Source organism: Flavobacterium sp. EDS, from assembly GCF_020991525.1.
Classification (GTDB): Bacteria; Bacteroidota; Bacteroidia; order Flavobacteriales; family Flavobacteriaceae; genus Flavobacterium.
In genome coordinates this window covers 115,343-173,013 of sequence record NZ_JAJMOZ010000002.1, presented here as the reverse complement: position 1 = coordinate 173,013, position 57,671 = coordinate 115,343, and the positions used below count along the sequence as shown (strand labels likewise).

Here is a 57,671-nt window from a genome sequence, read left to right as displayed (position 1 = left end):
TACTATTTGTACCTGCTTTGACTGTCAAACTTCTATCGGCAACAGTTTTTGAAGTTTTTATAACTTGACTTTTTCCATCTTTACTATACTGTACATCTATTCCTTTTACACCATTGTTCAATGAAAATTGAGCCATCGCATACAAAGAATAAGCTGTAGTTTGTGTACTCATCCATTGATCACTTGCCATACTTTTAGCCAGTTTTACAGCCATAGCAAATGCTTTTTGTTTCTGTCCTAATAACAACATTGTTTCTAGAGCCATCGCACGGTTTCTATCGCTTGAACCATAATAGTAATAATTATACGCTGAAGACTCCTCATCGATTTTACTACTTAATAACAAACTCGAAGCGGCGCTTTTTTGTCCTGCCAGAACATAAGCTGCTGCAAGTCTAAGTTTGCTTTCGTTAGAAATACCTTTTGTTTCACGCAATCTATTCATTGAAGACAAATCAGACGAACCAGCCAAAGCCAATGTATACAAGCGATATGATTGTGCCATATCATTCCCATAACGCGGTTCAAATCGCCATTGTTTGGCCTCTTTTTGTTGATACGAAAGCCATTTTGATTTAAAATTGATTGGCAATACATATCCTTTCTTCTCTGCTTCAATCATAAAATGTCCTGCATAAGAGGTTCCCCAATCATCGGCAATTGAATTCCCTTGCCAATACGGAAGTCCTCCATTTGACAATTGAAAACTTCCCAATCTTGTAATTCCTGCTGTAACATTCTTTTGAATAAGCTGTTGGCGTGTTGCATCAATATCTGCCACATCATTTAAGAATAACTGTGGAAATACAGACGAAGTTGTTTGCTCCACACATCCATGCGGATACTGGATAAGAAATTGCAATCTTCCATTTAAATTAATAGTTGGCATTGACGACACTTCTAACCTGGCTTTATTACTTCCTGACACTCCAAATGTTTTCCAAACAATCGTTTTTGAACTATTTGGTTCCAAAACCACATCTGTAAATGTATTAGTAACAGGATTTGGATTCGTCATATCAATTTCGACATCATAAACTGATTTTTCTTTCCCTGAAGTCGCAATAACTTGTACTTTAGCAATTCCCGTTAAGCTTCCCACCTCTAGATTAAAATAGGCCATTTTTTCGTCTGGCTGTGTAAATGTCAATCTTTGAGCTGGACTTCCCACAACTCTTAATCCATTGCTTGTTTTAATTTGTACAGTAACGTTTTTGATGTTTTTTTCCATTGCAAAAATCGTAACTGGGATAGTTACTTTTTCTGATGGCGAAATTTTTCTTGGCAATGAAGCCAATACCATTAACGGACTACGAACAGGAGTTGCTTTCTCTACACTTCCGTATGCACTTGTATTTGCATCTCCAGCAACTACCATTGTTCTTACTGAACCAATATATTTAGGCAATTTTATCTGATGTGTTTTAGTTTCTCCTTTTCCTAATTTAAATGGTCCGAGGTAAACAACTACTGGTTTAAAACGATTGGCTTTCTTCGCTTTTCCTCCACCTAAGTCCTGATCTCCACCAATACTAAAAATCTGATTTACTTTACCGCCATATGCACCAATTACATCATCATATACATCCCAAGTTTTTACACCTAAAGCTTCTCTAACATAAAAACTGTCCCATGCATTTGGCGTTTTAAATCGGGTTAAATCGAGTAATCCTTCATCAACAACTGCAATTGTATAGGTCATTTCTTTTCCTGATTTCTCACTTACTTTTACAGGAAAGGTTTGTTCTGGTTTCAGTACATCTGGCATTACTATACTTGGAGCTAGAATCGTCGTTTTATCAATTACTTCGATTGGAACAATTCCGTACATACGAATTGGTGAATCATTTTTGGTTGATGCATGGGGCTGCAAAAGTGTAATATTAAAATACACATTTGGTGCCATCGCTCCTGTAATCGGAACTTCAATTTTAGTTTCTCCTTTTTGAGTTTTCACCCAAAGTGTCTGTACTACTTTCGAGCCATTTTCTATGGAAACTAAAGCACGCCCGCCTTCACTCGAAGGGAAAGATATTTGTGCTTTTTCGCCTACTGCATAATTCTTTTTATCTGTAGAAAAAACAAGCATATTGGCTGTAGAAGCATCTGTATTTCTTGTTTTCCCAGACCATATTGGCCAATCTATATTTACGGTTATTGCTGATGCATGTCCTCCAACTTCATCCGAAACACGAATCAAATAACGTCCCCATTCTTCATCTGTCAATGCAAATTGAAAACTTCCTTTTCCGCTTGCATCTGTATTTACTCTAAATGTTTTGTAAGATGTGGTAGCATTTGATGAATTGTAATTGGACAAATTATCACTCGAAGCATCCCACCACCAGCGCCATTCTGTTTTATACACTTTTACCTCTAGATCTCTTACAGATTTTGGTCTTCCATTTTCATCAACAGTTACAACATCAAATCGATTCATTTTACGGGTTTCAAGCATTCCGTATTTTGTAGGTTCTGGCGATTTTACTCCCACATAAGTGTTATATGGCGAATAGGTTGTTGAGATAACATCTGTACTAAAATCACCACCTTCTTCGAAAACCTTGGTAATAAAAGCTGCTCTTAACATTCCTGGTGCCTGCCCTTGTAATTTAGGCTCAATGTTTACGGTTGCTCTTCCGTTTGCATCTAGTTTCCCTGAGAAGATATTAATTTCCTCTGTACTAAATTGACGTACCAAATCATCAAAAACATATTTTTCGTATCCTTTAAAAGTAGTGCTTTGCTGAGAAAATTTTGCTTGCATTTCTACATTCAAGTTTTTAGCAATCGCTCCATGAAGCCATGTAACTTCAAGATTACTTGTATTTGGATATGATGAAGATAATATTGCTCTTCTAAAAGTATTTTTTATTTTTAAACGATTCGGTTTAATCGTCTCAATTTTTATGCTCTTGTAATATTTGGCTCCTCCTACACTTACCATAGCTTCCCAATTTCCTGTAGGCGCTTCTGCATCTGTAGGAACTGTAAACGCATAATGATTTAGATCATTCGATTTCTGAACCGTTTGATACGTAACTTTTCCGTTAGGATCAGTTAATCTAAATTTTATCGGATGTGCTTTTGGTAATTTATTTGCCGCATCATTAAATATAAATGATAAATACAAATTGTCTCCTGGGCGCCAAACTCCACGCTCACCATAAATATATCCTTTTAAACCTTTCTGCAAGGTTTCCCCCGCTACATCAAAGTTACTTACCGACAATGAATTTCCATCATCAAGTTTTACATAAGTTGATTGCGTTCCTAAAGTAACAATAGCAAAATAGGCAAATTTATCTAATTGAAAAGAAGCAATTCCTTCACTGCTTGTTGTTCCTGTTGTTAGTTTTTGTTGCTGAAAACTGTATAAATCTACTCTTGCATTCGAAACTGGTTCTGTGGTGATTATGTTATTTACTACAAATAAATACGATTTATTCTCCCCTCGTTTAGCAATTACTCCCAGATCTGAAGCTAAAATATTAGTTCCTATTTTTGCATTATAATAATAGGAACCTGTACAAGGATCTTGACTTTCTCTCCATTCGTAATCATCATAATAATAGTCGTCGTATGAGTTACCACTGTAGTTTACATCATTTTCATCTACTTCTTCTTCTTCGGTTTGATCTGTATCTGCTTCACTAGTTTCACATTTATATAATGAATATGCTTTTTTATACGAGAACTCCACTCTGTAAATTGCTCCTGGTTCTGGTGTAATTATCTTAGACAAATCCAAAGCATATGTATTCCACTTAGTAAGATTAACAAGTGTATTTTCTTTAAGATTAATTGTGCTTTTTGCAACGGGCTGTGCTACTCTTTTTAAGTTTTGTGCTCCGTTTAATTCATTGTTCTGAAGAAATTGCAATATATTATTTTTATAAATCTTATATACTTTTACATCTACTGCACTAAGATTTACTGCTCCAAAATTCAATTTCAAATTATTTGAACTTGGCAATATTGTTCCATTTTTTATAAACTTAATATTTGGTTTTATCTGATCGAAAGAAATCTTCTCCGAATAATTTTCGCTCATCTTTCGACCATACTGGCTTTCTATTCCCTGAAAGACTTCTAATAATAGTTCCCCAGTAACCGTTTGATCAGATACTGACTCAGCCTCTGGTTCTTCTACTACTTCTTGTACAGCTACCGCAGCACTATCTACAGATATACTTGTAGAATCTACTGCTACACTTGCTGTATCAACAACTGCAACAGCAACCTCATGTACAACTTCCTCAACTGGTTTTTCATTACTGAAATAAACTTTTAAAATATTTCCTTGAGTTGAAAACTTTAAGTTGTTTGTATTTTGTATCGCCACCAATCCCTTAAAATCTTGTCCTTTTTCTAGTGGTTCCGAAAAGTTAATTAATACGGATTGATTGTTTTCATCTGGAATCTCAACTTTTATAATTTTAAACTCATTTATTGATGTTATTGGAAAATCCATTTTCCCTTTTTGATCAATGTCAAAATCGCTTCCATCATAAGAAATCTCAAGATTACTTGCTTCAGATAAACGCTGAATACTATCTATGATAAACTTAAATTCTTTTCCAGAACTTGCCGCTTTATCAAATTTAATAGTAAGATTTTTTCCGTTATGGCTAGCTAAAACCAGTTTTTTTGCTGTTTCTACATCTATAATATCAGCCGTTTTTAATACACAATTTAAGTATTGATATTCTTTACTATACGATTGAACGTCCAGCGTATTTACAATAAAATCTTGTTTAACTGTTTTAACAGTAAAATTGAATTTAGATAAATCTTTATCATCATCTCCTTTTTTCGGGAGCGTAATTAGTTTATCTAAATTTAGGGTTACTTGATATTCTGTTCCCGCTTTCAGCTTTTTTTTGGGGATAAAAGCAATCGTATTACTAGAAAGCGCTACAACTTTACCATCTACACTAGGTGAAATATCAAATAAATCACTATCCAATTCCTGATTTATTTTCCAATCTTTTTTCTCAAAAGCCAAAACAACGCGTATATCCGATTGAGACGAAACAATCCCTCCGGTAAAACTTGTTATATAATCTTTGAATAATGAAAAATCAGAATTAAAATCAGCAGCAGATTTCCTTCCACAAGCCTGAAAAATAAAAAACACAAACAACACGTAAACTAATCCTCTTGTTCTCAATTTAGTATCAAATTAATGGTTACAAAATAATATACTATATAAAGATTAAAACATTTTACAATCAAGATTACGATTGATTAAGTGCTCTTTATATGTAATAAAAGTACTGTAAATTTTAATTACTTTTAAGAAGAAAATCCAGTATCCCTATTTTTTTTTAACTTTTTTTGAAGGCTATGAAAAACCAATTATTAAATGTACTATATTTCGTTCTTTTTAATATTGTGAAAAAATATCAAATAGTTTGCGTAAAGATTCTACTGAAAACGAATTCATTATAAAAAACAAATCAGTTATCGTATACCTCCTGATGGTAGTAACTTTTATTATTTTGTTGTGTTTTGCGGATTATTATGTTCTACCAGCCTCAAAAACAACAGATGTAATAACACACTATGCGGTGATAACTACAGGAAGAGGATCTAACCCAGAAAAAGTTTCTGTTCATTATTATACGCAGAAGGAATTTACTTTTTCGACGATCAGAGATGATATTGAAGAAAATGATGTAGAACTTGAGTATTCTTTGTTATTTAAATCTATAACAAAAGTAAAATCAGAGAAGAATGATTACACTAATCTTCTTTGTAATGGTTTGAATAGTAACGGAATTCAGTTTTATTTTTGTGGAGTATTACTTATTTCTATAGCGATAAGTTTAAAAATACTTCTTTCGAAAAAGAGTTTTTCTGAAAACACATTTTACAATATAATTTGCTTTAATTTATTTATGATATTCCTATGTGTTTACATGACATATCTGTATTAAACGAAAACATCTTTATTTAGATAATCTTTCTTTTTAACTTTTAAAATTCCACTCCAAGCTTAGACAATACATTATCTAATTCCGTAAAATGTTCCTTTGTATTTGCAGCATAAAACAGTTGATTATTAGCCATTATCACAATTACATCATCCTCATAATTACCATAAAAATTTATTCCTTCTAGCCATTTCCTGAATGAAACTCCTTTATTTCGGAAATTTTCGACAACAAAATCCAATTCATGTTGCTCTAATTCATAAAATGTGTAGCATGGAAATTCTAATGCATAACCAGCCTGAAGAAAAGCCATTGCGGTAAAAAACTCCGTTAAGGTTTCTGTTTCCAAGTTCCATTCTTTTTCATCGGTACTCATAAAAACTGGCGGATTGGGTTTTAATAAATCATCTTTATGAATTCCCCAAACACATGCTTTTTGATTTTCAGAATAAAATATCAAATAATCATTCTGTTTATAATATTGAAATCGCTCTGGTATAATTAATAAATCTTGTGTTTGATTTAAACTTTGTATTCTACCTAATTCACTATAGTAATCAACAAATACTTCAGGTAGTTGCCCGAAGATATTTTTAACACTTTTAATTTCATCATTAGTAAACCCATTAGGTTCTGTAATATGAAATAGCTTTTTTATTATTGAAAAATCAGTCATAATAACTTTTTAGTAAGAATGAAACAGCGATAAAATTATCTTCGCCTTTTAGCAAAGAAACGTTTCATTAAATCTGAAGCTTCATTTGCCATAACACCACGAACAACAACTGTTTTAGGATGTAATTGTGTCCCCATTTTTTCGTAACCTCGATGTTCATCGCTTGCTCCGAAAACAATTTTTGAAATCTGACTCCAATATAAAGCACCTGCACACATCTGGCAAGGTTCTAATGTTACATAAAGCGTACAGTCTTTTAGATATTTCCCGCCTAAAAAATTAGCCGCGGCTGTTATTGCTTGCATTTCGGCATGAGCAGTAACATCATTTAATAATTCGGTTAAATTATGGCTTCTTGCAATGACCTTATTATCAATTACAATAATGGCTCCTACAGGAATTTCATCTTTATCAAATGCCATTTCGGCTTCTTGTAAAGCCTTTTTCATAAAATACTCGTCGGTAAAAATATCTATCATAAAACAAAAATACATTTTTAAGAAGTAATTTTTATTACATTTATTTTTTTGATTTTTAAAATATGCCAACAAAACACAAAATAAGCATTCCTGAGTCTTGCCACGAAAAATGGGATAAAATGACTCCTGTTGAAAACGGACGTTTTTGTCTTAGTTGTTATAAAACTGTTATTGATTTCACAACCATGTTACCAGAGGAAGTACAGCATTTTTTCATAGCAAATCAGAACAAAAGTGTTTGTGGCAGATTTAAAAATTCTCAATTAGAAAACATAATAATTCAAATTCCTGCCAAAGTTTTATACAAGCAGACTCAATATCATAGAATGTTTTTATTAGCTTTATTCATTGCTATGGGTACCACATTATTTAGTTGCCAAGATAAAAATGGTGACAAGCAAAAAATAAATAAAATAGAAATAGTTGGTAGTTCATCAACTGAAGAAAGAACCATGGTTGGAGACATTAAAGTTAGTGGTAATGAATCATCTCAAGTTCCACCACCTCCACCTCCAAAAATCAAACAGGTTAAATTTGTAAAACCAACTACTAAAAGTTCCGGTGAAACTACTAAAGACAAAACACAATCTTCAAATCAAGTTAAAAAAGATAATTCTGTATTTACTACAGGAGCGGTAACGCAAACAAATGCAGAATTCCCTGGAGGTATTGACCCATTTTATACCTTTTTTACTAATGAATTTAAAATGCCCGAAAATACAGATACCAAAAATCTCAAGATTAGAATCTCCTTTGCAGTAGAAAAAAACGGAACGTTATCATATCTTGAATCTGTACCTGCTATTGATAAAACAATAGAAAATGAAATCATTAGAGTTTTAAGTTTATCCCCAAAATGGGAGCCGGGAGAATCTAATGGAAAAAAAATAAGAATGCAATATTCCTTACCAATTGTATTGGAATAAGATCTCAGATAAAGTTTAAATTTAAAACCGTAAATTTGCTTTTTACCTTACAATGAAAAGCAATTTACTTTCCAACATATACAATCCTGCCGATTTACGCTTACTCTCCGAAGCGCAACTTCCTCAAGTTGCTCAAGAATTACGTAATTTTATTATTGATATTGTTTCTGTAAAAGAAGGCCATTTGGGCGCAAGCCTTGGCGTTACCGAACTTACTATTGCCTTACATTATGTATTTAATACACCCGACGATTTATTGGTTTGGGATGTTGGTCATCAAGCTTACGGGCATAAAATATTGACTGAAAGAAGAGAGATTTTCCATACCAATCGGCAGCTTCATGGTATTTCTGGCTTCCCTAAAATAGCTGAAAGCAAGTATGATACTTTTGGTGTAGGCCACTCCTCTACTTCTATTTCTGCAGCATTAGGAATGGCAATTGCTTCTAACTTAAAAGGCGATTTCGATAAACATCATATTGCTGTAATTGGCGATGCTTCGATTGCATCGGGAATGGCTTTTGAAGGCTTAAATCATGCTGGAGTAACCGATGCAAATTTATTGGTTATATTAAATGACAATGCTATCGGGATTGATCCAAGTGTAGGTGCGCTTAAAAAATATCTCACTGCTGTAAAAGAAGGAAAAAATCCGAAGAAGAATAACATGATCAAATCCTTGAATTTCGATTATTCAGGTCCTATCGATGGTCATGATATTTATGCTTTGATCAAAGAATTAAAACGTTTAAAAAATATAAAAGGGCCTAAATTCCTTCATATTGTTACTACCAAAGGAAAGGGATTACAACAAGCCGAAGAAAATCAGGTTCAATATCATGCTCCAGGGAAATTTAATGCTTCGACTGGAGAGATTATCCCTAAAATTGAAGACAATCTTCCTCCTAAATATCAAGACGTATTTGGTTTAACTATTTTGAATCTGGCTCAAAAAAATGAAAAAATTGTTGGTATCACTCCTGCAATGCCTTCTGGAAGTTCGCTGAAATTTATGATGGATGCTTTTCCTAAACGTGCTTTTGATGTGGGGATTGCCGAGCAACATGCTGTAACACTAGCCGCTGGCATGGCCACTCAGGGAATGATTGTCTATTGTAATATTTACTCTACATTCCTGCAACGTGCTTACGATCAAGTCATACACGATGTAGCTTTACAAAATTTACCTGTTATATTTTGTCTTGACAGAGCTGGTTTGGTTGGAGAAGATGGTGCCACTCATCATGGTGTTTTTGATATCTCGTATTTGCGTTGCATTCCCAACATGACCGTATATGCTCCTTTAAATGAAATAGCATTACAAAACATTTTATATACTGCACAATTAGGATTAAATCATCCTATTGCTATTCGATATCCTCGAGGTCGTGGCGTAATTACCGATTGGCAAAAAAATAATTTTAAGAATTATGCTACAATCGAAATCGGAAAAGCAACTTGTCTTAAAGAGGGTAATCGAACCGCCGTTTTATCTACTGGAACAATTGGAAACAACGTAATAAATGCACTAAAAAACAATGGTAATCCAAACACTATTGCTCATTACGATTTTCCTTTTATCAAACCATTAGACAACAAATTATTACACTCTATTTTTGGAAAGTTCACAAATGTAATTACTATCGAAGATGGGGCTATAACTGGTGGTTTTGGAACGGCTATTTTAGAGTTTTCAGCCCTTCATAAGTATACTCCTAAAATAACAACATTAGGTATTCCTGATGCTTTTATTGAACATGGAACTGTTACCGAATTACAACAATTATGCAATATTGACGTTAAAAGTTTAGAAATTCTTTTTTCTCTTGGTTAAAAATAATTATTTTGCAGACCCAAAACAAAAAATGCCATAATGAAATTATTCCATTTCCCTATTTTAATACTTTTTTTATTTTGTTCATCTAAAAATTTCGCTCAGAAATCTTTAATTCAAACTCAATTAAATCCAGTAATCCAAACTCAATTACCAGATGTACATTCTAATTGGACTAAGAAAAATAAATTAGGTTTTGATATTACCCAAATTGCTTTTGTTAACTGGAGCGCTGGGGGAACTAGCTCAATTTCGGGGCTATTTAAAGGTGAGTTTTCAAGAGTATACACAAAAGACAATCATAAATGGGCAAATGAACTTCTACTAAAATATGGACTAAACAAACAAGATGGTATTGAGTTACGTAAAACTGATGATGCTTTTCAGTTTAACTCAACTTATGGTTTTAGAAGAGACACACTTTCAAACTGGTATTATTCTGCAAAATTTAATTTAAACTCACAGTTTACTAATGGATATTCTTATCCAAATACAGACATTCCTATTTCCAAACTTTTTGCTCCAGCTTATGTATTCTTAGGAGCAGGGGCTGAAAACGCTAATAAACAAAAAAATCGTGCTTTCTATTTCTCACCAATTACATTAAAAACCACTTTGGTTTTAGATCAAACCTTGGCAAATCAGGGAGCATTTGGTGTTAGAAAAGCCATTTATATTGATGACCCTCTAGATCCTAACAATAAGATTCTTGTTGAAAATGGCCAAAAAATAAAGGCTGAATTTGGTATTTTATTTACAGCTTATACAAAAAATGAGATTTTCAAAAATATATTTTTTGAAAACCGTCTTAGTCTTTATACCGATTACCTTAATCGATTCGGAAATGTTGACATCGATTATGATACCCGTCTAGATCTTGTTGTAAACCAATATGTAAAAGCCAATGTCGGCATACATTTTGTTTATGATGATGACATCAAATCTAAAAAAGAAATAGACGGAGTACAAGTTACTCAAGGTCCGAAAGCACAATTAAAACAAGTTCTAGGAGTTGGAGTTGTTTATGCTTTTTAACAACTAACTTGTTTTTCTTCCATTTATAGTTTCATACAATTCTAAGGCATTTCCATCGGTTAATAATGAAACATAATGACATATATGAAGTAATCTTTCATACAATCCTTCTTTTTCTAAATGATGTTTTTCTGGCAACATCTTTAAAATTAAGGTATCGTAGTTTGATGTTTCTCCGTTGTATTTATTATTAAAAGCCGTTATAAATTTATCTAGAAGTGTCTGGATAATCTGATAACCAACTATTTCTTTTTCGATCACTTCACGACTCTGATATATATTTTGAACACTCAAATTTATAATATCGTTCATCTGTGCTTTATATTGACTTTTATCCATTAATGCATAAGGAAATTTACCCGCAAGGATGGCATCTTCATTATCAATAAAAACTTTAACAGCATCATTTATCAAGCTTCCAATTGCTAGAGCTCGTAAATAACTAATCCTGTCTTCTTTAGTTGTTAGCGTTTTATATTTGGCTACGCCAATATTATCTTTTACAAGTTTAATCAGGTATTCTAATGCATAATCCTCTGAAACTAGCCCTAGGTTTATTCCATCTTCAAAATCAATAATAGTATAACAAATATCATCGGCAGCTTCTACTAAATAAGCTAGAGGGTGTCTTTCGAAACCAATATCATTTCCAGATTTATTAGGTAACATGCCCATATCGACAGCTACTTTATTAAAAAAGTCTTTATCAGTCTGAAAGAAACCATATTTTTTATCGGCTATATTTTTGGTCGGTTTTTTAGGCAGGCTTTCTTTTGGATATTTCATAAATGCTCCTAACGTAGCATATGAAATTCTAAGTCCTCCTTCTATTCCTGGTCTACTTGCTGTTAAAACAGAAAACCCATTAGCATTACCTTCAAAATCTATTAAATCCTGCCATTCTTTATCCGTCAAATGTTCTTTGTACTGTTGTCCTTTTCCTATAGAAAAATATTCTCCAATAGCTTTTTCTCCCGAATGTCCAAAAGGTGGATTCCCAATATCATGTGCCAAAGATGCGGCTGCAACTATAGCACCAAAATCGTTCATGTGGTATCCGTGAACTTCTTTTAGATATGGATATTTTTCGATTATTTTTTTTCCTACCAAACGACCTATAGAACGGCCTACAACCGAAACTTCTAAACTGTGCGTTAATCTGGTGTGTACAAAATCTGTTTTAGAAAGAGGAATTACTTGCGTTTTATCTTGTAGACTTCTAAATGCCGATGAAAATATTATTCGGTCGTAATCTACTTCAAATCCCAATCGCGTATCATCTTGTTCTACACGTAATCTTTTGCTAGTATCGCCTTGGCGTTTGAGTGATAAAAGTTGTTCCCAGTTCATTGTGTGTTTTAGATTGAAGATTAACGATTTTAGGTTTTGAAAGGCAAAAATACATTTTTATTTCAGGACTTTGTAATGATTAAAACTCTAATGCGGTGCTGTGTTTAATTTCCCCCATCACAAAAATACTGTTCGTATTCCCTATGTTTTCGATAGTAGACAATTTATTCATTACAAAATCCTGATAACTAGTCATATCCTGAACAAGGATTTTTAGCATAAAATCATAATCTCCTGCAATATTATAACACTCTATAATTTCGGGAAGCGCAACAATATCTTTCACAAAATTGCTCCCTACATTTCTTGCATGTTCTTTTAATCGAACATTACAAAAAACAGTCATACCACAATTCATTTTTTTCTTGTCTAACAGCGCAACATATTTGGTAATATACCCGTCTCGTTCTAATCTTTTTATACGTTCGTAAACAGGCGTAACAGTCAGGAATAATTTGCTTGCCAGGTCTTTTGTATTGATATTTGAGTTCTCCTGAAGGTGTCTCAAGATCTCTAAATCGGTTTTATCTAAATTTTCCATAGTAATTTTTACGGCTAAAGTTCGTTTTAAAAGGATTCATCAGTATTATAATCTTCAAATAACAACTTAATAAAGTTTATTTACTTAAATAAAATCCAAATATAAGTTTTAAAAACCAATACAATAAATTTGTTCAGTAAAAAATACTGAAACAAAAATGAAAACAAATAATTTAGGTTATCCTCGAATTGGTAGCAACAGAGAATTAAAAAAAGCTAGTGAATTATACTGGGCAGGACAACTTTCGGCTGAAGAACTTTTGGCTGTTGGAAAGAACATCCGCAAAGAAAACTGGCAATTGCAAGCTGAATCTGGCATTGATTTAATCCCGTCAAATGATTTCTCATTTTACGATCAGGTTCTGGACTTAACATTGACTTTGGGAGCAATTCCTGAGCGCTATAATGATTTTGCAAAAACAAATACTTCTATCGATCTATATTTTGCAATGGCAAGAGGCTCGCAAAAAAACGGACAAGATGTTGTTGCTATGGAAATGACAAAATGGTTTGACACCAATTATCATTATATTGTTCCTGAATTCACAAAAAACCAAAAATTCACTTTATTTTCAGAAAAGATAATCAACGAATTTAAAGAAGCAAATGATTTAGGTATTGCTACAAAACCTGTCCTTATCGGACCAATCTCTTACTTACTTTTAGGAAAAGAAAAGGAAGAAGGTTTTCACCGAATTGACCTTATTGAAGCCTTACTTCCTGTATATTTTGAGATTTTCGAAAAATTAGAAACTGAAAACGTAACTTATATTCAATTAGACGAGCCTTTCCTGGCTTTAAACTTAACTGATAAAGAAAGAAATGTTTTCACGAAAGTATATACAGAAATCAACAACCGTTTCCCTAACATAAAAATTATCCTTGCAAACTATTTTGACTGCTTTGGAGAAAACCTAACTACAGCATTGGCTTTGCCTGTTGACATCTTGCACTTAGATCTAGTACGCTGTCCGTTACAATTAGATGATATTTTAGAATCAAATTTATTATCTCCAAACGTAAATCTTTCACTTGGTCTAGTAGATGGAAGAAATATCTGGAAAAATGACTTTAAAAATTCATTGGCAATTATCGAAAAAGCGACTAAAGCTCTTGGCGAAAACAGAATATTAATCGCTCCATCTTGCTCATTAATTCATAGTCCTTGCGATTTAGAATTAGAAACTAACAATAAAACCCTTACTCCGGAAATTAAACAATGGCTGGCTTTTGCTAAACAAAAAATACAAGAAGTTGTTTTAGTGAAACAGTTTGCTACGAAAGAAATAGATATCGCAAACTCTATCCAATTTGCAGAAAATACTTTGGCAAACGAAAACAGAAAAACATCAAAATTAATCCATAACGAATCGGTTAAAAATCGTGTAGCAGACATTGCTCCAGGTGATGATCAGCGAAAAAATACTTTTGCCATTCGTCGCGAAAAACAAATAGATGCTTTAGATCTTCCTTTGTTCCCAACTACTACGATTGGATCTTTCCCGCAAACTCCTGAAGTGAGAAGTTGGAGAGCTAAATTCAAAAAAGGCGAATTATCACAACAGCAATACGATGATTTAATAAAGAAAGAAACGGAAGAAACAATTCGTTTTCAAGAAGAAACCGGAATAGATGTTCTTGTTCATGGTGAATTTGAGCGTAATGATATGGTGGAATATTTTGGAGAACAATTAGCTGGGTTTACTTTTACCAAAAATGGCTGGGTACAGAGTTATGGCAGCCGCTGTGTAAAACCTCCTGTAATTTATGGTGATGTTTCCAGACCAAAACCTATGACTGTAAAATGGTCAAAATATGCACAATCACTAACTCCTAAATGGCTAAAAGGGATGTTAACTGGTCCTGTAACAATTCTGCAATGGTCATTTGTTCGTAATGATCAACCACGTTCTCAAACTTGTACACAAATTGCATTGGCAATACGAGATGAAGTTGTAGATCTTGAAAATGCGGGAATTAAAATCATCCAAATTGACGAACCTGCTATTCGTGAAGGATTGCCATTACGTAAAGAAGAATGGGCTACTTATTTGGATTGGGCTGTTAAAGCATTCCGAATTTCAGCTAGTGGTGTTAAAGATGATACTCAAATACACACACATATGTGTTACAGCGAATTCAATGATATTATCCAAAATATTGCCGATATGGATGCCGATGTAATCACTATCGAATGTTCGCGTTCGCAAATGGAATTACTTGATGCCTTTGCCGATTTTAAATATCCTAACGAAATAGGCCCTGGAGTTTATGACATCCACTCTCCCCGCGTTCCTTCTAGCCATGAAATGGTGAAATTGTTAGAAAAAGCATCCGCAGTTATTCCTGTAAATCAGCTTTGGGTTAATCCTGATTGTGGTTTAAAAACTCGTCATTGGGATGAAACAAAAAAAGCACTGATTGAAATGGTAGCTGCAGCTCAAGAAATGAGAGCAACTGTTGAAAATGCAGTAAGCCTATAATTTTTATTTAAATCTATTTTTTGTTATTTGTGTCAACTACGTGGAGTCGAAATTCTTGTAGTTATGATTATTTTCGATTTCACTTTAGTTGACTTTATTTTTTGAAACACTTTAACCAAAAGCAAAAAAAGCATTCGCTATTGACGAATGCTTTTTAATTTTTTAATCTATTTAATACTAGAAGTTTTTAGAAATTCCAATGTTAACTGTTTTACCAAAATTAAAGTAGAATTTACGAACATCGGTATCACTAGTATCAAAATTTAATGTTTCATACCCTAAACCACCTATACTAAAGTTTAAACCAAAGCCTTTTTTCATATTAATAAAAAGAGCTGGAGTTATTCCTGCGTACATACCGTCTGCTTTAGTTTTTGAAATAAGTGATTCATTAATATAATTTTTGTTTTTTTGATTTTGGAAGCCAACTCCTAAATCAGCAAATACAGAAAACGTTTCACTCAAGGGAACCGAATAACGTACAAATGCTCCTATTTTTAAAGCATTATATTTCGATTCTGAATCCTCTATAGCATTATTTGGTAAAGAAACTGTCCCTTTTGATGAAGACAATGCAAATTCGCCCCCAACTGTCCAGTTATCGTTAAATTGGTAACCTACTTTTGGAGAAAAAGTAAACGAATTTGATTTTCTGTTCTCGGCTTGTTGATCAGTTTTTTCAGAGGAATATCCGATATTTCCACCAACTAAGATTGTTCCTTTTTGAGCATTTGCATAGCTTAACGTAGCTAATGCAAGAATAAGTAGCATTTTTTTCATATTAATGTTTATTAAGTTATTACAAACACACAACAACAAAAATACCATCATTTAACTCTAACAGATTTATTAACAATTTGTTTAAAAAGAACATTAAGCAAAGCTCTTGAAATCATAATTTAATAATATAAGAAACTAAAACCTTACTTCTAAGCACAAAAAAAGCACCCTTATTTGGGTGCTTTTAAAATTGAAAACTAATCTAAGATTAGAAGTTTTTAGAAATTCCAATACCAACTTCTTTACCGAAATTAAAGAAGAATCTACTGTAATCAGCACCGTTGTTATCAAAACTTAATGTTTCATAACCTAAACCACCAATATTAAAGTTTAAACCAAAACCATTTTTCATGTTGATGAAAAGAGCTGGAGTTACACCTACGTACATACCATCTGCTTTAGATTTTGAATAAGCATTTCCAGGACCGTATTCTTTGTTTTTAAAATTTTGGAAACCTGCACCCATATCAGCAAAAACAGAAAAAGTCTGGTTTAATGGCACAGAATAACGTACAAATGCTCCGATTTTGAAAGCATTGTTTTTTACTTCTTCAATTCCATTATCTTGATTAGATGATGCTACTGTAAATTCACCCCCAACAGTCCAGTTGTCGTTAAATTGATAACCTACTTTAGGAGAAAAGCTAAAAGTATTTTCTTTTTCTTCACCAAATTTGAATTCTGATTTTTCAGAAGTGTAAGAGATGTTTCCACCAACTAAGATTGATCCTTTTTGAGCATTTGCAAAGCTACAGATAGCTAATGTAGCAATAAGTAAAAATTTTTTCATTTTATTTGTTTGTTTTTTAAAATTCAGATTCCATTTAACAATAACAATGCCGTCTTAGCTTAGAATTTATATTAATTTTAAGAGTTCTTTAAAAGATAATTTTTAGCAATCAATGGGATTTCTGTTTACTTTTGCAACAAACAAAAAAGCCATGTCAATAGAAGTAAACAGCATATCAAAAAGTTACGGTACTCAAAAAGCTTTAGACGAAATTTCTTTTTCGATTAAAAAAGGAGAAATCGTTGGATTTCTTGGTCCTAATGGAGCAGGAAAATCTACTCTAATGAAAATTTTGACTACTTATTTACTTGCCGATAGCGGCTCAGCCCTTGTAAATAGTCATGATGTCATGACAGACACCAAAGCAGTGCAACTATCTATTGGTTATTTACCAGAGCATAATCCATTGTATTTAGATTTGTATGTTCGTGAGTATTTGGCTTTTAATGCCGATGTTTATAAAGTGGCAAAATTCCGTATTGAAGAAGTTATTCAACTGACAGGACTGTCTGCCGAAAGTCATAAAAAAATAGGACAGCTATCTAAAGGATATCGCCAGCGTGTAGGATTGGCAAATGCATTATTACATAATCCTGATGTTTTAATTCTTGACGAACCGACAACTGGACTGGACCCGAATCAGTTAATAGAAATTAGAAATGTAATTAAGAATGTAGGCAAAAACAAAACTGTTTTTTTATCAACTCACATTATGCAAGAGGTTGAAGCCATTTGTGACAGAGTTATCATTATTAACAATGGGAAAATTGTTACTGACAAGAAACTAGACAAATTAATTTCTGAAGATAAAGAACAAATTATTGAAGTAGAGTTTGATTATCAGGTAGAAGAACAATTACTTGCCAAACTAGAAAACATCAGTTCATATAAAAACACGCATGACATGATTTGGGAACTAACATTTGTTACTGAAAAAGACATGCGCCCGGCTATCTTTGACTTTGCGACTGCCAATGGATTAAAAACATTACAGCTTAATCAAAAAAATAAAAACTTAGAAGCTGTATTTAGAGAAATCACTAAATAAATCTACAGTCTCAGTATTTAACTTACACTTTACATTTCGGCAGTAATAAATCTGTTCACTTATAAAAAATCCAATTCCTTCTATTATTTATAGAGCGAATTGGATTTTTTTATTAGACAATACTAAAAAAAGCAAACCCTATTCGAGTATTCTCACCTTAATACCTTTCCCAAAAAGCTTAGAAACTGGAGTTTTACTGTGATTTAAATTCAATTTAAAACTGGATAACAACTAATTACCAATAATTTATCCTTCATCATGAAATTTGTATTTATTTTTATTTAGACTTGTTATAAATAATACTATATTTGAAGTTTAAAAATTTAAATAATATACAATCATGTTTTTATTTTATTCCTCAAAAGTCTTCTCCTCTGCGCATACGCATTCAAGTAACTTATTTTTTCTTGAAAAAAAATACACTGATGAAATTTGTTAAAATGGATTTCATTTCTATTAAAAACTCAATTTGTTTATTTCAGATTTCATTTCAAAACAAAGATTATTATAGACCAATTATACTTTAGGCTCAATTTAGAGGCCATTTTATTATTCTCATAAATTAAAACAAATAATATGAAAAATATTATAACATCCCTTATGCTTGCATTTTCTGTTTATGCCTTTTCGCAAACAGAAAAAGAAAAAGATAGTATTATCGAAACATCAGTAAATGCATTAGATGAAATTATAATTGTAAAAAAGAAAGTTCTTTATACTCAAAAATCAGATCGTATGGTTTTTAATGTTGAGAACAGTATTGTTGCTGAAGGCGGAACTGCACTAGATGTATTAATGCGTGCTCCTGGTGTTGTAGTGTCTCAGGATGGAGAATTATCTATTAGAGGACAACAAGGTGTTGGCGTAATGATTAATGGCAAATTAACGCAACTTTCTCAAAAAGAACTTGCTAATTATTTAAAATCAACTACCTCATCTAATATTAAACAAATAGAAGTCATTACTAATCCTTCAGCTAAATATGATGCAACTGGTAAAGCAGGAATGATTAATATTATATTAAAAAAACCAAGTGCATCAGGAATAAAAGGAACTGTATTCTCTAGTTATGGAAGGGGTAGAAAAAACAGAACTAACTCTGGTATGAATTTAAGCTACAACAAAGACAAATTTGGTGTTTTTGGAAATTACAGTTATACTTTTAGAGGTGAAGAAGAACGCAAAAAATTTGAACAAATTCAGTACAAAGACGATAGCAGACAAGAAATCTCGACAACAAACTATCAACATTCGACAACAAGCGAACCTCTTACTTCAAACAATTTTAAAATTGGAACTTCCTATGAAGTTTCTTCAAAAACGAATTTGGAAGTTTCGCTTGACGCAAAAATTGGCCGCTACGAAAATATTGCCAATGGAGGTAATGCTTTATTTAACAATTTAAATCAATTAGAATTTGATGCTTTAACTTATAATGACAGTAAAGAAAAGTGGTTTGATTATACCTATGCTTTTTCTGGTGTTCATAAATTTAATACTGAAGGCAAAAATATGACTTTTGATTTTGAATATGAGACGTCTAAATTTAGATCTAATCAATTTCAAAGTGCACAAAATTTAATCGCTGGTGCCCCAATTAATGACCGAAGAGGTTATATTCCTTCGCATTTAAAAGTTTTTACTGGTAAAGTAGATTTCACAAACCCTATAAAAGAAAAACAAACTTTGGAATGGGGATTTAAAGCAAGTGTAAAGAATAATGATAATCCCTCGGTTTATGAATATTATAACAATCAATGGATAATTGATCTTAATTCGACAAATCATTTTGTATACGATGAACAGATTTATGCCGCTTACGCTAACTATAAATACAAACTAGAGAATCTTAGTATTCAAGGAGGAATAAGAACTGAATATACTGCAATTGATATTAACCAAAAAACGCTGAATGAAAAACATAAAGATGATTACTTAAAATGGTTTCCAAGCCTTGCATTAAAATACGAGATGAGCAGTAATCATTCGGTACACGCTTCTTATAGCAAGCGAATCAACAGACCAAGCCAGTTTGATTTAAATCCTTTCCGTTTTTATGACGACTCATTTAATTATTCACAAGGAAACCCAGATCTAGTTCCTGAAATTACTCATTCAACAGAGATAGGTTACTCTTGGAAAAGCGCATTTATGGCTTCTGTATATTTTAACCAAACCAAAGATGTTTTTACAGAAATTTATGTTTACAACCCTGCAGATAATACAACTGTAACCTCTCAAATCAATGCCAAAAAATCTTTTAATTATGGCGTAAATATCACGAATACAACCGATATCTATAAATGGTGGTCTGTAAATACCTTAATGAATGTTTTTGAGAATAAATTTGAAGGAAACATGATTAATACAAATAAAATTGACCCGATAGTGACATTAAACTTAAATGTTCAAAACTCATTTACAATTACTGACACTTGGAAAGCTGAGGCCAATGCTCAATATCAATCAAAATCGAATGTTGGAATTTACGAAAGAGATAGTTTCTTTGATTTTAGCATCGGATTATCAAAACAAGTTCTTGCTAACAAAGGCAGTATAAAGTTTAATGTTACCGATATTTTTAATACCAATAAATACAATATCAATTCAGTTATCGGACAAACTAGTATTGATAAAAGATATAATCTTGATAGCCGTGTAGCAACAATCTCCTTTACTTACAGAATTTAAAAAAACTACACTCTTTAATAAGAAAGCCCATGAAATTTCATGGGCTTTCTTTGTTTTATATGGGTTTCGGGCGTGTATTAAATGGAACGTAGAAAATAATTTAGCCTATCTTACTTACACAATCTTACCACTCTGAGAAACGAAGACAAGTTTGTGGAAATTCGTGTAATTTGTGGCGAAAAATTAACCGCAAAGCGCGCAATGATTTACGCAAAGTTCACAAAGCTGTTCCTCTATATTTTCATTCTGATGCAGAAAGACAATATTATGGTAGTTTTGTGGTAAAATAATTCAATCTTTCACTTCGCTATATAAACAAAAAAGTCTTTTGAAGAATATGAACTCTATCAAAAGACTTTAACTAACTAAAAATACACAAAAACAATCTTAATTTTTAACTCCAGGTTTTGCTTTTTTCTTTCTTCCCCACCAAATATAAAAACCTGTAACTGGTAAACTAGCACATATCAAACTGGCAATAAAATATAGAATCTTAGTTGGTATTCCTCCAATAGCTCCAATGTGGAGACTATAATTAGATCGCATAAGCCATCTTGAAAAACGTTCGTTGGCAATATACTTTTGTGACTTTGGCAATAACTCTAATGTTGTTGAATCAAAATATAAATCCCTCCAAATCCCCTTGTTCATATCTGTACAAGCATAAAAATCTTCTTTTGGCTCATCTGGTAGATGGATAATAACAGCTTCTTTGTTTTCTATAGCAATTTCTTTCCTTACTTTGTTCCAAATAATATCAGCCGCAGTAAGCATATCTATTTGTTTTTTTGATAAAGTATCTTTTGTAGCCGTAGTAACTAGTTCTTTTTTCTCTTTTTCATCTGCCCAACCACCAGCTATCCAATACGTACTTGACCTGACCCAATGAAAACTCATTATTAGTCCTGTAAAAGAGATAAGCAAAGCCAATATAATAGTATAAAATCCCATCACATTATGCAGATCATAATTTATACGTTTAAACTTAGCATTCCATTTTATCTTAAAACTAGCATTTCTAGTTGTTTTATTCCATTTTTTAGGAAACCAAAGTATGAGTCCGCTTATAAGTAAAAAAAAGAAAATTAGCGTTCCCCATGCTGTTACTTGCGAACCAACATCCCGACCCAACCATAAATAACGATGTCCTTCATCCATAATATGAAAAAGATCTTCGTGATCAACCATTCCTGTAATAACTCCATTGTATGGATTTACATATACCAAAGAATCCGATTCGATATCAACTTTAATTGTTTTATCTAAACCATTATACCAAAACCCATGAATCTCTTTATCAGGTAATGCTTTACTAACTGCTTTGTATATTTTAGAAGGTGGCAATACTTTATCTGGTTCTTGGGCTTCTACACTTAACCAAGGCGATGTCATATTTTTTATTTCTTGTTCAAAGACTAAAATACAACCTGTAATTCCCATTATAAATACCACGATTCCTGAAGCAAGTCCTAGCCATAAATGCAACCAAGCATTAATTTTACTAAAACGTGATTTTCCTTTATTTGGTGGCTTATTTGAATGGCTTTTAATAGTAGTCATTGGGAATATATTTTAATAAGTAATAGTATTTTAGGAGGCAGAAGCCCATATATAAAATGGCTTGAGAATTATAATGATTAATCTCTCAAGCCATTTAAATCATATTAATTTAGCGAGTAAGTTTTCCAATTGCAGGCAAGTAAAGACCTTCTTTGATAACAGCACCAGCTTTAGCAGCACCAGTTGCAATATCTATTTGATATACACGAGCTACCTCGCCAATTACAAAACTCTTATATGCTTTTCCATTTTCTACAAACATGCTCCCTAATCCAAAAAACTCATCTCCACCATGATCAGGTAATCCTGTAACTGGTAAAATTGTTTTAGAAGCTAAATCAAGAATTGCAGATTTGAATATAGTTTTTGTACCCAAAAAATTATAATATGTATCCTCTGAATCTATACTATTAGGTATATAAGATATAAAAACCTTTTCTCCTCCTAATGGATATGCAGCTAGAACTTTTCCATTAAGAGAGCTTTCCTGAATATTGAAGAAATAATTTGCATCAAATTTATCTTCTCCTTTTTTAATACGCAATATTCCCGAAGAAACAGCAGTAGGAGGATAACCTCCAGCATGAGCGTTAGAAGAAAATGTATAGATATCTCCAGATGCTGTCTGCACAATTCCAGTATTCTCATAATAAATACCAATAGCAGCTGTTCTAGTATCTTTAATTGTATTTATATATTCCAACGAAGGATACTTATAAACTTTAATAACTGCATCAGATGAAAGCACTACATTTTTTTTGTCTTTAACATTTTTCATGTAAACTGGTACAAAAAGTTTATCTCCAGAAACTGCAGCTCCTGTTGGCCAATACAATATATCTTTATTTCCAGGAGTAACACTAAAATCGTTAGTCTTGCGGTTTTCAATGGCAACTTTTGCTGGATTGTAAATCATTAATTCACACTCAGAAGAACTACCATCCCAAGTAGCTGCAATATTAATTAGTTTTTTATCGTCTGTGTAACCAACAGCATAAGATGATTCTAAAGCAAGCTTAGATCCTGCTGTTAACTTTCCTGCATCATTAAGAAAAAATGAAACAGATCCTTCATCACTAGTACTTAAAGCAAAAAAAGTATTCTCTACAGGAAAGCAACTCCCCCCCTGTTCTTTACCAACACCTCTTGCACTTATTTCTCCTGTCATTAATTGATCGATAGAATTAAAATCTAATATATACTGCGTATAATCTGCTAGCCAATAAGAAGCAACATACTTAGAACCTGTAAAAACTGTTTCGTCTTTTGGAGCTGTATCATCACTGCTACAAGAAAAAATAGATAACGATAGGAATGCCAAAGCAAAACCTTTTTGAAATTTGTTTATAAACATGATTTATTATTAAAGGGTTATTATTGAAATTAATTACTACTGAAGGAAGTACCTGAACTTAACTGAGAAAGCACGTCCTGGCTTTTGAACTTTAAAATAGTCGTACACCTTGACATCAGTAATATTTCTACATTCAAATGCGAAGTTGTATTTGCCGTTTAAAAAAGAATAGGAAACCATTGCATTTTGAGTGAATTGCTCCGGAATGGCTTTTTTAGTTTCTAGTTCACCTAATATTGGCCAAGTCAAGTAAAAAGCATCAATATAATTAGAACTAACATTTACAGAAAGTCGGTCGTGTTTATATTTAATGTTTTTAAAGTTAAAAGTTAAATCAGCATTACCATAAAAAATAGGTACGTTAGGTAGTTGTGCATCGTATAATTCATCAGGAATACTAGTCCCTGTTTTAAATTTATTCTTGTTAAGACTTTTTTGATAGGTACTATTTATTTCGAATGTAAGTAAGTCATCGTATCCATATCGCAATACACCATCAATACCCGTTACTTGTACGCTTTGAATATTTTCATAAACACTTACATTACCAGATATTCTTTCTTGTATAAAATCTTTAGCTTGTCTGTAAATTAAACTAGTTTCGGCACTAAACTGATGTTTGTTTTTTTGAGTGTGAAAAGCTAATCCAAAATTGGCATTATCGCTGCTTTCTGGTCGCAATCCTATATTGTTCTTTATTGCTATTCCATCTCCTAACATTTCTACGCCTAAAGGCAATCTATATGCATGCTCATAAGATGCTTTTATCTGTAATTCATCAAATAAATGATATGCGGCTGTAGCACCATAACCATAATCCGTTGATGAGGTAGACAATGTCTTATCACTAGTAATCACTTTTGTATCTAAAGTGAAGATTTTACCAAATGCAGAAATCGCAAGTCTATTGTCTAATCCACTAAAAGTATAACCTAACCCGATAATGTTTTTATTAATTGAAGGTTTTCCTAACGAAAGATTTTCTTTATACTCATCAGTTTCTTTTCGACTATATCCTAAATATGAATAATTTAAACTTACAGAATGTTGTTCTTGAATTTGATATCTCAAATTTGAGACAACCTGTAAATTTTCTTCATCGAAAACAAAAATTGTTTTATTTCCCAACTCTCCTCTATCGTTATTTCCTGCAAATTGTCTGTAGGTATAATTCCCTGACCAGTCATAAACTCTTGAAGAAGTATCTACAGCACGATTATTTACCAAAGCGTAAGTAGTATTAAAGTTAAATGATAATCCTTTCGTAAAAAGGTTGTCTTTTTTATATTTTAAAGAAGAAATAAAACTTTGACTATCAGTAAAAGCTTGTCCAACAACTTTATCCATAGTTTTACCTTGTTGAATATCTTTTTTGTTCCCAGACATACCGAAACCAACAAGTAAATAATCGGCATATTTTTTATTTTTAAATCCAGCTTCTGCCATTATCGTTCCCGACTTATAGGCGTCGTGAAAATGTTTAAACTTTTCTTCTGGTAAATACTTTGAAGTGTTTTTATCAACAATACTCACATCAACTTTATAATCATTATCCGAGTAGTTTGTAAAGGCGTTTATATTAGCAATAAATCCATCTTTACCCGAAAACCTTGTATTTATTGCTGCTCTGTGTGTATTAAAAGAACCATAACTATAAGAGGCATCAATATATCTATTCACATTTTTATTAGTGATAATATTAATTGCACCCCCCAAAGCATCCGCTCCTAATTCGATAGGTACAACACCTTTATAGACATCAATTCTTTCAGCCATGTTTACTGGAATATTATTCAGAGTAAGCGAAGAACCATAACTATCCATAGGAATTCCATCTAAAAAAAACTTAACCTGATTACCAGAAAACCCATTCAATGTGAAGTTAAAATCAGAACCCATTCCGCCAGATTCACGAATACGTATCCCTGTTGTTTTATTAAGAACCTGATTTAAATCGGCAGAGGTATTATGAATTTTTTTAAGATCGACAGCCGTAATATTGTAAGCCTGCTCTCTTACACGCTGCACTTTAGATTTTCCTTTTACAGCTACTTCATTTAAAGTCGCCATATCCTCTTCCATCGTAATATTTGGAACTACTTTTCCGCCTTTCAGTAAGGTAATTGAAGTATAGATGGTTTTGTATCCTACATAAGTAACTGCCAGAATATAATCCCCAGGCTCAGCACTAATCTTATACTCTCCCTTGCTATTTGTAAGTGTAGCATAAGCTGTTCCTTTTAACGCTACCGAAACCGCTTCGCCTGGTTTTTGATTGTTTATTATAACAATTCCCGATATAGTTGATTTGTTTTTCTGTGAAAAGACCTGAATTGTGGTCATTAAAATCAGTAATAGAATTCCTGTTTTATGTAGTCGCATTAACTTTTAATTAAAAATGAACAATTGATATGAAGATTAATTTATGACAAAATTAACTCTTACATCTAAAAAAATCAAGTCTATTTTTAATTATTCTAAATAAATATAATATTTAACTTTAATAATGGCTTTAATTCAATAAAAGAAATATTTAGCAGTGTTATTATAAATTTAAAACCTAAAAAATTCAAAATAAAATGGCAGATTTCATTAAAATAGTAAAAGAATCACATTACAACAAACTTTTTAAAGCATAAAAAAAGTAGCCCGTTTAAAAAATTGAACGGGCTACTTTTAAAATAATCTATATCATTAAGCTTATATTTTGAGCTCCTGAATTGTATTTTTCATTTCTTCAATAATGATTTCAATATCTTTTTTGCTTGTTCTCAAATTTACAAATGAAGCACGGATTCCTTTACGGTTTTGATATACAGTAGGTGTCATAAATACTTTCCCTGTATCATTAAGGTATGTCAGAAATGAATTTACTTTTTCCTGATTATGTTCTCCCGATAAGGTAAAGCAAACATTATTTAGTCTTGTTGGCGCTAATAACTCAAAGTTTTCATTCCCTGTGATAAAGGCATCAAATTGCAAAGCAAGATCAACACTGTTCTCGACTATATCCTGATATCCTTCTTTTCCGTATGCTAATAAAGAAAACCAAACTGGTAAAGCTTTTAGTCTTCTAGAGTTTTCAGGTAAAAAATTTAAGAAGCTAAAATTCTCTAATGGATTACCCAAATACGGTGCATTAGAATTTTGGAATGTTTCTATCTGCAATATTTTATGTTCTTCTTTTATCAAATAAAAAGCACTTTCGTAAGGTACATTAAGCCATTTATGACAATCGATCGTAATACTATCGGCATTTTCCCAGCCGTTAACCCAATGTTTGTATTTAGAAGAACAAGCTGCAAATCCGCCAAACGCGGCATCAATATGCCACCAGAATGTATATTTCTTTTTCAGTTCATTTATTGCCACAAAATCATCAAAATCGGCAGTATTTACTGTTGCTGCGCTAGTTATTACAATAAATGGTTTCCCTTTTAAGGCTTCAATATTTTTTTCTAAATCAGCTACATCTATAGCTTCACGATTTCCTTCGATTGTTTTTATTTTAGTGAAATTCTGACTTCCAATCCCTAACATCGACAAACATTTTATAGAAGAAGAATGTGGTGTAGCTGAAAAAATCGTAATAGGTTCAGAAACTCCATTTTTAGCAAAATCCTTTCCTAGTTGTTTTCCAAACCATTGTCTTGCCACTGCCAATGAAGTAAAATTGGACATTGTTGCTCCTGTTACAAATCCGCCAAGAAATGATTTTGGCAAATCAAGCAATTGCAATAATAAATTAATAGTCTCAATTTCTATTAAAGCCGAAACACCTCCTTGTGCTTTTACTGCTTGTGTATTTTGATCGTAAATAGTCGTCAACCAATCGCCAACTATCGAAGCTGGTGTACTCCCACCTGTAACAAAACCTAAATATCTTGGCCCTGGCGATGCAATCATTAATGGTGCTAATCGCTGATTAAATTCTTCCAAAACAGATAATGCACCTAATCCTGTTTGATTCAGATTTCGGTCGGTTGTCATGCTATTTGAGTTGGATGTTGGAATAGAATCCAGAGAATTTAAAAACTCTATTCCTTGTTGTTTTACTTTTTCAAGTATATTTTCAATATTGTTTAAATCTTGTTGAAGTGTTGTATTCATTTTAGATAGTATAATTTAAAATAAAATTAGAAGTTTGCTATTTTAATTTGTGATTGTAATAAGAAAACGAACCATATCAGTGATGTAAGTTCACTTAAGAAAAGTTTTAAAACTTATATTTTCTTAAATGTCTTGTATGGTTTAAAATAAAGCGAGAATTACATTCCTACCATTTTGTCTTTTCAGAAAATCGAGAGACCATCATCGACGAAATCACATCGCCATTAGCATTTAACAAAGTGGCAATTGGATCTACTAGTGTACCCAAAATCATAGCGACAGGCAAAGCTTCAGCCATTGGAAAGCCGTAAACGGTTATCGCCAAGACTTCTCCGATATAACCTCCATTTGGAATTCCCCCTTCTACAATAGAAACAATTACCGTTATTCCCAATGCCAAAAGTATGGTGCTGGGCTCTGTAAAATCTTTACCAAACATGGTAAACAATACTGTAATTTTCAAAATAGATGACATACTCGACCCATCTTTATGCAATGGTGCTCCTAACGGAATAACAACATTCCGGACATGAGCTGGAATTTTCATTTTTTCGGCAGCCAATAAATTTGCTGGAATTGTTGCAATACTGCTACAAGTACCGATTGCAGTAAGGGCTGGCGTAACATTATTACTCCAAAATACAACAAAAGCTCTTTTACCACCTGCTACTAAAGCATATAGACTAAAAAACACAAAGAAATAAAACACACATGCTCCATAATAAATTCCTAATGGTTTAGCATACACACCAAATAATTGTGGGCCATAAAAACTAACCTGATAGGCAAAATAAGCCCCCAACCCTATTGGAGCCATTTTCATAATAATAGTTAACAGCTGTTTCATTACTTCATTTCCAGAATCTAGAAAACTCCTAAAACTATTACCTTTTTCTCCTGATTGCAAAGTTGCAAAACCAATTAAAAATGAAAAGATAATTAGTGCCAACATACTTTTTCTTGACAATAATTCGTAAAAATCGTTTGTGGTAAGTAACTGCGTAATCTGGTTTCCAACATTTCCAGTCGCAATATTCTCTAGCGGAACTTTAGAGACTATGATATTCTGATGAATAGGAAAAAGATTAACCGCTATAATCATTACTATAGCCGAAATAAGAAGTGTTCCTAGAAAAACGGCAACCATTACAACAAATAGTCTTCCTAGTTTTTCTGTTTTTTCTAAATTGGCAATAGAAGAAGTGATTGTAAAAAAGATTAATGGTATAATTGCAGTAAATAGTAAATTCAAGAAAATATCTCCTAATGGCTTTATAATCTCAACATCTTTACCAAAAACTAATCCTAAAATACTTCCTGCAATAATACCTCCAAGGAGTAAAAGAATGCTACTATAATTTTTTATAAAATTGATTTTTTTAGTCTCCATAATTAAAAAGCATTAGTGTTTTAAAAATCAATTAAATTACGTTAAAAAGAATTCAAAATTAATATTGCTACATTTTTTATTTCTCTAGAACAACTGTAGTAAACTCTCTATCAACGAACTCCCCTGTCTTACTTTTTACTTTTTCAGTCTGAGTTTCTGAGCTACTAATTTTAAATGGCGTCTGACTGATCAAATTTTCTACTTTTTTGGTATCATAAAGCTCAAATTCAAATTCAGTAAACGGAAGTTTTTTCATAAAACTTTCCTGTGCAAATGTGAGACTAAAGATTCCTTTATTATCCAACACTCGGTATATTTCCATAAGTAATTTTACAGGTTCTTGCCAAAAATATAAGGTATTCACCGTAAATATTTTATTGAACTGTGCGTCTGGAAACGGAATTTTATTCCCGTCATACAACAGAAAGAAAGCTTGTTTTTGAGAAACATAATTTCTATTGATCTGACGTGCTTCTTGAAACATAAGTTCTGACATTTCAAGCCCATAGTACTTTAAATGGGTACTTTGTTGCATTAAATATTCCAAATGAGCTGCATTCCCATGACCTAATTCCAGTATACTGTCCCCTTCTGATATATGTAGATTTCGAATTGAACTTAACGTCATATTGATGTTTGTTTCATGCATCATATTTGCCATTTCAATTCCTTTTTCTCCTTCAGGTTTTTTTAATTGAGATGCGATCGATTGTAATTCTTCTTTTTTCATAACTAACAGAAATTATTTCAATTTAAAAAACCTACTATTTTAGTTTTGAAAAGAGTGGCATCCTTTTATTGCTTTCACAAAATTGTCATTCTATGAAACGAAGAATCTCCACAAGTTAATCCCCAAGCTATGTAGAGTTACTCTCTGAGATTCTTCCTCTGTCGGAATGACAAGATTGAAAGAAAATGCACTTTTCAAAAAGTAAAGTTAGAAAACTTTACTTGCTATTTGACGAATATTTTCAGATTTCCCCATAGAATAATAATGCAAAACTGGAACACCAGCAGCTTTTAATTCTAATGATTGCTGAATCGCCCATTCGATTCCGACTTGGCGTATCTCTGCATTGTTTTTACACTTATCTACTTCGTGAATTAAATCTTCGGGTAAATCGATACGGAAAATTTGAGGCAAAACCTGTAAATGTCTTTGAACAGCTATTGGCTTAATTCCCGGAATGATAGGAATTGTAATTCCTATTTCTCTAGCTTTCTCAACAAAATTAAAATACTTAGAATTATCAAAGAACATCTGAGTTACAACATAATCTGCTCCAGCATCTACTTTTTCTTTCAGTCTTTTTAAGTCTGATTGCAGCGATGGAGATTCTAAATGTTTCTCTGGATAACCAGCAACACCAATACAAAAATCAGCTTTGTTATCGACATCCATTACCTCATGAAGGTATTTTCCTTGATTCAATAAACTGATTTGCTTCACTAAATCTACAGCATAATCGTTTCCTCCCGCTTTTGGAATAAAATATTGTTCATCTTTCATGGCATCTCCACGCAAAGCCATAACATTATCGATTCCTAAATAGTTACAATCTACCAAAAGATACTCAGTTTCTTCTTTGGTAAATCCTCCACAAAGCACATGAGGAACTGTATCTACGTTGTATTTATGTTTTATAGAAGCACAGATCCCTAACGTACCTGGACGCATTCTCGTTAATTTCTTATCTAAAAGTCCATTTCCTTTATCAATATAAATATACTCTTCTCGAGAAGTTGTTACATCAATAAATGGTGGATTAAACTCCATCAATGGATCAATATTAGCGTATAATTCCTGAATACTTTTTCCTTTTTGAGGCGGGATAATTTCGAATGAGAATAATGTATTCCCTTTTGCCTTTTCTATATGTTTGGTTACTTTCATTTTGATTTCTTGTTTCAAGTTTTTTTAGTTTCAGGTATAAGTTTAATGCAACTTGAAACCTGAAACTTGGAACCTTTTCTTTTTAGTCTGCTATATTTGGATTTAGCCATTTCATGGCTTTATCAGTTGAAATACTTCGGCGTTTGGCATAATCTACAACTTGGTCTTCTTTTATTTTCCCTAGTCCAAAATATTTACTTTTTGGATTTCCGAAATAATATCCTGATACCGATGATGCAGGCCACATTGCCATACTTTCGGTCAAGGTTACTCCTATTTCTTCTTCTACATTTAAGAGTTTCCAGATTGTAGGTTTCTCTAAGTGATCTGGACAAGCAGGATATCCTGGCGCAGGACGAATCCCTTTATAATTTTCTTCGATTAAATCTTCAGTTGACAAGGATTCTTCGGCATCGTAGCCCCAGAAATCTTTACGAACTTCTTCGTGCAAATATTCAGCGAAAGCCTCAGCAAAACGATCGGCTAATGCTTTTACCATAATCGAGTTGTAATCGTCTAAATCTTTTTCGAATTCAGCTGCCCATTCGTCAACACCAAAACCTGTTGTTACACAAAACGCTCCAATATAATCTGTAATTCCGCTATCTTTTGGCAAAATAAAATCAGACAATGCTATATTTGGTGCTCCTTTTGTTTTTTGTGATTGCTGACGAAGTGTTAAAAATTTCTCCAACACTTTTCCGTTTTCATCACGCAATTCGATATCATCATCATCTACCTGATTCGCAGGGAAAATACCGTAAATTCCTTTTGCCGATAGTTTTTTCTCTTCCAGGATTACTTTCAGCATAGCTTGAGCATCTGCAAAAACAGAAGTGGCTTCTTTACCCACAACCTCATCGGTTAAGATTGCTGGATATTTCCCGAACAATTCCCATGTTCTAAAAAACGGTGTCCAGTCGATATACGGAACCAAAACATCTAACTCTACTTCGATTACTTTTGCTCCAACAAATTTTGGCTTGGTTGGTGTATATTCAGCCCAATCCAATTGTAATTTGTTTTTGCGTGCTTGCTCTATCGTCAGGAAGTTTTTATCTCTTGAACGATTTAAAAACGTTTCTCTAAATGCATCATAATCAGCACGAATATCACTAGCATATATTTTACGGTTATGATCTAACAAATTTCCTGCAACTGTTACGGCTCTCGAAGCATCGTTTACGTGAATTACAGTTTCTCTATATTGCGGTGCAATTTTCACGGCTGTATGTGCACGCGAAGTTGTTGCTCCACCTATCATAATCGGAATTTTGATTCCTTGTTTGTCTAATTCTTTTGCCAAATAAACCATTTCGTCAAGCGAAGGTGTTATCAGTCCGCTTAGACCGATAATATCAACATTATGTTCTATCGCCGCGGCAATAATTTTTTCTGGAGGCACCATAACACCAAGATCTACAATCTCGTAATTATTACATGCCAAAACAACCGAAACAATATTTTTACCAATATCGTGAACGTCACCTTTTACAGTTGCCATCAATATTTTTCCGTTCCCTTGCTTGTCTCCAGCCTGTTTGCTAGCTTCAATATAAGGCAATAAATATGCTACAGCTTTTTTCATTACACGTGCCGATTTTACTACCTGGGGCAAGAACATTTTTCCGCTTCCGAATAAATCTCCAACGACATTCATTCCTGTCATTAAGTTAATTTCAATAACTTCAATAGGTTTTGTTGCTGCCAGACGAGCTTCTTCAACATCTTCTTCAATAAAAGCATCAATACCTTTTACTAACGAGTGCGTAATACGTTCTTGGACCGTTCCTAAACGCCACTCCTGAATCGCTTTTTCATCTGATTTTACTTCACCTTTTACGTTCTCAGCAAAATCCAAAAGTCGTTCAGTAGCATCATCACGTCTGTTCAAGATTACATCTTCAACGTGTTCTAATAAATCTTTAGGGATATCATCGTAAATCGAAAGCATTTCCGGATTTACAATTCCCATTGTCATTCCGTTCTTGATTGCGTGGTATAAAAACACCGAGTGCATCGCTTCACGAACGGTATCGTTTCCTCTAAAAGAGAACGAAACATTACTTACTCCACCACTAATATGTGCATGTGGCAAGTTATCACGAACCCATTTTGTACCTCTAAAAAAGTCCAAAGCATTTAAGCGATGTTCTTCCATTCCGGTTGCAACTGGGAAAATATTTAAATCGAAAATAATATCCTGTGGAGGAAAGCCTACTTTGTTAACCAGAATATCATACGAACGCTGACAAATTTCGACTCTTCGATCAAAATTATCTGCCTGACCTACTTCGTCAAAAGCCATAATAATAGCCGCCGCACCGTATCGTTTAATTAATTTGGCATGGTGAATAAAGGCTTCTTCGCCTTCTTTCAAAGAGATTGAGTTTACTACGCTTTTTCCTTGTACTACTTTTAGACCTGCTTCGATGATTTCCCATTTCGAACTGTCAATCATAATTGGCACTCTCGAAATATCGGGTTCAGATGCTATTAAATTCAGGAATTTTGTCATTGCCTGAACTCCATCAAGCATTCCTTCATCCATATTGATATCGATGATTTGTGCTCCTCCTTCTACTTGTTGTCTTGCAATATCAAGTGCTTCGTCATACTTCTCTTCCTTGATTAAGCGAAGGAATTTTCTTGAACCCGTAACATTGGTACGTTCACCTATGTTTACAAAAACACTTGTTGGCGTAATAATTAATGGTTCTAATCCTGCTAATACAAGGTCTCTTCTATTTTCTGCCATTTTCTTTTTTTAATTTTCAACGGAATAAATTCCGTAGCTACAAATATGTCGTTCCTCTGGAACTCTTTAAAGAGCCTTTAGCTCGATTATTTTTATTCTATTTTTTCTTCAATGCTTTGAACTCCTTATAAGTTTAATTCTCTTTAATTATACTTTATAAAAAACATAATTTATTTTATCAACTTTAATAGATTCAGATTGAAAACCTTATTATTATCATTTTACTTCAAATGGAACTTCAACCAATGTTCCTTTATTTGAATGATATATTTTTATTTTCCAATCTTTTTGTGGTTTCTGATCAAAATAAAAAGCATACAATCCTCTCTCAGTAATTATTGCATCATTTTGGTCTTCACTAAGTTTAATCTCATTATCATCCTTATCAAAAAACTTAATATCAATTAAATTAACCATATTGGCTTCAATCCAAAATACAATTTGATTTGTAGTGAAATCGATAACTTGTGATCCAAAAGTGTCAGTCATGAATTTATCATCTTTTTCAACGACATCTACTAATCTGCCAGATTCTATTGCTTCATTTTCTTGTCCCTTTTTACGATATTTTTCAACAACTGATTTATTAACTCTGAATATTTTAAAAGGTAATTGATCAGAAACTAAATTTTTATCAACATCTTCTTTTAAACTAAAACTAACTTCTGTTTCATTAATTTTTTTCAAATATGATAAAACTCCTTTTATCAACTTTATGTTTTTGTTTTCCCCCCCTTTAATCCAAAAATTCAACTTTGCATCTTCTTTATTAACTTGCACAAATTCGCCAGAAGGAAATGAAAGTCTGGTTCTATTAATAGAATCTCGTTCGTAAACTAGATTCTGATTCTTCTCATTAATTACTTTTTCTATACTTTTTATCTTAACATAATTATATTTTTCATTTGCCGGAATATTCAGTACAATTTCATTTAATGGATAGTCCTCAAAATTTTCAATATCCTCTCCATCATTTTTAAAAATTGTTATTTTCTGGCTTTGTACTTTATTACATGAGATTGTGACAAACACAATTATAAATCCTAGATATTTTATCATTGTTGTAAACTTTTTCTAATCAGAAAAAAATAAAAATTAATTACAGTTTTTTGAATTCTTAGTAGGGAACATTTATGCAAAAACAGGTGCTACTCTCGGCTTATAATCCTTCGCCACTTCAGCAATTAACCTGATATGATCTGGAGTTGTTCCGCAACAACCTCCGATGATATTTATTAAATTATCCTCTAGATATTCTTTAATGAATGCTTGTGTTTGTTCCGGTGTTTCGTCATATTGCCCGAATGCGTTTGGTAATCCTGCATTGGGGTGTGCCGAAACATTAAAACTAGTATGTTGTGCTAATGTTTTAAGGTACGGTTTCAACAAATCGGCTCCTAGAGCACAATTAAATCCTACGCTTAATAACGGAATATGTGATACTGAAATCAAGAAAGCTTCTACCGTTTGCCCAGAAAGTGTTCTTCCTGAAGCATCGGTAATTGTTCCTGAAACCATGATTGGAATTTCAATATTACGTTCTTCTTTTACTTCTTCGATTGCAAAAAGTGCTGCTTTAGCATTTAAGGTATCAAAGATGGTTTCTACCAATAATAAATCACAACCTCCATCCATTAAAGCTTCTACTTGTTGTTTGTAGGCAATACGTAAATCATCAAACGTTACAGCTCTGTATCCCGGATCGTTTACATCTGGTGACATACTCGCTGTACGGTTTGTTGGCCCGATTGAACCTGCAACAAAACGTGGTTTGTCTGGATTTTTGGCTGTAAACTCATCAGCTACTGCTCTTGCAAGTTTAGCAGACTCGTAGTTTAATTCGTAAACGTACTCCTCTAGGAAATAATCGGCCATACCGATTGTTGTTCCCGAGAATGTGTTTGTCTCTACGATGTCGGCACCCGCTTCATAGTAAGCGGCGTGGACATCGCGAATTGCTTGTGGTTGTGTTATGGATAGTAAATCGTTGTTTCCTTTTAGGGGATGTGGAAAATCTTTGAAACGCTCTCCTCGAAAATCTTCCTCTGAGAAATTATAGCGTTGCAACATGGTTCCCATTGCTCCATCTAGGATTAGAATATTTTTTTTTATTGCTTCTTGAATTGTTGACATGTTTTTTCTTTTCTTGCAATGACGCTTAGACGTAAAAGCTTTTATTAAATAGTACCAAAAATTCACTATCATAGCTCTTTAGCCCCGATTACTTCACTTAATTTCTATTTTCATAGGAGTTCAGTGAACTACGTTTGTAGCGGTATGCTTTTTTTCTGGGGTTCAGAAAAAAAATATAGCGGAAAGCGGGAATGTTATAGGCAAAAATGCGCCGATAATTCGCTGCTGATACTGAAATTACATTCAGTTAATATCGATAAGTTTTTCAAGAAAAGTTTTGAGAAATACATTGCTGTATTATGTGTTATCTATCTTTAATACAATGAATGTATAAAGTAGAATGTAGCACCTTCTTTATGATAAAGGGTTGCTAAGGTTTCAATGGGTCTATCCCTCCGCCTTTCGTGATAACTTTCAATAAATATATGAACAGTGCAAAGTAAAGACATAACCTTAACAATTGCAAGTTTTTTTTAAGAATCTGAGATTCTAAGTTGCTATCCCGAAATCTTGGGACTAAGTTTAAAACTTTATTAGTGTTTCCCCTTTTGTTTAGTTCCTCTAAAATTGATAATCTCAATACAATTGGATTCCTTATTTACTCTATAAACTAAGTAATTATTTTTGTCTATAATTGCTTTATACAAAGATTCGCTTTTTATTGATTTTGGAAATTGTTCTGGATTAAGGCTAATTTGATTAATAACCTGTTTAATTTTATTTTCTAAATTCAAAATTTCTTTTGCTGTCCAATTCGCTTCCAAATAATCAATAACCTTATCAAATCCTTTTATAGCTTGTGAAGTCCAGATTAATTTTAATGCCATTTTGAAAATCTTTTCATCACATCTTCATGGCTTGTAAATTCACCTTTTTTAGCCTGATCTAATCCAACTTGAATTTCAGCTTTTTCTAACTCTGATAAATCATCAAACCAATCATTTTGATTTTCTCTCAAAACCAATTCTAGTTTCTCCAAAATACTCTCGTCTTCCACTTTAACCAACTTTTGAATAAATTGATATTTTCTAGCTTCTAAATCCATGATAATCAAAATTAATAATCACAAAGGTACGTTTTTTTTTTAGGTTCTGATATGCTAAGTTGCTAAGCGCCTTAGCATAAAAAAAGCCCAAACTATTACTAGTTTGGACTTTACTATATAAAATCTTAGAGAACTTAGTCCCTCAGAACCATAGCGTCTTAGACAATCGCCTTAACAACAGCTTTTGGAGCTTCTTTACGAGTTCCGTCAAATCCGTCTACTCCTGAAACAGTTGTATATTTAAGCACATATTTTTTACCTGGATTGATAATTTGGTATGCAGCCTGACACATTAAAGTTGCTTCGTGGAATCCACAAAGGATCAATTTTAATTTTCCTGGGTAGGTATTTACGTCTCCAATTGCAAAGATTCCTGGAATATTAGTTTGATAATCTAATGCATTATTTACTTTAATTGCATTTTTCTCGATTTCTAATCCCCAGTCTCCGATTGGTCCTAACTTTGGTGTTAATCCGAAAAGTGGAATAAAATAATCTGTTTGAATTATACGAGTTGCCCCGTTTTCTTCGATAACAAGCGACTCAATATGCTCAGCACCATTGATTCCGATAACTTCTGCTGGTGTAATTAATTTAATTTTTCCAGCTGTTTTTAATTCTTGTACTTTTTCTACAGAATCTAAAGCTCCTCTAAATTCATTTCTACGGTGAATTAAAGTTACTTCTGAAGCTACATTTGCAAGGAATATACTCCAGTCTAAAGCTGAATCTCCTCCTCCTGCAATAACAACTCTTTTGTCTCTGAATTTTTCAGGATTTTTGATAAAGTATTTTACTCCTTTATTTTCATAAAACTCAATATCTTCAATAAGTGGCTTACGTGGCTCAAAACTTCCTAAACCTCCTGCAATAGCAATAACTGGTGCATGAAATCTAGTTCCTTTATTTGAGGTCACAATAAAACTTCCATCTTCTTGTTTCTCGATTGTTTCAGCACGCTCTCCTAATGTATAACCTGGTTCAAATTGTTTAATTTGCTCTTGTAGGTTATCAATTAAATCTCCTGCTAACACTTCTGGAAATCCAGGGATATCATAGATAGGTTTCTTTGGATATAATTCTGAAAGTTGCCCACCTGCTTGTGGTAAAGCATCTAGTATATGGCATTTTAATTTTAATAATCCTGCCTCAAAAACGGCAAATAAACCAGTTGGTCCGGCTCCTATTATAAGTATGTCTGTTTTAATCATTATGATGTTGTTTATAATCATTCTTAATAATACAAAGAAACGAATAATTTATTCTAATGTCAATGATTTTTATCATTGATTTCTTTGTGGAATTTTTTACTCTTTATTTTTCAATGAAGCGGTAATTTCGTTCATCCTTTTAACCTTATCTTCAAAGTTACCTTTTAGTGTTTTCCTGTATTCATTGAGGTTTTCGACCATTTTATTAATATCTTCAGGAATAACTTCTTCAAAAAATTCTCGAAGCCTTTTGGCTGTTGTTGGTGACTTACCATTTGTCGAAATAGCAATTTTTACATTTCCTTTAGTTACGATTCCGCCTAAATAATAATCACATAATTCAGGTGTATCGGCAATATTGCAAATGAGGTATCTCTCTTGCGATAGATCATAAATCCTTTTATTTACCAATAAATCATCAGTACAAGCAATAACCATATGCCGCTTCTTTAACATCTTTTTCTTGAACTTAGCTTTTGTTAGCGTCAGATTATACTTCTCTGCCAAGATTTCAATTTCAGGCAAAAAGGTAGTTGCAACAACCTCAACATTAGCATTGGGACTAGATTTTAACAGAAAAGAAAGTTTTTCTAATCCTACATTTCCGCCACCAACAATAAGCACATTAAGCTTATGCAGTTTTAAAAATATTGGATACAATTCGTTTCTTTCCATTACAATTTATTTTTACTTCCTAGTCCTTAAAAAAAAGGAATTAATCTTTTTTAATATATTATGCGATCTTACTTAAAATAAATTCCTCGTAAAACCCTTTTAACTTAGTACTTTCTCTAACTACTTCTCCAATGATAATAATCGCTGGCGAACCTAATTTATTTTCTGCAGCAATTTCCTGAATTGTATTTATAGTTCCAATTCCGACTTTCTCATCCGGAGTTGTTCCGTTTTGAATAATCGCAATTGGAGTTTCTCCTTTCGATTCTTTTTGGAACAAAGCAACTATCTGTGCCAGCTTACTCATTCCCATCAAAATAACTACTGTGGCAGAAGATTGAGCAGCAAGTGCAACATCCGAAGATAGTTTTCTATCTGAAGTTGTTCCTGTAATAGCCCAAAAACTCTCAGAAACTCCTCTTTTGGTTATTGAAATTCCCAAATTAGCAGGAACTGCAATGACCGATGATATTCCAGGCACCACAAATGTAGGTATTCCGAAACTCTCCACATATTCTATTTCTTCGCTTCCACGACCAAATACAAACGGATCTCCTCCTTTTAAACGTACCACATTTCCATAAGTCAATGCATTATCAACTATTAATTGGTTAATCTGGTCTTGTGTATAGGCATGATTTGCTATTCGCTTGCCAACAAAAATTCGAATCGCATTTTTAGGCGCATATTCTAAGATTTCTTCATTTGCCAAAGCATCATACAAAACCACATTTGCTTCAGCAAGTGCTTTTACGCCTTTTAAAGTCATCAAATCCGGATCTCCCGGGCCTGCTCCGACTAAAGTTACCTTGGGTTTTACTGTATTAAGCATTTGCTAAATCTTTGGCTCTATATTTTTCGATCGTATCAAAAAATGAAATTCCTTCTTGGATATATTGTTTTGCAAATACTTCTGAAGGCTCCACTTTATTGATTTGATATACTAATTCTTTAAATGTTGTTGGCAATTCTATTTTAGAAGTCGCTACAAAAACAGTATCAAACAAATCAACAATTCCTGCATGATTGTTTGTCTTTTCATCTTCTGAAAGCAATAATGCTTTAGCTCCATTTACAAATCCTGCGTAAGCATGGTAAATAGCATCTGACCATTTGTTTTCGTCGAATGACTCTTGTGCGAAGGTTAATTTATCTTTTGCTTCTAATAATAAAGTAGCTACTAAATCAATAACAACTCCAGCACATTCTCCAACTCCAACAGCTTTTACATAGTTGTCGGCATTACCCCAATCTACAAAATCAGCTTCAGTTAAATTGGTAACATCTGCGAATGGTTTTAAAATTTCATAGAAATATTTTTCTCCTTTTGCATCGTAATAATTCAGGAATTTTTGTCCGTTTGCATTTGCATCAAAATCATTTAAGATCGTACGTAATGCATCTGGTCCTCTACGACTTGGAATTTTAATTACTTTATCGGCAAAACGACCTGATCCGTTTCCTAATCTTCCTCCCCCTAATAAAACTTGTAACGCTGGCGCAACCAGTTTTCCTGAGTTAATAGACATTCCCTGAAATCCGATTGCTGACATATTGTGTTGACCACAAGCGTTCATACAACCACTAATTTTTATTTCGATTTCTTGATTATTGCTGTATTGTGGATATTCGGCATTTAGCACTTTTTCTAATTCTTCGGCAATTCCTGTACTGCTTGCAATTCCTAAGTTACAAGTATCTGTACCTGGACAAGCTGTAATATCGGCTGTAGAATTATATCCTAAATTCACAAATCCTAACTTAGCTAATTCTTGATAAAAGAAAGGTAAATTCTCTTCTTTTACATGACGTATTACAATGTTCTGACGCAATGAAAAACGCAATTCGTTTGCTGCATAATTCTTAATCAAATCGGCTAAAATTCTAGCTTTATCAGTATAAAAATCTCCTAGTAATACTTTGATTCCAATGGCGTAATATCCATCTTGTTTCTGAGCAATTACGTTTGATTTTTTCCAAGCTTCATAAGCTGCTTCATCTTCGATAGTAACCGATGGAACGGTTAATAATGGCTCTGGAATTGGCGCATCAAAAGCTGTTGTATCTATTTCGTATGTTTCAAAAGCAATTGCTTTTTTCTCTTGTTCAACCAAATCAAGGAAAGTATCTCTTCCTATCTCTTTGATTAAAAATTTCATACGCGCTTTCATTCTTTTGGCGCGTTCTCCGTATCTGTCAAAAATACGAATCACACCTTCTGCCGTTGGGATAATCTGGTTAGCAGGTACAAATTCCGAAAGTAATTCGGCATGCGCAGGCTGCGAACCTAGTCCTCCTCCTAACATGATTTTAAATCCACGAACACCATCTACAATTTTTGGAATAAATCCTAAATCGTGCAAATAGCTCAATGCAGTATCTTCATCTGATGATGAAAACGAAATTTTAAATTTACGTCCCATTTCCTGACAAATAGGGTTTCTCAATAAGTATTGGAACAAACCATGTGCGTATGGCGAAACATCAAATGGTTCGTTTACATCTACACCAGCTAATTCGCTTGCTGTAATATTACGAACGGTGTTTCCACAAGCTTCACGCAAAGTAACATCATCTTTAGCTAGATTAGCCCAAAGTTCTGGAGTTCTGTCTAAACTTACATAGTGAATCTGAATGTCCTGACGTGTTGTAATATGCAAACGTCCTGTAGAATATTCATCAGAAACTTTAGTAATACGTACTAATTGCTCGCTGGTAACTTTACCAAATGGCAATTTAATACGAATCATTTGAACGCCTTCCTGGCGTTGCCCGTAGATTCCACGTGCTAAACGAAGACTACGAAAACGCTCATCATCAATTTTCCCTCCACGGAATAAATGAATCTTTTTTTCTAGATCGATAATCTCTTTCTGAACTATCGGATTTTCTATTTCTGTTCTAAAACTTTCCATTTGTTTTTTCGCTTTAAGCTATAAGCTTCTTTAAACTTTATTCTTTTCTTTGGGTTATAAGCTTTAGGCTTACTAAACACCTTATATTTTTTTTGCTTAAAGCTTACAGCCTAAAGCGTATTGCAGGAAATTATCGAATGAATCCTACTCCTGCAGTTGTATTGGTTGCGGTATCAATCAGGATAAAAGCTCCGTTTGATTTATTGTCGTTATAGGCATCAAAATATAAAGGCTTACTCAATTTAATTCTTACTTCACCTATTTCGTTTATTGCTAATTGAGTTGCTGGTGTTGTACCTGAATAATCGGTTGCGATTGTATTCTTAATACTTTCTACTTTTGCCAAAACTCTGTTTGTATTATGCTGAACGATATATTTTGTTCCAGGAACTAATTTTTTAGAATCCATCCAACAAACTGTTGTTGTGATGTCTTTTTCTATTTTAGGAAGTTCCGTAGATTTTACAATCATATCTCCTCTGGTAACATTGATATCATTTTCTAATTCAATTGTGATTGATGAACCTGCAATTGCTTCATCATATTGTTTATCAAAAAAATGAATATTCTTTACTTTAGATTCTGTTAATGAAGGTAAAACGGTTACGGCATCTCCTACTTTAATGGAGTTCCCATATAATTTACCAGCATATCCTCTAAAATCATGGTACTCTTCAGTCTTTGGACGAATTACTGTTTGAACTGGAAAACGTGCTTCTCCTTTTTCAAAAACATCTGTTGGCTCTAAAGCTTCTAAATGTTCCAAAACAGTTTGTCCGTCATACCATTTCATATTTTCCGATTTATCAACTACGTTTCCTCCGTTGATTGCACTTAATGGAATATAACTTACGTTTTGTTCTTTGAAAGTACTTTTAGCATTTAATGCCTGAAAATCGGCTTTGATTTTATTAAAAACTTCTTCTGAATAATCAACTAAGTCCATTTTGTTTATCGCAACAATTACCTCTTTTACTCTCAATAAATTATTGATAAAAAAGTGACGGTACGTTTGCTCGATTACTCCTTTACGAGCATCAATCAAAATGATTGAAACTTGCGAAGTCGAAGCTCCTGTAACCATGTTACGTGTATACTCTACGTGACCTGGTGTATCGGCAATAATGTAACTTTTCTTAGCTGTCGAAAAATATATATGCGCTACATCAATAGTGATTCCTTGTTCTCTTTCTGCTACTAATCCGTCAGTTGCTAATGATAAATCTAGATAATCGTAACCTTTTAATTTGCTACTTTTTTCTATTGCTTCTATTTTATCTGTAGTCAATGATTTTGTATCGTACAATAATCTTCCAATTAAAGTACTCTTTCCGTCATCTACACTTCCTGCTGTTGCTATTTTTAAAACTTCCATTCTTATATTTTGTTTCAGGCTTAACTTTTTTGTTTCAGGTTTCAAGTTTCACGTTGCTTACCTTTTGAGCTAAAATTTAAATCTGTATGTTTTTATTTTCTTAATTCTAACTTTTAATTAATCAATTAAAAGTACCCTTGTTGTTTTCTTTTCTCCATTGCTGCTTCAGAACGTTTGTCATCAATTCTGGCTCCTCTTTCAGAGATTGTCGATGTTCTAATCTCCCCCACAACTTCTTTAATCGTAGCTGCATAAGATTCAACAGCGGCTGTACAACTCATATCTCCAACAGTTCTAAAACGAACAATTCTTTCTTCTATTTGTTCATCTTCTTCTTGATATACATAAGGAGAATGTGACCAGATTAATCCATCTCTCAAGAAAACTTTACGTTTGTGTGAAAAATAAATAGATGGAATTTCAATTTTTTCTTGTTCGATATAACTCCATACATCTAGTTCTGTCCAGTTTGAAATTGGGAAAACACGTACGTTTTGTCCATTTTCAATCTTTCCGTTTAGAATATCAAATAACTCTGGGCGTTGATTTTTTTCATCCCATTGACCGAAATCATCACGAACTGAAAAAATACGCTCTTTAGCTCTTGCTTTTTCTTCATCTCTACGTGCTCCACCAATACAAGCATCAAACTTAAATTCTTCAATAGCATCTAAAAGTGTAGTTGTCTGCAAACTGTTTCTACTAGAATATTTTCCAGTTTCTTCTACAACTTTTCCTTCATCAATAGCATCCTGAACATTTCTTACGATTAATTCTAACCCTAGCTCTGCAACTAATTTATCTCTAAATTCTATTGTTTCAGGAAAGTTATGTCCTGTATCAACATGCAATAGTGGGAAAGGTATTTTTGCAGGAAAGAATGCTTTTTGTGCTAAACGCACTAAAGTAATCGAATCTTTACCTCCTGAAAAAAGTAAAACTGGTTTATCAAACTGAGAAATTACTTCTCTAAAAATGTATATCGCTTCGCTTTCTAAAGCATTTGTTTTTAATACTGAACTCATTGTTTTTTGTTTCAAAGTTTGAAGTTTAAAGTTTCAGGTTTAACAACCTCATCTAAAAACTTTTAACCATTATTATTTTTTATTCTATTTTCTTTAATGCCTCTTTGCTCTATTCTTTCTTAGCACTATGCAAACCACATTCTTTATGGCTTGACTCCCACCACCATCTTCCGGCTCTAATATCTTCGTCTGGCAAAATTGCTCTTGTACATGGTGCACAACCTATACTTACAAACCCTTTTTTATGCAATGCATTCTGAGGTACGCTATGCTCTTGTAGATAATCCTCAACTTCTTGTAATGACCATTTTAATAATGGATTGAATTTTATTATTTCGAAATTGGCATCGTATTCAAACAATTGCAAATCATTTCTATTTTCAGATTGCTCAGCTCTTAAACCTGTTATCCAAACTGCATTTCCTGCTAAAGCTTTTCTTAACGGAACTACTTTACGAATAAAGCAACATTCCTTTCTATTCTCAACTGATTCATAAAAGCTATTTGGACCCTTTACTTTTAGCAAATTTTCTACAGCAATTGCTTCTGGAAAATAAACCTCAATATGCTTTTTATATTTTTTTAATGTTCTATGAAAAACATCGTATGTTTCCTGAAATAATCTTCCAGTATCTAATGTGAAAATGGTAATTTCGATATTATTTTTAGCAATAAAATCGGTAATAACCTGATCTTCCTGACCAAATGAAGTCGAAAAAACTACTTTGTCTTTGTATTCATTAGCCAAAAAAGTCAATGTTTCTTCTAAAGAAAAATCTTTTGTTTTAGCTAATAAAGATGTAATGTTAGTTGCACTCATATTCTTGATATTCCTAAATAATTATTATAATAATTTAGATAATGTTTTTAAACTCAAAAGGATAATTAATATTCCTACTGCCACCATCATTGGCTTTCTTTTGATCTTGTTTACTAAAAAGGCAGCAAGAGGAGCGGCGATTACACCTCCCAAAATCAAACCTATAATAACTTGCCATCCATGGATTCCTCCAAAAAGCATAAATGTTACGCCACTTGCAAATGAAACTGCAAACTCGGCAGCATTTACTGATCCAATTGTATAACGAGGATTTCTGCCTCTTCCTAACAATGTAGAAGTTACAATTGGTCCCCAACCTCCTCCTCCAACAGAATCCATAAATCCGCCAAAGGTTGCCAATATCCCAAGACGCTTAGTTTTCTTTTTGATTATATTTTTATTTAATGCTTTTCTGATAATTATTATTGCCAATACAATCATGTATACAGCAATGAATGGCTTTATAACATCTCCATCAATAACATCTGAGAGTAAATAAGCTCCTGTAATTGAACCTAAAACTCCTGGAATCAATAAATTCTTAACCAATTTTTTATTGATATTCCCAAACTTATGATGTGATATCGCCGATGCTCCTGTTGTAAACATCTCGGCAACGTGAACACCACCACTACTAACCACTGGAGAAACCCCATAAGCCAATAAAAAAGAAGTCGATGTAGCTCCATAACCCATTCCTAATGTACCATCTACTAATTGAGCAAAAACTCCAATTAAGAAAAACACCAAAAACTCTTGATTAAATCCATCAAGGAAACCTTGCCAAGAAAAATCAGCATGATGATTATAAATTAATACTGAAATCAAACCCAACAACAATAAAGCAGGAATGATTACCCATAATTGCTTCGAAAACGATCCGCCTGATTTTGTTGCCACAGTATTTAATTCCAATTCTTTTTCCATCTTCCAAGTATTCATTTTATTTTAAAACCTATTACCCTATCGGGTTAGTAGATTACAATGCAAAATTAACACTTATTTCTAAATATCAAAATAATTTTTAATTTTTTTATATCTCTAATTATCTTCAGGTTACATATTAATACACAATAAAAATCTCTACAGATTCGTTTAACAAGCATAAAACACATTTTAACAAAGTAATGTTAGATTTTTCTAAATGTCTACCAAATCCATAGGATTATCGTAAAATTGTTATTATTTTTACTCAAATTTTTTTTATGGATTTCCAAATAGGTCTTGTAGTTGCAGGTTTAGTCGTAGGTTTTATAGTAGGATTAACAGGCGTAGGTGGCGGTTCTTTAATGACTCCTATTTTATTATATTTTGGAATTCCACCAACAACTGCAGTTGGTACCGATTTATTATATGCCGCTTTTACCAAAATGGGAGGCGTATTTGTACATCATAAAAAGGGAAATATCAACTGGAAAATCACAGGCTGGCTTACTTTAGGAAGCGTCCCTGCCTCTTTACTTACCTTATGGATATTAAACAGTATAAAAACGGATATTTCTACTATTAATGCTGTCATAAAATACAGTCTAGGTTGGGCATTACTTTTTACTTCAATTGCAATTTTGTTCAAAAAGAGATTATTAATATACTCTCAAAAACATGCTGGAGATAAATTTCATAGTGAAAGCCATACACAAAACATGCTAACCATTGGGATTGGTGTATTACTTGGAGCAACCGTAACATTAACATCAATAGGGGCTGGAGCTTTAGGTACCGTTACTTTATTTTTTCTTTACCCCCTTTTGCCAACACCTCGCTTGGTAGGAACTGAGATTGCACATGCAGTTCCTTTAACACTTGTAGCCGGAATAGGTCATGCTTCAATGGGAAATTTAGACTTAATTTTACTAGGTCAGTTATTACTAGGATCGCTTCCTGGAATTTTTATAGGAAGTATGCTAAGTGGAAAAGTTCCTGATTTATTTCTTAGAAATGCGATTGCTGTAATGTTATTTTTAGCTGGATATAAATTGATTTTCTAGACTAAACAAGCAATTAAATATATAAAAAAGACCATTTCGGACATACTGAAATGGTCTTTTTTATATATATTTTAAAAACGTGATTGGCTAAAATGCAATATCGGCCAGTGAGTTATTCTCTAAAACTTTTAAGGTATTGTCTCTTACTTCGGTCATTAAACGTCTTGCTGCACAAGTAGTTTCATCGTCGCAATCATCACATTTTTCATAAAAATTATGACTTGCACATGGCAACAATGCAATAGGTCCTTCAAGAATACGGTATACTTTCGCCATACTGATATCTTTTGGATCTTTTATCAGATAATAGCCTCCGCCTTTTCCTTTTTTAGCGCCAAGGAATCCCGAATTTCTTAATAGAAGCAAAATACTTTCCAAAAATTTAATCGAAATATGTTCACTTTTAGCAATTTCAGCAATTTGTACAGGCTCGTTATTTTCTCGCCTGGCCAAATATGTTAAAGCCTTGATTCCGTATTTGGTTTTCTTTGAAAGCACTTATATAAATTTTAGATTGTAGACACTATATATTTTTCTGCAACAAAAATAGGTTTTTTGAACGAGAAAAATAACTGAATGAATAATCAAGTTCTACTAAATTAGTATAGTATAAATAAAAAACGATTTTTAACTGCATAAAAGCTACAGTTAAAAATCGTTTTTTTTTATATTATAATCAATTGTAGACTTTAAAATCCACAATCTAAACTTTTAAGAAAGTGCTTGCTCTAAATCGGCAATTACATCTTTTACTGTTTCTAAACCTACAGACACACGTACTAAACCTTGTGTAATACCAACTGCTAATTGATCTTCTTCAGACAATTTACTGTGAGTTGTTGATGCAGGATGCGTAACAATTGTTCTTGTATCTCCAATATTAGCCGATAGTGAACACAATTTTATTTTATCCAAAAATTTTCTACCAGCATCTATTCCGCCTTTTATTTCAAACGCAATAATATTACCACCTAAAAGCATTTGCTTTTTGGCAATTTCATATTGTGGATGTGATTTTAAGAACGGATATTTAATGCTATTCACATTCGGGTGCGCCTCAAGAAACTCAGCAACTTTCAAAGCATTTTCGCAATGTTTTTCAACTCGCACAACCAAAGTCTCTAAGCTTTTTGATAAAATCCAAGCATTAAACGGTGACAATGCTGGTCCTGTATTTCTTGAAAACAAATAAATTTGTCTGATTAAATCTTCTCTCCCTACTGTTACTCCTCCTAAAACACGCCCTTGACCATCGATTAATTTAGTAGCAGAATGTACTACCAAATGTGCTCCGTGTTTTATAGGCTGTTGAATATATGGCGTTGCAAAACAGTTATCAATAATTAAAATCAAATTGTGTTTTTTTGCAATTGTTCCAAGCAATTCCAAATCGATTACATCTACACCAGGGTTTGTTGGTGATTCGGCATATAATATTTTTGTATTGGGCTTAATAAAACTCTCAATAGTTTCTGGTTTATTGATATCAAAATAAGAAGTTTCAATATTCCATTTTGGAAAATAAGTTACAAACAAGGCATGAGTTGAACCAAAAACACTACTTGCAGACACAATATGATCTCCTGCATTTAATAAAGCTGCAAAAGTAGAATATACCGCTGCCATTCCTGTTGCAAAGGCATATCCAGATTCTGCCCCTTCCATTTTACAAATTTTATCTACAAATTCGGTTGTGTTCGGGTTACTAAAACGGCTATAAATATTCCTATCTTTTTCTTCCGTAAAAGAAGCTCGCATATCTTCGGCATCTTCAAATACAAAACTTGATGATAGGTACAATGGTACCGAATGCTCTAAATACTGGGATCTTTCTAATTGTGTTCTTATGGCTTGAGTTTCAAAACCAAATTCTTGTTCATTCATTTTTTTTTGTTTTTTTATTTCATGCTTCAAGTTTCAGGTTACACGATAAGCAAAAACCTTCACCTTGAATTTATGCAAGTGAATCTTTTTTAGCCAATCTAAAAATTATCTAATTCTCGAATTGACTAATTTTTTAATTCTATAATTCTTCATTGTTTAAAACCACTTTGTATTTTATTGTGGCTGTAGGTTCGACAGTTTTTCCAACTGAACAATATTTTTCAAAAGAAAGCTGTGCAGCACGTTGTGCTTTTTCAGGATTAATATCTCCTTCTAAGTAAAAAACCACAAAGATTTCTTTAAAAGGCTTCGCCTCTCCTACTTGTACTCGTTCTCCTTCAACCTCAGCTTTAAATGAAGTTATTTCCTGGCGTTGTTTCTTTAAAATCGAAATCATATCAATAGCGCTGCATCCTGCAACTCCCATCAATACTAATTCCATTGGACTTGCACCTAAATCGCTTCCGCCAAATTCGGCTCTGCTATCTACATCAACTACATGTCCACGTTCATTTTTGAGCTTAAAATGAAACGCATCGTTTACTCTGTCTAAGGTTACTTTCATGTTTTTTGTTTTTTTTATTCTATATCTGAATCAAAATTTCTCACTTCTTCTATAACATTGATTTTATTCTCTATATCGATATGTAAACATTTACTAAGTAAAATTATAATACCTATGGCCCATATAATAACAATAATCCAAGTTGCTTCTTTTGATGTATATCTTGGCTTATTATTTTCATCAACACCTTTTATAAAATATGGTAATATTCCTAAAGCTACAATAAATGAGTTCCATAATATTGAAAAAATTAAAAGCCCTGTAATCGAATCATTCATCCCAGGAACGATTACACATTCCTGCCTATCATTTGGATTTACATAAACAATAATTTTTTTACTCCTTTCTAATCTAGAAAACAACCCATCATGATCATCAATATTATTCATACCATAACCAAAAGCGATTCTATTTCCTAAATACTTTTTCCCTTCAATAGTATAAGAGTACTTAATAATAACTTCGTATGACATTGTTCCTTTATTTGAACGTGAATCAATATCAATTTTTTCAACATTAGCTGGAACTGGAAACCAACTCTTAGCTTGTTCAGTTTTAAAGATACTGTACGAACTAAATATCAAAGTTCCCAGACCTATTAAAACGAAAGGAGCTATAAAGAACAATCCACACCCCCAGCCTTTTATAAAATTTTTAATCTTTTTTTAAATTTAATGATGATACTTCTTTAACAAAGCAAAAACAGTTTATTTATCTTTTTTATCTAATTTATTCCAATACTCCAGAATTTTGGCCTTATAGATTTCACTCAAAGAATCAAAATTAGAGGAGAATTTATCAATCTCAAAATTATCCGAGACACTTGATCCTATAGTGTAAAGCTGTTCTTTCTGCGAAAAGATTAAATGAACTGATTGCTGTTTGAAATTAGCATCATAAAGTCCATAAATAAAAAGGGCATCAATACTTTTATCTTTATCAAAATCCCAAAATGCTTTTCTACTTCCCCAAGCCGAAATGATTCCGCTATGATTTACTTCGAGAATAGATTTCACAACCCATTTATCATTAACTTTTGTAAACCGCTGAAAATACATTTTATCAGGATTTGCATTTTTTTCTATCTTCGAAAAAATAAATACATTATCCTCATTTCCTGGAGAGCTAACCTCATCTATTTGAATTGCTCTAACTCCTTTGTATGGAAAAACTTCTTGCGTATAACTGTCTTTGTTTCTAACAATACTCGAAACTTGGGCTGTAATTACATTAGTAACTAATAAAAGTAAAAAAAGTTTTTTCATCTTTTTAATATGTGAATTTAATGATTCTCGCAAACTATTCTTTATCCGATAATCTCAAGATATCCCCAAAAACTCCTCTTGCTGTTACTGCAGATCCTGCTCCAGCACCTTGTATTACAATTGGTCTGTCTCCATAAGATTCTGTATAAATTTCAAAGAAAGAATCAGATCCTTTTAATCCTCCCAGTGCTGTATCCGAAGGTACCGAAACTAATTTTACTTCTAAAACTCCTTTATCATTTTGTAAATCACCAGACAACTCGCCTATGTATCTTAATACGTGATTTGGCTTTTGATCCTTTTTTATCTTGTCGTAAATTGGGTCAAACTCTTTTAATTTAGTTAAGAAATCAGAAACATTACCTTCATGTAAATGTTCTGGAATTAAGTTCTGAATTGAAACTTCTTCAAATTCATTTTGCAAATCCAATTCTCTAGCTAAAATTAATAATTTTCTACCAACATCGTTACCACATAAATCCTCACGCGGATCTGGCTCTGTATATCCGTTATCGATTGCTTCTTGCAAAATCTGACTAAACGGAGCATCTTTCGCAGAGAAATTATTAAATAAATAACTCAATGTTCCAGAAAAAACTCCTTTTATTTTGGTGATGTTTTCACCTGAAAGATGCAGTAATTTTATGGTATCTATTAATGGTAATCCAGCTCCAACATTGGTTTCATATAAATAATTCTTCTGATTATCGGCCAATGCTTTTCTTAATTCTTTATAAAAGCCATAACTAAGCGTATTCGCAACTTTATTTGACGAAATCAAATCAAAACTACTTTCTATCAACGAAATATAATTTTCGACGAAAGTCGCACTTGCAGTATTATCAATAGCAATTAAATTCTCTAAGTGGTTTTCATTTGCGTAAGCAATAACATCATTGATTGTGTAAGCAACTCCATTATTTTCAATATCTTTTTTCCAATCTGCAGTAACTCCATTTTTATTTAAAAGCACTTTTTTAGAATTGGCAATTGCGAAAACGTTCAACTTAATATCTTTACGTTTTTCAATACTTGCTCCCGAAGCTAAAATTTGATTTATTAATGTCCCACCAACTAATCCATGTCCAAAAACGGCAATATTAATTTTCTTTGAAACTCCAAAAATCTCTCCATGAATTACATTTAAAGCTTTATGAAGTTCTGATTTTTTTACTACCAAACTCACGTTTTTGCCTGTAACAGTATTATTAAACAAAATTGGAACAATTTTATTTTTGATTAAAGCTGTGTAAGGTTTGTGGAATGTACTTAAATCTTGTCCTATTATCGAAATTACCGAAACGTTATCAGTCACTGTAATTTGGTTAACATCTTTAGAGTAAAAGTCATTTTCAAATTCTTTTTCCAATTCAATCATTGCTGTAGTTGCTTTATCTGTAGCAACTACAAGCCCGATTCCTCTTTCTGAAGAACCTTGAGAAATAATACTTACACTAATATCATTATCTCCCATTACTTTAAAAATACGGGCATCAACACCTGCTTTACCAAGCAATCCACGACCTTCAAGATTAACTAATGATAAATTCTCCAACACCGATAGTGTTTTAATTCCTTCTTTAGCTGAATCTGATGTGATTAGTGTTCCGCGATTTTCATGATTAAACGTATTTAAAATACGAAGCGGAATACTTTTCTCTATTAATGGAATTATCGTTTTTGCATGCAAAATAGTTGCTCCAAAATTAGCCAGCTCATTTGCCTCATTAAAAGATAAATACTCAATTTTCTTAGCATCACTTACTAAATCTGGATTTGCAGTATATATTCCATCAACATGAGTGAAATTCTGAAGCTCTTCGGCATCTAGATAATTTGCCAATAAAGAGGCCGTATAATTACTACCATTTCTTCCTAAAGTGGTTGTATCGTTATTATTGTTTGAGCCAATAAAACCTGTCACAACATTTACAGTTGAACCATTATACTGTTTAAAATAATTAATAACATTTTTCTTTGATAGTTGCTCCAAAAGTTGTGCATCACCAAATTTTGAATCTGTTTTAAGCAATTCTCTAGAATCAGCAAAATTTGCAGGAACTCCTTTTTCAATCAAAATAGCAGTTAATAATTTAGCCGATAGCAATTCTCCTTTTGAAAGAATCTGATCTTTTATCTTCTTACTATAATCTCCAATTAAGCTAACTCCCTCAAACAGTTTATCCAAAACTTCAAACTCTTCTGAAAAATCTACCTCCTTATATTCAGAAATCTGATATGCTTTAAAACTCTCCAATAAAGGTTTGTAATTTCCATTTTTAGACGCAATTGTCAATATATCTTCTAGTTCATCTGTTGCGTTCCCACGAGCAGAAACAACTACGGCAATTTTCTCACCTTGATTTATTTTATCAATAATTATCGAAACTACTTTATTAAGTCCTTCTCCGTTTGATAATGATTTACCTCCAAATTTTAATATTTTCATTGTATATGTGTTGTATTTTATGTTGCTCTAAAAAATAGAAGCAAGCAAATTATCTAATTGTTTGTACTCGATTAAAAAAGCATCATGTCCGTGAACAGAATTTATCTCGTTATAAGAAACATTTTCTTTAAACTTTTTTAATTCTTGATAGGTCTCCTGATTTTCCTTTGCAGTAAAAAACAAATCCGAATTGATTCCTATGATATGAATATCGGCAGTTGTTTTTGATAGTAAAGTTTTAAAATCAGCAGTATTTCTTGTAATATCAATTGTTTTAAGCAATTGATTCATTAATTTATATGATGAGATTTGATACCTTTTTTGCAATTTTTCCCCGTGATGACCCAACCAGCTTTCTACATTAAAAATAGCTAATTCTTCATTTTTGGTTCTCTGAAATTTTTCTTTGAAAGAATCTGGCGAACGATAACATAACATTGCGTGAATTCGAGCATCTTCTATTGGTTTCGAAGAATTGTTCAAGATTTGCTCTTGCAAATAACAGTTTGCTATTAACCAATCGGTAGCCTTCCAATCACTTGCAATCGGTATTAAATGTTTAGTGATTTGAGGTTCTAATGCTACTATTTCCCATGCAATACCACCGCCTACAGAACCGCCAATAATTGCATATAGCTGATTGATTTTTAAAAATTCAATTCCTTCTATAAAAATTCGGGCAATATCTCTAGCCGTAAAGTCAGCATGATTTTCAATAGAATTACCATTATAGCCATTTCCTGGAACATTAAAGGCCAGAATTGTATATTTAGCAGTATCAATGGTTTTAGTATCGCCTATTAGATCATTCCACCAACCGTTTTCGCCCGTAACCTGAGCATTTCCTGTTAATGCATGATTTACCAAAACTATAGGCGCAGTGTGCAACGGTAAACCAAAAAGTTCATAACTTAGGTTAATCGCATGATACGAAGCGCCACTTTCGGTGACAAAATTCTGTAATATAATCGGGATGGTTTTATTTTCCAATTTCAAATCTTTTGTAATTTTTGATTTGTACATGGAAATATTAAAAAGAAAAAACTAGAGCAAGGCTAGAGAAATTCTTTGTGTTATCTTTCCACGTTGGGCGTGGTAGAATGCAGCACCTTCTTCGATTTATCGAAGGGTTGCTAAGGATTCATAGGGTCTAATCCCTCGTCCTTTCTTTATAACATTTCAATACGTTTTTGAACTTAATGGCACAAATAAACTACTATTTTCTTAAACGACCAAATTTTTTATTCATTTGATTTTGGCTCGTTTACAAAATAGCTCAAACAAAACAATCACGTACAAGCAACCGCTGGACACGTATATCCAGAAAAATTTTATTGTTGGCTTGTATTTTATTTAAAGTTTTAATTTAAATAAATAATGTTTCATTCTCAGTAGAATACATCAAGAAAAGCAAAGAATTAGGCGCTTTTTTTCCTGCAGTCTCATCTGTAGTTTCCATCCCAAATCTTGGATGTGCCAATTCATTTGTTGTTTGAATGATTATACTTTTTTTAGTTCTAAAGAATTTAAAGAATCCGAACCTTTTTGCGAAGTAGTTTTGTGTGCTCATAACGTGAGTTTTTATAATTGTTTATTTGTGTTTGTTTTTATTAAATGAATCTCGATGCCCCAAAAAAAAACCCTTTTGGATAATTATACCAAAAGGGTTTAAGTCGTTTAAACTTATAATACTTTTGGAAATCAATGGACGCGTACGCAAATAAGCGCGACATTTTGCATCATCTTAAACTTCGAGTTATTATTCATTTTAATATTATTATTTATTTTTAAAAATTTCAACATTTGTATAATCCAAAAAAAAAGCCCACCAAAATTATTGGAAGGCTTTGCTATATAATTGTATAGATATAATTCTAAGCAACAGACTTCCCAACGGATTTCTCCGACATGACATTATTCGTTTTACAAATATTAAAATTCATCTTTGGTATCTTTTTGGTTTAACAAATATGCGACATATTTTCGGATTAACCAAGCCAGAACCCTTATTTTAATGATAAAATCACGTTAAATTCGCATTAAAAAACAAAAAAACGACAAAACGTTACTTTTCAACGACTAAATACCACGCGATAAGCTATAAATTTAACTCTCAGCTATTTAAAAACTTCTTTCACTAAACATAAATTTCAAAGAACATCAAATTTTAAATCAAAAAAAAATTGAATATAAAATTCAATTTTAAAAATCTCTAAGCCCAAATAGCTTCTTTATTTTTTATTTTTTCGGCAACTTTTAGAATGTCTGTTATAACTCCTCTCGCTATAGCTTCTCTTCCTGCAGCGGCACTTTGAATAACTATCGGAATATTTCCGTAAGATTGTGTGTAAATTTCAAAAATAGTATCTGATCCTTTTAATTGCCCGATTGCTGTTTTAGTAGATTCTGAAACTAATTTCACCTCTAGTTTATCCTCCAAAATAGTATACTCTCCAACATATCTCAAAACATGATTATCAGCCTGTGTAATTTTTGCAATTTTAAAAGACTTATCCAGAACTTCTTTATTGAGTACTCGTTTTGACTTTGCGTTTAACCCGTATTGATTATGGTCTAAAAGCGGTGTGATTTTTATATCCGAAAATTCAAAATCTTTCCCAATCTCTCTGGTCAAAATAAGTAGTTTCTCTGCCACATCGCTACCTGATAAATCTCTCTCATAATCTGATGTTAATAACTGAAGTTTTTCTGCTTCTTTTAAAACCTCAGAAAAACAAATATCTTCCGATGAAAATCGATTAAATACATAACTTAATGAATCCGAAAAAACACCTCGTATTTTTGTTATTTTCTCTCCCGAATTATATAAATCTCTAATCGTTTGTAATACTGGGAATCCTGTATCTACAGAAGTCTCATACAAAAACTCTTTATCATATTTTTTAAGATTCTCTCTTAACTCCTTATAGAAATGAATTGGTAACGTATTGGCTTTTTTATTTACCGCCACTATGTTGAATCCGTTTTGGATTAATGGGATATAATGATCTACCAGTTCATCGCTTGCAGTAGCATCGACAGCAATTAAATTTTCAAATGCATTTTCTTTTGCAAAAGCAATAATATCATCTACTTTAAATGGAATTGCAAGATGCACAAAATTAGCCTCCCATGCGTTTTCTGCACCTTCCTTTTCAAAGAATGCCAATGTTGAATTGGTTATGATAGGAAATCTCAAATCAATGCTTTTATTTTCATTAAAGAAAGCTTGACTTTCAATAATTTGATTGATTAAAGTACTACCTATATTTCCTATTCCAAAAAGGATGATATTTATTTTAAGCTTTGACATAATTTTTATTTTTTTAAAACAACTTCAAGAAATTACATTCTACATGCAAAATATTATAAATCAATTTAAACACGAATTTCACGAATTCACACAAATCTTAATGGTTAACTTAGTTTGTGAAATTAATTTCCGAACGAATTAGTGCCAATTCGTGAAATTTGTGTTTGTTTTTTTATACCTATGCTGCGAAGTCAACTCAAGAAATATTGTTTTGAATTTTTACTTTGTGCTATTGTTTTTGATACTTTTTTTTGAAAATCACCTTTAACCCTGCTCACGTGGTTAAAGGCAATTTTTCTAACAAAAAACAAAAAAACCTAACTTTCTAATTTATGCTAATTGCGCACTTTTTATATTTTTAAAAACTGCCTGTAAATCGGCAATTAAATCGTCTATATCTTCAATTCCTACTGAAAGTCGAATCAAGTCTTTTGAAACTCCTGTTGAAACTTGTTCCTCTTCTGATAATTGTTGATGTGTTGTACTTGCTGGATGAATAATTAATGACTTCGTATCCCCTATGTTTGCCAAAAGCGAGAATAACTTTGTTTCGTCAGCTACTTTTTTAGCTGCTTCAAAGCCCCCTTTTAATCCAAAAGTTATGATTCCGCTTTGTCCTTTTGATAGGTATTCTTGCGCTAAGTCATAATATTTATTTGATTTAAGGCCTGGATAATTTACCCAAACCACCTCATCTTGTGCCTCTAACCATGATGCTAATGCCAATGCATTTTCGCTATGTTTTTTGATACGAATTGGCAATGTTTCTAATCCCTGTAAAATCTGAAAAGCATTGAATGGACTTAATGCTGAGCCAAAATCACGTAATCCTTCTATTCGTGCTTTAGCTATGAACGCCGCATTTCCTAGCGCTTCGTTATAAACCAATCCGTGGTAACCCGCAGATGGCTCTGTAAATTCAGGAAATTTTCCGTTTGCCCAATCAAAAGTCCCAGCATCGATAATTGCTCCTCCTAAAGAAGTTCCGTTTCCTGAGATATACTTCGTCAAAGAATGAATTACAATGTTTGCTCCATACTCTATTGGATTAAGTAAATATGGTGTTGGAACAGTATTATCAACTATAAATGGAACCTTGAATGCTTTGGCTGCTGCAGCAATTGCTTTTAAGTCCAATACATCTAATTTTGGATTTCCTAATGACTCTACAAAAAACACTCTGGTATTTTCCTTTGCCGCTTTGGTAAAGTTTTCATCATCTGATGGATCTACAAATGTGGTTGTGATTCCTAATCTTGGCAAAGTAACTTTTAATAAGTTATAGGTTCCTCCATATAAACTATTAGAAGCTACGATATGATCTCCCGCTTTAAGCAATGTTAACAAAGTTGTTGCAATTGCCGATGCTCC

At 32.7% G+C, this 57,671-nt stretch carries 45 protein-coding genes and 2 riboswitches (2 of these 47 running past the window's edge); of the genes, 8 read left to right on the top strand and 37 right to left on the bottom strand.

Going from position 1 to position 57,671, the window contains the following annotated elements; all coding sequences use genetic code 11:
• Window positions 1-5,173, bottom strand: partial view of an MG2 domain-containing protein gene (locus LPB87_RS03780; RefSeq protein ID WP_230605001.1) — the 5' portion only. Its footprint begins 503 nt before the window's first position; 5,173 of the gene's 5,676 nt are visible here — the first part of the coding sequence; its start codon is at window positions 5,171-5,173; its stop codon lies beyond the left edge, outside the window.
• 244 nt (window positions 5,174-5,417) lie between these two features.
• Between LPB87_RS03780 and LPB87_RS03775 the strand changes: the two genes are divergently transcribed.
• A complete protein-coding gene (locus LPB87_RS03775) occupies window positions 5,418-5,942 on the top strand; it encodes a hypothetical protein (protein WP_230605000.1) in 525 nt (174 codons plus the stop codon).
• 40 nt (window positions 5,943-5,982) lie between these two features.
• Here the strand turns inward: LPB87_RS03775 and LPB87_RS03770 are convergent, their stop codons facing one another.
• A complete protein-coding gene (locus LPB87_RS03770; protein ID WP_230604999.1) occupies window positions 5,983-6,615 on the bottom strand; it encodes a hypothetical protein in 633 nt (210 codons plus the stop codon).
• 35 nt (window positions 6,616-6,650) lie between these two features.
• Complete coding sequence (locus tag LPB87_RS03765) at window positions 6,651-7,094, bottom strand: nucleoside deaminase (protein ID WP_039112436.1); 444 nt, start codon at window positions 7,092-7,094, stop codon at window positions 6,651-6,653.
• Window positions 7,095-7,156: 62 nt separating this feature from the next.
• Between LPB87_RS03765 and LPB87_RS03760 the strand changes: the two genes are divergently transcribed.
• From LPB87_RS03760 to LPB87_RS03750, 3 genes are read left to right on the top strand one after another with little or no spacing between them, the layout of a single operon-like run.
• Window positions 7,157-8,020 carry a hypothetical protein gene (locus LPB87_RS03760; RefSeq protein ID WP_230604998.1) on the top strand — a complete coding sequence of 288 codons (864 nt, stop codon included), beginning with the start codon at window positions 7,157-7,159 and terminating at the stop codon, window positions 8,018-8,020.
• Window positions 8,021-8,072: 52 nt separating this feature from the next.
• The gene (locus LPB87_RS03755; protein WP_230604997.1) at window positions 8,073-9,854 is read left to right on the top strand and encodes a 1-deoxy-D-xylulose-5-phosphate synthase; all 1,782 of its coding nucleotides are present in this window, start codon (window positions 8,073-8,075) and stop codon (window positions 9,852-9,854) included.
• A gap of 39 nt (window positions 9,855-9,893) precedes the next feature.
• Window positions 9,894-10,889: a DUF3078 domain-containing protein gene (locus tag LPB87_RS03750; protein WP_129539879.1), complete on the top strand. Its 996-nt coding sequence runs from the start codon at window positions 9,894-9,896 to the stop codon at window positions 10,887-10,889.
• Window positions 10,890-10,892: 3 nt separating this feature from the next.
• Here the strand turns inward: LPB87_RS03750 and LPB87_RS03745 are convergent, their stop codons facing one another.
• The gene (locus LPB87_RS03745; RefSeq protein ID WP_230604996.1) at window positions 10,893-12,239 is read right to left on the bottom strand and encodes a deoxyguanosinetriphosphate triphosphohydrolase; all 1,347 of its coding nucleotides are present in this window, start codon (window positions 12,237-12,239) and stop codon (window positions 10,893-10,895) included.
• Between the two features lie 79 nt (window positions 12,240-12,318).
• Window positions 12,319-12,780: an Lrp/AsnC family transcriptional regulator gene (locus LPB87_RS03740; protein WP_129539881.1), complete on the bottom strand. Its 462-nt coding sequence runs from the start codon at window positions 12,778-12,780 to the stop codon at window positions 12,319-12,321.
• A gap of 157 nt (window positions 12,781-12,937) precedes the next feature.
• On the opposite strand from LPB87_RS03740, the gene metE reads away from it, so the two are divergent.
• Window positions 12,938-15,262 (top strand): 5-methyltetrahydropteroyltriglutamate--homocysteine S-methyltransferase, encoded by a 2,325-nt coding sequence (gene metE, locus LPB87_RS03735; protein WP_230604995.1) that lies wholly within the window; start codon window positions 12,938-12,940, stop codon window positions 15,260-15,262.
• A 177-nt stretch (window positions 15,263-15,439) separates the two neighbouring features.
• On the opposite strand, the gene LPB87_RS03730 is transcribed toward metE, so the two are convergent.
• Entirely contained in the window at window positions 15,440-16,042 is a 603-nt protein-coding gene (locus LPB87_RS03730) for an outer membrane beta-barrel protein (protein WP_230604994.1), read from the bottom strand.
• A 208-nt stretch (window positions 16,043-16,250) separates the two neighbouring features.
• Window positions 16,251-16,832, bottom strand: coding sequence for an outer membrane beta-barrel protein (locus LPB87_RS03725; RefSeq protein WP_230604993.1), 582 nt, complete (start codon window positions 16,830-16,832; stop codon window positions 16,251-16,253).
• 151 nt (window positions 16,833-16,983) lie between these two features.
• Here LPB87_RS03725 and gldA point away from each other — a divergent pair, with 151 nt between their 5' ends.
• The gene (gene gldA / locus LPB87_RS03720) at window positions 16,984-17,880 is read left to right on the top strand and encodes a gliding motility-associated ABC transporter ATP-binding subunit GldA (protein ID WP_230604992.1); all 897 of its coding nucleotides are present in this window, start codon (window positions 16,984-16,986) and stop codon (window positions 17,878-17,880) included.
• A gap of 576 nt (window positions 17,881-18,456) precedes the next feature.
• Window positions 18,457-20,571, top strand: a complete 2,115-nt coding sequence (locus tag LPB87_RS03715; protein WP_230604991.1) for an outer membrane beta-barrel family protein — start codon at window positions 18,457-18,459, stop codon at window positions 20,569-20,571.
• 387 nt (window positions 20,572-20,958) lie between these two features.
• On the opposite strand, the gene LPB87_RS03710 is transcribed toward LPB87_RS03715, so the two are convergent.
• The 20 genes from LPB87_RS03710 to LPB87_RS03615 form a co-directional block, all read right to left on the bottom strand.
• Window positions 20,959-22,131: a PepSY-associated TM helix domain-containing protein gene (locus LPB87_RS03710; protein WP_230604990.1), complete on the bottom strand. Its 1,173-nt coding sequence runs from the start codon at window positions 22,129-22,131 to the stop codon at window positions 20,959-20,961.
• A gap of 109 nt (window positions 22,132-22,240) precedes the next feature.
• A complete protein-coding gene (locus LPB87_RS03705; protein ID WP_230604989.1) occupies window positions 22,241-23,485 on the bottom strand; it encodes a DUF4374 domain-containing protein in 1,245 nt (414 codons plus the stop codon).
• Between the two features lie 36 nt (window positions 23,486-23,521).
• Window positions 23,522-25,867 carry a TonB-dependent receptor gene (locus tag LPB87_RS03700; RefSeq protein ID WP_230604988.1) on the bottom strand — a complete coding sequence of 782 codons (2,346 nt, stop codon included), beginning with the start codon at window positions 25,865-25,867 and terminating at the stop codon, window positions 23,522-23,524.
• Between the two features lie 318 nt (window positions 25,868-26,185).
• Window positions 26,186-27,595 (bottom strand): pyridoxal-dependent decarboxylase, encoded by a 1,410-nt coding sequence (locus LPB87_RS03695; RefSeq protein WP_230604987.1) that lies wholly within the window; start codon window positions 27,593-27,595, stop codon window positions 26,186-26,188.
• A gap of 166 nt (window positions 27,596-27,761) precedes the next feature.
• A complete protein-coding gene (locus tag LPB87_RS03690) occupies window positions 27,762-28,985 on the bottom strand; it encodes a dicarboxylate/amino acid:cation symporter (protein WP_230604986.1) in 1,224 nt (407 codons plus the stop codon).
• A 76-nt stretch (window positions 28,986-29,061) separates the two neighbouring features.
• On the bottom strand, window positions 29,062-29,715 hold the full coding sequence (locus LPB87_RS03685) for a class I SAM-dependent methyltransferase (RefSeq protein ID WP_230604985.1): 654 nt from the start codon (window positions 29,713-29,715) through the stop codon (window positions 29,062-29,064).
• Between the two features lie 207 nt (window positions 29,716-29,922).
• Window positions 29,923-30,879, bottom strand: coding sequence for a methylenetetrahydrofolate reductase [NAD(P)H] (metF, locus tag LPB87_RS03680; protein WP_230605203.1), 957 nt, complete (start codon window positions 30,877-30,879; stop codon window positions 29,923-29,925).
• Between the two features lie 82 nt (window positions 30,880-30,961).
• Window positions 30,962-33,637 (bottom strand): methionine synthase, encoded by a 2,676-nt coding sequence (gene metH, locus LPB87_RS03675; RefSeq protein WP_230604984.1) that lies wholly within the window; start codon window positions 33,635-33,637, stop codon window positions 30,962-30,964.
• 216 nt (window positions 33,638-33,853) lie between these two features.
• A complete protein-coding gene (locus tag LPB87_RS03670; RefSeq protein ID WP_230604983.1) occupies window positions 33,854-34,696 on the bottom strand; it encodes a hypothetical protein in 843 nt (280 codons plus the stop codon).
• 72 nt (window positions 34,697-34,768) lie between these two features.
• Window positions 34,769-35,770 (bottom strand): homocysteine S-methyltransferase family protein, encoded by a 1,002-nt coding sequence (locus tag LPB87_RS03665; RefSeq protein WP_230604982.1) that lies wholly within the window; start codon window positions 35,768-35,770, stop codon window positions 34,769-34,771.
• Between the two features lie 301 nt (window positions 35,771-36,071).
• Window positions 36,072-36,184, bottom strand: a riboswitch (SAM riboswitch).
• 119 nt (window positions 36,185-36,303) lie between these two features.
• Window positions 36,304-36,597, bottom strand: coding sequence for a type II toxin-antitoxin system RelE/ParE family toxin (locus LPB87_RS03660; RefSeq protein ID WP_230604981.1), 294 nt, complete (start codon window positions 36,595-36,597; stop codon window positions 36,304-36,306).
• Complete coding sequence (locus LPB87_RS03655) at window positions 36,588-36,815, bottom strand: hypothetical protein (protein WP_129539895.1); 228 nt, start codon at window positions 36,813-36,815, stop codon at window positions 36,588-36,590. The genes LPB87_RS03660 and LPB87_RS03655 overlap by 10 nt, the downstream gene beginning before the upstream one ends.
• Window positions 36,816-36,973: 158 nt before the next feature.
• Window positions 36,974-38,026, bottom strand: a complete 1,053-nt coding sequence (locus LPB87_RS03650; RefSeq protein WP_129539896.1) for an NAD(P)/FAD-dependent oxidoreductase — start codon at window positions 38,024-38,026, stop codon at window positions 36,974-36,976.
• 96 nt (window positions 38,027-38,122) lie between these two features.
• Window positions 38,123-38,701: a bifunctional precorrin-2 dehydrogenase/sirohydrochlorin ferrochelatase gene (locus tag LPB87_RS03645; RefSeq protein ID WP_129539897.1), complete on the bottom strand. Its 579-nt coding sequence runs from the start codon at window positions 38,699-38,701 to the stop codon at window positions 38,123-38,125.
• Between the two features lie 58 nt (window positions 38,702-38,759).
• Window positions 38,760-39,533 (bottom strand): uroporphyrinogen-III C-methyltransferase, encoded by a 774-nt coding sequence (gene cobA / locus LPB87_RS03640; protein ID WP_230604980.1) that lies wholly within the window; start codon window positions 39,531-39,533, stop codon window positions 38,760-38,762.
• Window positions 39,526-41,616 carry a HEPN domain-containing protein gene (locus tag LPB87_RS03635; protein WP_129539899.1) on the bottom strand — a complete coding sequence of 697 codons (2,091 nt, stop codon included), beginning with the start codon at window positions 41,614-41,616 and terminating at the stop codon, window positions 39,526-39,528. The genes cobA and LPB87_RS03635 overlap by 8 nt, the downstream gene beginning before the upstream one ends.
• Window positions 41,617-41,746: 130 nt before the next feature.
• Window positions 41,747-42,991, bottom strand: coding sequence for a GTP-binding protein (locus tag LPB87_RS03630; RefSeq protein WP_230604979.1), 1,245 nt, complete (start codon window positions 42,989-42,991; stop codon window positions 41,747-41,749).
• A 125-nt stretch (window positions 42,992-43,116) separates the two neighbouring features.
• Complete coding sequence (gene cysD, locus LPB87_RS03625) at window positions 43,117-44,016, bottom strand: sulfate adenylyltransferase subunit CysD (RefSeq protein ID WP_035619812.1); 900 nt, start codon at window positions 44,014-44,016, stop codon at window positions 43,117-43,119.
• A 109-nt stretch (window positions 44,017-44,125) separates the two neighbouring features.
• Window positions 44,126-44,836, bottom strand: coding sequence for a phosphoadenylyl-sulfate reductase (locus LPB87_RS03620; protein ID WP_230604978.1), 711 nt, complete (start codon window positions 44,834-44,836; stop codon window positions 44,126-44,128).
• A 24-nt stretch (window positions 44,837-44,860) separates the two neighbouring features.
• Window positions 44,861-45,778: a sulfite exporter TauE/SafE family protein gene (locus tag LPB87_RS03615; RefSeq protein ID WP_230604977.1), complete on the bottom strand. Its 918-nt coding sequence runs from the start codon at window positions 45,776-45,778 to the stop codon at window positions 44,861-44,863.
• A 263-nt stretch (window positions 45,779-46,041) separates the two neighbouring features.
• Here LPB87_RS03615 and LPB87_RS03610 point away from each other — a divergent pair, with 263 nt between their 5' ends.
• Complete coding sequence (locus LPB87_RS03610; RefSeq protein WP_129539902.1) at window positions 46,042-46,824, top strand: sulfite exporter TauE/SafE family protein; 783 nt, start codon at window positions 46,042-46,044, stop codon at window positions 46,822-46,824.
• Between the two features lie 87 nt (window positions 46,825-46,911).
• Here LPB87_RS03610 and LPB87_RS03605 read toward each other — a convergent pair whose 3' ends face one another.
• From LPB87_RS03605 to LPB87_RS03560, 10 genes are all read right to left on the bottom strand, one after another.
• Entirely contained in the window at window positions 46,912-47,322 is a 411-nt protein-coding gene (locus tag LPB87_RS03605) for an Rrf2 family transcriptional regulator (protein WP_035619819.1), read from the bottom strand.
• Window positions 47,323-47,535: 213 nt separating this feature from the next.
• Window positions 47,536-48,708 (bottom strand): aminotransferase class I/II-fold pyridoxal phosphate-dependent enzyme, encoded by a 1,173-nt coding sequence (locus LPB87_RS03600; RefSeq protein WP_230604976.1) that lies wholly within the window; start codon window positions 48,706-48,708, stop codon window positions 47,536-47,538.
• Between the two features lie 139 nt (window positions 48,709-48,847).
• Window positions 48,848-49,273: an OsmC family protein gene (locus tag LPB87_RS03595; RefSeq protein WP_129539904.1), complete on the bottom strand. Its 426-nt coding sequence runs from the start codon at window positions 49,271-49,273 to the stop codon at window positions 48,848-48,850.
• Window positions 49,274-49,287: 14 nt separating this feature from the next.
• A complete protein-coding gene (locus LPB87_RS03590; protein ID WP_164998715.1) occupies window positions 49,288-49,899 on the bottom strand; it encodes a DUF3592 domain-containing protein in 612 nt (203 codons plus the stop codon).
• A gap of 81 nt (window positions 49,900-49,980) precedes the next feature.
• Entirely contained in the window at window positions 49,981-50,538 is a 558-nt protein-coding gene (locus LPB87_RS03585; RefSeq protein ID WP_230604974.1) for a hypothetical protein, read from the bottom strand.
• A 34-nt stretch (window positions 50,539-50,572) separates the two neighbouring features.
• Window positions 50,573-52,987 carry a bifunctional aspartate kinase/homoserine dehydrogenase I gene (thrA, locus tag LPB87_RS03580; RefSeq protein ID WP_230604973.1) on the bottom strand — a complete coding sequence of 805 codons (2,415 nt, stop codon included), beginning with the start codon at window positions 52,985-52,987 and terminating at the stop codon, window positions 50,573-50,575.
• Between the two features lie 27 nt (window positions 52,988-53,014).
• The gene (locus LPB87_RS03575) at window positions 53,015-53,977 is read right to left on the bottom strand and encodes an alpha/beta fold hydrolase (RefSeq protein WP_230604972.1); all 963 of its coding nucleotides are present in this window, start codon (window positions 53,975-53,977) and stop codon (window positions 53,015-53,017) included.
• An 80-nt stretch (window positions 53,978-54,057) separates the two neighbouring features.
• A riboswitch (SAM riboswitch) is annotated at window positions 54,058-54,165 on the bottom strand.
• Window positions 54,166-54,353: 188 nt separating this feature from the next.
• Window positions 54,354-54,557, bottom strand: a complete 204-nt coding sequence (locus LPB87_RS03570) for a hypothetical protein (RefSeq protein WP_230604971.1) — start codon at window positions 54,555-54,557, stop codon at window positions 54,354-54,356.
• A gap of 642 nt (window positions 54,558-55,199) precedes the next feature.
• A complete protein-coding gene (locus tag LPB87_RS03565) occupies window positions 55,200-56,300 on the bottom strand; it encodes an aspartate kinase (RefSeq protein WP_230604970.1) in 1,101 nt (366 codons plus the stop codon).
• Window positions 56,301-56,630: 330 nt separating this feature from the next.
• Window positions 56,631-57,671: the 3' portion of an O-acetylhomoserine aminocarboxypropyltransferase/cysteine synthase family protein gene (locus LPB87_RS03560; RefSeq protein WP_230604969.1), read on the bottom strand. Its footprint extends 252 nt past the window's final position; 1,041 of the gene's 1,293 nt are visible here — the last part of the coding sequence; its start codon lies beyond the right edge, outside the window; its stop codon occupies window positions 56,631-56,633.

Excerpts from the sequence above, each read along its gene's own strand:
- LPB87_RS03710 (WP_230604990.1), bottom strand. The coding sequence starts at position 22,131 with ATGACTACTATTAAAAGCCATTCAAATAAGCCACCAAATAAAGGAAAA.
- LPB87_RS03670 (WP_230604983.1), bottom strand. The coding sequence starts at position 34,696 with ATGATAAAATATCTAGGATTTATAATTGTGTTTGTCACAATCTCATGT.
- LPB87_RS03585 (WP_230604974.1), bottom strand. The coding sequence starts at position 50,538 with ATGAAAAAACTTTTTTTACTTTTATTAGTTACTAATGTAATTACAGCC.
- LPB87_RS03660 (WP_230604981.1), bottom strand. The coding sequence starts at position 36,597 with ATGGCATTAAAATTAATCTGGACTTCACAAGCTATAAAAGGATTTGAT.
- LPB87_RS03770 (WP_230604999.1), bottom strand. The coding sequence starts at position 6,615 with ATGACTGATTTTTCAATAATAAAAAAGCTATTTCATATTACAGAACCT.
- metF (WP_230605203.1), bottom strand. The coding sequence starts at position 30,879 with ATGAAAGTAACCAAACATATAGAAAAGGCAAAAGGGAATACATTATTC.
- LPB87_RS03725 (WP_230604993.1), bottom strand. The coding sequence starts at position 16,832 with ATGAAAAAATTTTTACTTATTGCTACATTAGCTATCTGTAGCTTTGCA.
- LPB87_RS03745 (WP_230604996.1), bottom strand. The coding sequence starts at position 12,239 with ATGAACTGGGAACAACTTTTATCACTCAAACGCCAAGGCGATACTAGC.
- LPB87_RS03700 (WP_230604988.1), bottom strand. The coding sequence starts at position 25,867 with ATGCGACTACATAAAACAGGAATTCTATTACTGATTTTAATGACCACA.
- LPB87_RS03570 (WP_230604971.1), bottom strand. The coding sequence starts at position 54,557 with ATGAGCACACAAAACTACTTCGCAAAAAGGTTCGGATTCTTTAAATTC.
- LPB87_RS03610 (WP_129539902.1), top strand. The coding sequence starts at position 46,042 with ATGGATTTCCAAATAGGTCTTGTAGTTGCAGGTTTAGTCGTAGGTTTT.
- metH (WP_230604984.1), bottom strand. The coding sequence starts at position 33,637 with ATGGCAGAAAATAGAAGAGACCTTGTATTAGCAGGATTAGAACCATTA.
- LPB87_RS03760 (WP_230604998.1), top strand. The coding sequence starts at position 7,157 with ATGCCAACAAAACACAAAATAAGCATTCCTGAGTCTTGCCACGAAAAA.
- LPB87_RS03595 (WP_129539904.1), bottom strand. The coding sequence starts at position 49,273 with ATGAAAGTAACCTTAGACAGAGTAAACGATGCGTTTCATTTTAAGCTC.
- LPB87_RS03730 (WP_230604994.1), bottom strand. The coding sequence starts at position 16,042 with ATGAAAAAAATGCTACTTATTCTTGCATTAGCTACGTTAAGCTATGCA.
- LPB87_RS03750 (WP_129539879.1), top strand. The coding sequence starts at position 9,894 with ATGAAATTATTCCATTTCCCTATTTTAATACTTTTTTTATTTTGTTCA.
- LPB87_RS03715 (WP_230604991.1), top strand. The coding sequence starts at position 18,457 with ATGAAAAATATTATAACATCCCTTATGCTTGCATTTTCTGTTTATGCC.
- LPB87_RS03690 (WP_230604986.1), bottom strand. The coding sequence starts at position 28,985 with ATGGAGACTAAAAAAATCAATTTTATAAAAAATTATAGTAGCATTCTT.
- LPB87_RS03740 (WP_129539881.1), bottom strand. The coding sequence starts at position 12,780 with ATGGAAAATTTAGATAAAACCGATTTAGAGATCTTGAGACACCTTCAG.
- LPB87_RS03755 (WP_230604997.1), top strand. The coding sequence starts at position 8,073 with ATGAAAAGCAATTTACTTTCCAACATATACAATCCTGCCGATTTACGC.
- cysD (WP_035619812.1), bottom strand. The coding sequence starts at position 44,016 with ATGAGTTCAGTATTAAAAACAAATGCTTTAGAAAGCGAAGCGATATAC.
- LPB87_RS03695 (WP_230604987.1), bottom strand. The coding sequence starts at position 27,595 with ATGAATACAACACTTCAACAAGATTTAAACAATATTGAAAATATACTT.
- LPB87_RS03665 (WP_230604982.1), bottom strand. The coding sequence starts at position 35,770 with ATGTCAACAATTCAAGAAGCAATAAAAAAAAATATTCTAATCCTAGAT.
- LPB87_RS03615 (WP_230604977.1), bottom strand. The coding sequence starts at position 45,778 with ATGAATACTTGGAAGATGGAAAAAGAATTGGAATTAAATACTGTGGCA.
- cobA (WP_230604980.1), bottom strand. The coding sequence starts at position 39,533 with ATGCTTAATACAGTAAAACCCAAGGTAACTTTAGTCGGAGCAGGCCCG.
- thrA (WP_230604973.1), bottom strand. The coding sequence starts at position 52,987 with ATGAAAATATTAAAATTTGGAGGTAAATCATTATCAAACGGAGAAGGA.
- LPB87_RS03630 (WP_230604979.1), bottom strand. The coding sequence starts at position 42,991 with ATGGAAGTTTTAAAAATAGCAACAGCAGGAAGTGTAGATGACGGAAAG.
- LPB87_RS03600 (WP_230604976.1), bottom strand. The coding sequence starts at position 48,708 with ATGAATGAACAAGAATTTGGTTTTGAAACTCAAGCCATAAGAACACAA.
- LPB87_RS03620 (WP_230604978.1), bottom strand. The coding sequence starts at position 44,836 with ATGAGTGCAACTAACATTACATCTTTATTAGCTAAAACAAAAGATTTT.
- LPB87_RS03765 (WP_039112436.1), bottom strand. The coding sequence starts at position 7,094 with ATGATAGATATTTTTACCGACGAGTATTTTATGAAAAAGGCTTTACAA.
- LPB87_RS03635 (WP_129539899.1), bottom strand. The coding sequence starts at position 41,616 with ATGGAAAGTTTTAGAACAGAAATAGAAAATCCGATAGTTCAGAAAGAG.
- LPB87_RS03650 (WP_129539896.1), bottom strand. The coding sequence starts at position 38,026 with ATGATTAAAACAGACATACTTATAATAGGAGCCGGACCAACTGGTTTA.
- gldA (WP_230604992.1), top strand. The coding sequence starts at position 16,984 with ATGTCAATAGAAGTAAACAGCATATCAAAAAGTTACGGTACTCAAAAA.
- LPB87_RS03685 (WP_230604985.1), bottom strand. The coding sequence starts at position 29,715 with ATGAAAAAAGAAGAATTACAATCGATCGCATCTCAATTAAAAAAACCT.
- LPB87_RS03655 (WP_129539895.1), bottom strand. The coding sequence starts at position 36,815 with ATGGATTTAGAAGCTAGAAAATATCAATTTATTCAAAAGTTGGTTAAA.
- metE (WP_230604995.1), top strand. The coding sequence starts at position 12,938 with ATGAAAACAAATAATTTAGGTTATCCTCGAATTGGTAGCAACAGAGAA.
- LPB87_RS03565 (WP_230604970.1), bottom strand. The coding sequence starts at position 56,300 with ATGTCAAAGCTTAAAATAAATATCATCCTTTTTGGAATAGGAAATATA.
- LPB87_RS03705 (WP_230604989.1), bottom strand. The coding sequence starts at position 23,485 with ATGTTTATAAACAAATTTCAAAAAGGTTTTGCTTTGGCATTCCTATCG.
- LPB87_RS03645 (WP_129539897.1), bottom strand. The coding sequence starts at position 38,701 with ATGGAAAGAAACGAATTGTATCCAATATTTTTAAAACTGCATAAGCTT.